The sequence below is a fragment of the Alloscardovia sp. HMSC034E08 genome (genome assembly GCF_001813415.1).
GTDB classification, from domain to species: Bacteria; Actinomycetota; Actinomycetes; order Actinomycetales; family Bifidobacteriaceae; genus Alloscardovia; species Alloscardovia omnicolens.
The window spans coordinates 1,464,033-1,521,703 of sequence record NZ_KV812468.1 but is presented as its reverse complement, the minus strand read 5'-3'; the positions used below and the strand labels follow the sequence as shown (position 1 = coordinate 1,521,703).

Sequence of the window (57,671 nt, the reverse complement as noted above, 5' to 3'; positions counted from 1 at the left end):
TGAGCAATCAGCAGGCACGGGAGTACTCCTGGCGCTGGCAGAAGGAGTCAGCGGTTTGGCAGGCGCAACCGGGTCCGGCGCATCAGGCGCTGGTTAAGCTCGAGCAGATGGGTGCGCTCAGCATTATTGCCACGCAGAACTTCGACGGTCTACACGAGCGCGCGGGCAATTCGCCCGAGAAAGTTGTCAACCTGCACGGAACCATTGCCACTTCGCACTGCATGGACTGCGGTTTTGACTGCGAGACCGCGCAGATTATGGACGCTTTAGATGAGACTCCGGATCCGCACTGTCCACGCTGCAACGGTTTGATGAAGACGAACGTTACCTATTTTGGTGAAGCTCTCCCACATGGCGCGATGGAGAAAGCAGCAGCCCTGATAGAGGAAGCGGATGAGCTGTGGGTGATTGGCTCGAGTTTGGAAGTGTATCCAGCAGCATCGCTGATTCCGTTCGCCGCTCAGCTCGGTAAGCACATTCGCATTATGAACGCACAGCCCACACATATGGATGGGCTCGCGAACGATATTATTCGCGAGCCCATTGAGAAAGCTTTACCTGCTTTAGTAGACGCGATTGACGCGGAAACCCTTAACATGTAGAGCGTCCATAATCTGTTGGATATGATCAGGACCGTTTGTTTCGACCGTCACTTCGAGCAATACTGCGTTCGTGTAATGTGATTGAGCCTTGAACTGATCGTGATTCAATTCAATCACGTTCGCGCGCAAATCAGCAAGAATCTGAGCAATCAAAGCGAGCTGACCAGGCGTATCTGGAAGTTCAACGCCGAACTGCATAATGCGGCCGCGCGAAATCATACCGCGCTGAATAACCGCACCCATCGTAACGGTATCGATATTGCCGCCGGACAAAATCGGAACGATTACGCGCTCACTCAAAGCAGGAGCCTCGAGCGGCGCCTCTAAATCAGGAAGAGCCTTAATTTTATCGAGAACGTTCAAAGCAGCCAAAGACACGGCTCCGGCAGCCTCGACGACGAGCTTATGTTTTTCGAGCATCAGCAAAATCATCTCGGAAATATCGCGCTCGGACACAGTAACGAAGCCGTCGAGGTACTTCTCGAGCAGAGCGAAAGTGAGCGAACCCGGCTCGCGCACGGCAACACCCTCAGCAGCCGTGTGCACAGCGTCGGCAGCGTAAACGCGATGCTCGCCGGCCGCGAACGACTGACCGAAGGCAACCGAACCCTCCGGCGTAACGCCAATAACGCGCACATGCGGGGCGAAAGTCTTTACAGCCATCGCAACGCCTGCGCCCAAACCACCACCACCGAGCGGGACGAGGATATCGGTGACTTCAGGGCAGTCCTCAAGAATCTCCATAGCGATGGTGCCCTGACCGGTGAGAACCTCGTAATCGTTAAACGGATGCACAAAAGTGAGACCCTGCGTGCGCGCAGCATTAGCAGCGTAGGCGCTTGACTCGTCGAAAACATCACCCTCGAGCGTCACCGTCGCACCCAGCGCGCGGGTAGCATCCACCTTGATTGGCGGCGTGATGCGCGGCATAACAATCGTCGCGTGCGCGCCACGTTCGCGAGCCGCATACGCTACGCCCTGCGCGTGATTGCCTGCGGAAGCCGTGATGATGCCGCGGTCGAGCTCGTCCTGCGACAACGACGCGATCTTGTTATACGCACCACGCAGCTTGAACGAACCCGTCTTTTGCAGGTTCTCTGGCTTGAGTAGCACGCGGGCGCCGGTCATGTCTGAGAGAATCTGGGACTCTTCGAGGTGGGTATGGCGTGCGACCGAGACCAAGCGCTCGGCTGCGAGTTTGAGGTCGGCAGCGTGGTCGCGGGAGAGGTAGTCGGCGTAGGTTTCTGCTGGGCGGGTTTCGTGGTTTGCGTGGGTGGCGGCCATGGATGTCTCCTCACTGATTCGCATCTAACTTGCTCAAGTCTTCTTCCAAGTCTTGCTCCAAGTCTAAACCGCACGGTTGTACAGGCGAGGGCGTGCGGCGCGCGGGTGGTGGGGTGGGTGGTGTTGGTGTGGGGGTGCGTGAATCGTGAGTGGGGATAGCCACTCACTTTTCACGCATATGGTTAAACGATTCACCATGTCAAGATTGGTGCGTGAATCGTGAATCGCTCTAGCCATTCACGATTCAGGAACATCCGAGAGGACGTAGAGAGTGTCGTACGCCATACTCACACTGTTCACGCACACGATAAGCCCAATTTTCAACAACTTGCGGACGTGAGCATTGTGTGTTCAGCGAAGCCACACTGTTCACGTTTGAATCCACCACAAAACCAGCCTTCAAACGGACGTGAACATTGTTAGCCCGCCATGCCCCCCACCCCCCCCACGAGTAAGATAGAGAACATTGAGAGTATGAGCGCCGGCGAAGGCACGGAAACTGCAAGGAGAAGATCATGACTGCACACGATTCCGCGCCAAGTCACAAACCAAACCACGAGTCCGATCTCAACGCCGACGTTGTAGACGATATCGCCGACGACTTCGACCTCACGAACTCAACCGCCACCACCGCCACGAACAACGAAAACACCACCTCAACCACCCGCGCGCTTTCACGCCGCTACCGCACGCACATCCAGGAGCTGCTGTCGGGGTCGCACCGCCGTCAGTGGTCAATTGCGTTGCGAGGGATTATGTGCGGCGCGGGCGCGGGACTGCTGGTGGTGGCGTATCGAGCAATCATCGCGTATGGCAATAATTGGGCGGTAGGCGCGTACCAATACATGGCTAATCACCCCCTAACAATCCTCGCATTCCTGCTCACCGCCGCAGCAGCCGCAGCAGCCATCGCCAAGCTCGTCGCGTGGGAGCCGATGGCTACCGGCTCGGGTATTCCTCAAGTTGAGGGCGTGCTGTTGTGGGGGCTCAAAATGCGCTGGTGGTCAATTCTGTTTGTGCGTTTTACGGCAGGCATCATTTGCGGCTTCTTCGGCATGAGCTTGGGTCGCGAAGGTCCGTCCATTCAAATTGGTGCGGCCACAGCTGCCGGCATTGGCGCTCGTATGAGCAAAAACAATGTTGAGCGCGATAACTTTACGGCGGCAGGTGCGGCGGCAGGCTTGTCCGCGGCGTTCAGCGCCCCACTGTCCGGCATGATGTTCGCACTCGAGGAAGTCTACCGCAGTTTTAACCCGACTGTTTTGCTCACCGCCACCACGGCCGCACTCACCGCAGACCTCATGTCTAAGATTTTCCTGGGCTTTAACCCAGTTTTGCATTTCGTCGCGGTCGAACAGCTCCACCTCAACAGTTATGTGTGGCTCATCCCGCTCGGCCTGGTTAGCGGCATAACGGGTGCGGCGATGAACGCGCTGCTGCTCGGCTTGCAGACCGCGTATAGTCATATCGCACTGCACTGGCGCCTGTTTATCGCAATTGTGCTGACCCTGCCGGTCGGCATTTTCCTCCCGCTAGCTCTGGGCGGCGGCACCTCGCTTATCGCTTTTGCCGAGCAGGCAGCAAGCCCGCTGGGAATGCTCGTCGTGCTACTGCTCATAAAAATGCTCTTTACCGCTACCAGCTTCGGCAGCGGCGCTCCGGGCGGCATTTTCTTGCCGATTTTGACGGTAGGCGCTGTGGCCGGCAGCATTTACGCGCGGATTGCACCGATTAGTCCGCAACTGATTGCCACGTTCGCAGTTTTGGCGATGGCGGGAACGCTCACGGCTTCGGTGAAGGCTCCGATTACGTCGATGATGTTGGTGATTGAAATGACCGGTTCGCTCGTGCACATGCTTCCGGTGGCAACGGTCACCCTAATTTCTTTGGCTGTTTCCGATGCGCTCAGAACGCAGCCGATTTATCACGCACTGCTCAATCGCTTTATGAAGTCGAGCAAACCAACGGTGGATAAAGCAAGTCAATCAGCCTTAATCTCTCTGCCGGTCGAACTCGATAGCGCGGTCATGGGCAAAGCGATCGGAAAGATTAACTGGCCAGAACATACCGCGGTTATTTCTGTGCGGCGCGGCGGCAAAGAGTTCGTACCGCGCGCAACAACGGTTATTCAGCCGGGTGATGGGATTGTGGTTATGTATACCGGCGAGCATCAGCGCCAAGCGAGAGAAGAGCTGAACCTGCTGTGCTCGAGCGCATACTAAGCGAGAGCGCCAAACAGGGCAACGCCTACGAGAACCGCGCATACGGGCAGACCGATGCACCAGACGGCGTAGACGAGGCAGTCAACAAAGTGGCGAGCGCGGGCGAGCGAAATAATTTCGTTCATCGCGGTCGAGAAGGTGGAGAAGCCGCCGAGGAAGCCGCTGGTGGCCAGAACGTACATGTTCAGGTCGTAGGAGCGCAGATAGATAACGCAGGCGGCGAAGAGGAAGCCGGCCAGCGTGTTAATGAATAACGTGGACCATGGGAAGGAGCCGGTGGAGGCGCGCTTAATGAGCGTATCCACAACGAAGCGCGCGACAGTTCCGAGACCGCCGCACAGACTCACCATCAGCAGTGTTGTTAGAGACACAACATTCCTTCCCTACAGTCGTACTACGAAAATAATAGTATCCTCACTGTATCGCACGTCAATGCGCCCCTTAAAGAGCTTCACCATGCTTTGCGCCATGTTCAGTCCAATGCCAAAGCCTGACGTGGTTTTCTCCGACTCACTCGAACCGGCACGCGTGTGCGATTCGTCATCGCGGTAGAAACGTTCGAAGAAGTGCGAATAGTTTTTACCTTTGCCGTCCACGTAGGTGTTGGCTACTTCAAGATGCGCGGAATAGCGTGGATCTCGCGACTTGCGCAAGAGCACAGACACGTTGCCACCGTCATCGCAGTATTTGTTGGCGTTGTCCACGAGAATGTTCACCAGCTCGAAAGCGGATTTCGCTTCGGCTTTAATGTTAATCCCCTCGGCCACGTCCATGTGGAAAGTTTTACCGTCGCGCATAATGGAACTCTTAAAACTGGAGGCCGCGTTCTGCACGGTTTCGGAGAAGTTCACGTCGCCCAACGTCATATCTGGCTGCTCTTCCAAACGTGCCAGCGACACCATCTGATTAATCAGCGCGGTCATGCGCTCTACCTGCGCTTTGGTAGACGCGCTCCATTCGCTCTCGCCTTCCATCATCTCCTGTAGCTCGGTGTTCGCGGAAATAATAGCCAGCGGCGTTTTCAGCTCGTGCCCGGCGTTGGTAATAAAGCGTTTCTGTTTCTTGTAGTTCTCCACGAAAGGCTGCACCGCCCACTTGGAAATGATGGCCGCCACGCTTATAAAGAAGAACAGTGCCACGAGAAACATGGCGATGGAGATATGGAACAGGCGCGAACGGTTGGCGAGTTGCGCGTTAATATTCACGGCGGACAGGCGCAACCCGTCCGACTCGCTCACCACCTGGTAGGAGAAGCTTTGATCGGCAATAATCACCGTTCCCGCTGTGCTCAACGAATCAAGCAGGGTCTCGGCGGCCGAGGATATTTGCGTGTCCGACACGTTATCGAGGTTGCGCTTGGACGTTACGGAAACCTCCCCGCTAGACGAGCGGTACACGCTAAAGTACTGATAATGCTCACTTTCTCCGTCTACGCTTTCCGCCGGCAGCATGCCCTTATGGAAGTTAATCAGCCGCAGCAGCACGCTCGTTTCGCGCCCGCTCTCCCAGTGCGAGACGAAGTTGAGCACAGAAATGGGCGCAATCGTAACAATCAGCACAACCAGCGCGGTAATAAGGGTAAAGCGCAAACGAAGTTTTTTAAGCATCAGCTATCTCCAAACCGTACGGGCCGCCGTCCTCGCCGGTTATGCGCACCTGCGCGCCGATAGCCTTGAGCTTGTTCTTAACGTACGAAATGTAAATCCAAACGTAGCCGGCGTCTTTATCCTCGTTGTTTGCGAAAACGTGCTCGTACACGTCCTCGTGCGTAACCGGCGCGTGCTGCGCGTTAAGAATAAGATATTCGAGCAGTTTCACCTCGTTCGCGTTTAAGCGCATGGAGCTGTGCGCGCTCACTTCCTGCTCGCGCACGTTAAGCGTTATGTTACCGAAGTTAATCTCTTTGCTGCCAAAATTCGTGTCGAAGCGGCGCTCGAGCGAACGCAGCCGCGCCATCAGCTCTTTAAGCGAAAGCGGTTTGGTAAGGTAGTCGTCGGCGCCGGTATCTAAGCCGTTTACGCGCTCATCGATTTCCGACATAGCGGTGAGCATAATAATGTACGTCGAGTTTCCGCGAGCGCGCAGCTCCTGCACGGCTTCCAGACCGGTCTTAATCGGCATCATGATGTCGAAAATCATAACGTCGAAGGCATGGGATTCCGCTAAATCTAAGGCTTCCTGACCGTTCGCGACCGCAGTTACCTCGTACCCCTGCCTCTCGAGCGCTACCATATACGCGCGGCACAGCGCTTGCTCGTCTTCTGCTATAAGGATTTTCACGTGCTACTCGCTTTCGGCCTCATCCATTAAATGGCGGATCGTTTGCATACTCATATCGCAGGAGGCCAGTTCGTCGGCGCAGCGCTTCAGCTCGGAGACAATACGCTCCTGATTTTTAATGCCCTTTTTGTACTTAAGCTCATGCTCGAGCGCTGCCCACGAATCCATCGCGATAGTGCGAATCTGTACTTCCACAAAGTACGCGCTGGCTGGGTTTAGAGGGTCGCGCACGCTGGCAATCACATGATACGAGCGGTAGCCATTCAGTTTAGCGTTAAAAACGTAATCTTTTTTCTCGATGACCTCAACGCCCTCAATCTGCTCGAGCTCGCGCACCACCAGCTCAATATCGTCGATAAAACGGGTAACCACGCGCACGCCGATCGCATCGCGCACACGGGTGAGCGCATTGTAAGCGTTGGCTTCGAGACCTTTACGCTCACATTTTTCGCGCATGGATTCGTCTGATTTTATGCGCGTATTCACGTGCTCGTACAACGAGTAGCCGGTTGATTCCTTGGTTCGCGCGTTGGCTTGTTCGAGCGCTTCGATGACGCTGTCGCACACGCGCTCCATTGCGGGACGGTACGGTCCGTAGATCGATTCGGGCGCGGCGCTTGGCGTCGCGCTTGGCGCGGCGCTTGGCGTCGCGCTTGGCGCGGTAGGCGCGGTCTCGGTCATCGCAAACTCCTTGTGATTGCTCGCTGCTTGTTTACGTGATGACTTTAGTGCTTGCGATGTTTGCGCGCATGTACCCGCTGCGAATTTTCACTAGCTTTTTGCGTAGCTCGGCTTACGCGGTGCGTTACGCTCTTGTTTTGGCTCTTGTTTTGAATGTGTGCGCGGCGACGAGCGCTTACGCGAGGACGGCGCGACGCTTGCTGTTGCTGGTGCTGTTGTGCTCGGCGTTGCGCGCGCTTGGCTCCGCTTGCCCACGTACCGAACAGCGCTCCAAGAATGGCGCTGACGATGCCGGCAGCGAGCGAAACAATCGCATACGCCCAGCCGTAATCACTCGCCGCGATCTCGAGGGCGAGCGTAGACATCGTGGATAAACCGCCGCACACGCCCATGCCAAGGCCTTTAGAAATCAACTCGCCTGCGCGTTTTTGAGATGCCGGCGCATGCTCAGAGAGCAAGGTGTGGCTCAGGGCCGCAGTAATGGCTGCGAGCGCGAAAGTTGCTATAACGTTCGCGGTAAAAGTTCCCCAGCGAATAGACAGCGGATGTGGCAGCGTGTTCATGCTGCTGCTTATACCGTAACGCGCGGCAGTGCCCAGCGCACCGCCCACAAACACCACTAGGTACATCCAGATGTCTGTGAGAGGTGTGCGATTAACGCGCGGTTTTCGAGCGCGCGAAGCTGTCCTGTGTTTTGCCACGGTTACTGTTTAGTCGAGCAGGGAGTGCACAGAAATAATGTGGTCGCGTTGAGGACCGGTACCGATAGCGGAAATGCGGCAGCCGGACAGCTCTTCCAAACGGCGCACATATGCCTGCGTGGTTTCTGGCAAGTCTTCGAAACGATGAACCTGGGAAATATCTTCGTTCCAGCCTGGCATCTCTTCGTAGATTGGCGTAGCGCGCGCGAAAGCATCCTGATCGGTTGGCATATCGTCGTAACGCGTATGTGTGCCGTCTGCATTTTCTACATCGTAGGCTACGCAAATTGGAATAGTCTTAAGACCGGTGAGCACGTCTAACTTCGTAAGCACAATGTCGGTGAGACCATTAACCTGAGTAGCGTAACGGTTAACAACCGAGTCGAACCAACCGCAACGGCGTGGACGACCAGTTGTTACGCCGAACTCATGACCTTGCTGACGCAGCCATTCTCCGTCTTCATTATCGAGCTCAGTTGGGAATGGACCCTCACCCACGCGAGTGATGTATGCCTTGGATACGCCGATTACGCGAGCAATCTTTGTTGGTCCAACGCCTGTACCCGTGCATGCGCCGCCCGAGGTTGGGTTCGACGAGGTGACGTATGGGTAGGTGCCGTGGTCCACATCGAGCATGGTTGCCTGACCGCCTTCGAAGAGCACTACTTCGCCGCGATCGATAGCCTTGTTGAGCAGAAGACCAGTGTTATCTACGTACTTGCGAATCTTTTCACCCATTTCGGTGAGGAAAGCTACGGTTTCTTCCACGTCGATAGCGCGCTGATTGTAAATCTTCACCAGCATCTGATTCTTCTGACGCAGCGACGCTTCTACCTTGTCGTGCAAAATCTCTGGATTATACAAATCGTGCACGCGAATGCCCACACGGTTAATCTTGTCTGCATAAGCAGGACCGATACCGCGACCAGTGGTACCAATCTTGCGCTTTCCAGCGTAGCGCTCGGTTACCTTATCGATAACACGGTGGTAAGGCGCAATAATATGAGCCGAATCCGAAATGACCAGCTTCGAGCAGTCGACGCCGCGCGCTTCCAAGCCCTCGATTTCTTCGAGCAAAACCTCTGGATCGACTACCACGCCGTTACCGATAACAGGAGTAACGTTCGCGTTAACGATACCGGATGGCAGCAAATGCAATGCGTAAGATTCCTCGCCCACCACAACCGTGTGACCAGCATTATTACCACCATTAAAGCGAGCAACGTAATCGACTTGACCGCCAATAAGGTCGGTCGCTTTGCCCTTTCCTTCGTCGCCCCACTGTGCTCCAACGAGAATAACGCCTGGCATATTGACTCCTCACGCATAAAAGAACTACATTCCGAGGATACTCTGAACGCTCTACGAGGGCGGAGTGGGGCGGTGGGGTGTTTGGGTTATGTGCCCGGCGGGCGTTTTCTGCTTTAGCTTTCGTAGCTAATGCTTAGCTATGAATGGCAAAGCCTTTCGCTGGCGTATTTTTGGCTTCAGAAAGCTTTAACTCTCATAGATGATGGTTATCTATGAACGATACAGCATCCGGTTAGCTCGGTTCGCGCTCAAAAAGCTTGATTTTATACGCACTCTTACATGTGCAAATCTGGTGCTTCTGCTGTAGCTTTTTCATAGCTGTGCGTTAGCGCTACCTGGCAAAGCCTTTACCACCACTGATTTAACCGGTCAGAAAGCTTTAACGTTCACCAATGTCGTTACTAATGAAAGTTAAAGCCAAGCGCACACCCCACAACAAACAAATCACCCCTTACCACAAAACCTGTAGTACGAGGTGAATTGTTCCCAAAAACAACTACTTAATCGCCCGCCCAGCCGAACCGAGCTGAACGCAGGTCTCGATTACGCGGGCGGCCATGGAGTCCTCGGCTTCACGACCCCAGGAGCGCGGATCATACTTGCTCTTATCGCCCACTTCGCCGTCGATTTTAAGAACCTTATCGTAGTTGGTCATCATGTGGCCGGCGATGGCGCGGGTGAAGGCGTACTGGGTATCGGTGTCGATGTTCATCTTTACGACGCCATAGCTTACCGCGCGCGCAATGTCGGACGCCGTAGAGCCGGAGCCGCCGTGGAAGACCAGGTAGAACGGCTTCTTCTGCTCCTCGCCGCCGCCCACAAAACCCTGAATATCGCGCAAAATCTCGGGGCGCAACTTCACAATGCCTGGCTTGTACGAACCGTGTACGTTGCCGAAAGTAAAGGCCGCCATGTACCGCGCGCAACCATTCTCCCCAACGCTCAGCCCAAGCCGGTCGGCAACTAAACGCGCATCGTCCACAGTCGAATACAGCTTCTCGTTAATCTCCGCGCGATGACCATCTTCCTCGCCACCCACAGCACCAATCTCAATTTCGAGCACGGTATGTGCCAAAGCCGATTTCTCGAGCAAACGGGAAGCGATGTCGAGGTTTTCCTGCAGTGGCACAGTCGAACCGTCCCACATGTGCGACTGGAAAAGCGGCTCCTCACCGCGGCGTACGGTCTCAATCTCCATGTCGAGCAGAGGATCAACCCACTCGCCGAGGTACTGCTTCGCGCAATGGTCTGTGTGCAAAGCGACCGTAATGTTTGGGTACTGCGAGGCCACTTCGTGCGCGAAAACGGCGAAAGCACGGGAACCCACAACGCGATCTTTGAGCTTTTGTCCACTCACATACGCGCTGCCACCTACGGAAATTTGAATAATACCGTCCGAACCGGCATCTGCTAAGCCCTGCAAAGCCGCGTTGAGCGTTTGCGAACTCGTTACGTTAATGGCTGGGAAAGCGTATCCGCCTTCGCGCGCCGCCGCCAACATGACGGAATATTGTTCTGGTGTTGCAACTGTCATAATTACCTACAATTACTTACTTCACTTCTCGCACAGCGTTGAGCGCCCACACAATCGACACCACGTCAATCGCTTCCTGACCGAAAGCACCCACCACTGCGGGGATTACTCCAAACGTTGCTACAATCATACCCGCGAGAGCCAACCCGAGGCCAAGGAAAACAGCCTGCAGCATAACACGGCGCGTGCGGCGCGCGATTTCAATGGAACGCGGCAGCAAACTCAGGTCGTCGTTCATAATAACCATGTGCGCGGTTTGGGAGGCCGCCGACGACGAGCCGTCCGTAAGCGCCACGCCAATATCGGCCGCGGCCAGCACTGGCGCATCGTTTACGCCGTCACCCACCATAAAAATCGCGCCAGCTCCACCACCACTACGCGCATTATTGAGGATCCTCTGCTTATGCTCCGGCAGCAGTTTCGCATGCACATCCTCGGCAGCAATCCCCACGGACGCTGCCACGCGGTTCGCGGACACAGGACCGTCACCGGTAAGCATGGAAATAGAGCGCACACCCAGAGAGCGCAAACGCTCGATAGCAGTACGCGCATTCGAGCGTTCAACATCACGCAAAACGATTCGCCCCACGAGTTCGTCATCGATCGAAACGTACGCCCCCATCTCGTCTGCCTCGCGCATGGCCGCCAGTCTCGCATCGTGCTTCAGCAATCGCCCTGATTTCGCGAAGCCCACACTGTCTGCAGATTCCTCGACGAAACAGCGCCGTCCCACGCGCACCTCGTGACCGTCCACGATAGCGCTCACACCGTAACCGCTGCGCTCCGATACGTGAGAGACCGCGTCCACATTGAGTACAGGCAGAGCAGCCGAGCGTACTTTCTTGCCGGCACGCGCAATACCGAGCGCCAAAATATGGATGGAGTACGATTCGACCGCGCCTGCCGCAGCAAGAATCACGTCGTCCGTATAGTTCGAAGTAAAACGCTCGACGCGCACAACCTGCGGCTGCTTAACCGTAAGCGTTCCCGTTTTATCGAAGAACACCGAACCGACGCGCGTGAGCTGCTCGAGCACTTCCTGCCCTTTAATCAGCACACCCGCGGCAGCTAGACGCGAAGTACCGCCGAGATACGCGACGGGAGCTGCGATAAGAAGCGGGCACGGCGTGGAGAGCACGAGAACCTGAGTAAAGCGCACCGGGTCGCCGCTGAGGAACCAGGCAAGACCAGCGAGGAAGAACGCGATAACAGTAAACGGCACAGCCAGCAGATCCGCGGTACGCACCGAGCTCGGGCGGGACTCCTGCGCCTGCTTAACTAGAGATAAGATGCGCTGATACTGCGAATCCTCGGCGGAGGCGATGGCGCGCAGAGTAAAACTTTCGGAATCATTCACCGCGCCTGATGGTACGCGCTGAGCGTTCAGCACGGTTTGAGGAAGCGGCTCACCGTTAATCATAGCCAGATTGACGACCGCGCGTTCGCTCATAACGACGCCATCGACCGGAACCGTTTCGCCTGGTTTAACGAGCAGCAGATTCATAACCTGAACCTCGGAAACTGGCACATCGCACAGCGCATCGTTCGCACCGAGCACATGCGCGGTCTGAGGAGCAGCGCTGAGCAGAGCGGTGAGGTTATGTTCGGCCGAGCTTTGCGCGTACGCCTCGATAACCGAACCGGAATAAATCATGAGCACAACGGTCCAGGAGGCCCAAAACTCGCCCACGGCCAGCGTGGAAATAATCGCCACCACAGCCAGCACGTCCAAACCGACGTGGCCTTCTTTAATGTCGGCAATCATGCCGATGAGCGTATCGATAACGGTGACGAGCACAAGCCCGGCCACCACCCACACACGCGCGTCCTCGAAACCCTTTTCACTCAGAATAACGAGCACGAGCAGTACCGCGAGCGTAACGAACAGCATGGGCACGTCCTTCATGGACTGCCACACGCGCTGCAGTTGAGCGTTCTTCATCTTTGCTCCTTACAGGTATACTAATAACAATACTTGCATCGAAGGAGATAGTATGGCTACCCAGCTTCCTGCTGATTTCGAGGAGTATCTCGCCGGTTCGCGCGTTCCCAATACGACGCGCGAATTTATGCGCGAACTGCTTGAGTGGATGGTCGAGAATCACCCTGAACTTGAGATGCGTATCGCATGGAACCAGCCGATGTCTACGCATCACGGCACTTTTATTGTTGGCTTTTCCGCTTCGAAAGCGCATGTGAGCGGCGCGGCTGAGGACGTTGTTTTAGAGCGTATGCGCGCTGATTTTACCGCGGCTGGATACAAGTGCTTAAAGCGCACCGTAAACTTCCCGCTGAGCAAGCCGCTGCCTTTTGATTTGCTCAACCGTGCGATTGCAGTTTAGGCAAGCTCATTAATCACGGTATGAATCTTCTTATCAAGATCGTAAACAGCGAGAAGAACTGCCATCACAACAACCATCGCAACTGGAATCCACACGAATGATTGAACAATAGCGTTCACTGTTGCTGCGGACTGACTAAGCGCGGAACCATCATATCCGCTCATGCTTAATATCCAAGCAATTGCAGCAGCCGAAACTCCCATAGCTATCTTCATAGAGAAGCTAGATGAGCTAAATACAATTCCATCAGAACGGATGCCCGTCGACCATTCTCCATAATCAACGACATCAGCGCTCATAGCATTCAATGCCGCATTAATCGGGATAATACCAATCATGCGAATCACTATGGATGCGAAGAAAATCCATACATTCGTTGGATCAATAAACACAACAAAAGAGCCTGCAGCAACAAGAATTAAACCGACGAGCGATGAGTTACGCTTACCGAACTTCTTAACAAAAGATCCAGCAAACGGTAAACCAATAATCAGAGGAATAACCGTGGCCAAACCAATAACAGTAGTGAGGTTTGAATTTCCCAGCACATACTTTGCGATATAAGTAGCCATTCCATTAGCAATTCCGTTGTACATCCACAACGCAAAATTGAGGCCTAAGGTAATCCACCAATATTTGTTTTTGGTTAACGCGTCGAAATGCGCGCCTACCGACTGCGTAGTTCCAGAAGATTTATGCTGCGAACCATTCACTTCGCGCGTATTGCTGAAGGTATACCAATATCCACATGGAATGAGAACTGCAATAGCGCCAAAGAAAACTGACCAGCCCATTGCCGTTGAGCCAAACAAATAATTAATAAACGGCATAGCGCATACATAAATAATTAAAGCTCCCACATTGGCAATAGTCATGCGGAAAATATTGAGCTGGGTTTTCTCATTTACGTCACTGGTCATCAGTGAAGTAAGCGATGCATACGACACATTTACAGTCGAGTAGGCAATGTTAACCAAAGTATAGGTAACCCAAGCAAAGATAATACTAAGCAGATGGTTACTAAACGGATTCACAAAGAGGAAGAAAAACGTGATGCCATAAGCAACACCGCCAACCAACATCCACGGCCGAGCTTTCCCCCATCGCGTACTTGTCTTGTCTACAAGGATCCCCACCGATAAATCCCAGAATGCCACGACAAGACGTACCACAAGTAAGAGCGTTGCCACCTGAGCAGCTGGAATATGCACTACATCCGTATAGAACATAGTCAAATAGGTTGCTAACGCAATATTTCCAATACTCGTCCAAAAATCGCCCATCCCAAAAGCAAATTTTTGAGCAAAACTCAGAGGTGCTTTATCCGAAGTTACGGTTGATTGCTGATTAGCCATAACGTTTTTCTTCCTCAGTACTAATTATTTCTAGGGTTTAGGCTTTTTGAATACGGATGGCCATGTATTGCTTACCTAAATCGCAATGTACGGTATCGCTGTATGTACCTGGAAGACGCGTAATCGTCATGTTCCACGTATCGATAACATCAACAACGAAATTGCCTTCTCCGCACAAATCCTTGATGTTGATTTCGCGATATGCAGGTCGATTAAAACCGAAATAGATTAAACGGTAACCGTTATCTCCCACAGCAACGGTCGCATCCCAATATTGGAAAGCCTTCAATTCAGGATTATCCAGCGGCGCCAAGTTTCGTGGAGCCTGCTCCCTCACATCTCGTAAGAATGCAATACGTTCTGGCGACTGACCATAAAGCTTGCCACCATGCGCCCACCAAATATTTGGATTACCTAAATAGGTTTCTCCATGAGTTACATAGCCACCGCGCAAAACACCTTCCCAATATCTACGATTAAGTTCTTCAGCAGTTAAGTTGCCCCAACCCCAGTAGATATCGCCTTCATATCCCGCTTCATCAACAACAACAGGCTTGCCATAATCTGTACGCCAATCGCTCACGCATTCTGTCGTACGAGTTACATCTATGCGCTGCACAGACACATGGGTAATCCATGGTTCACTGTGATCATACATGGTAATGCATTGGTGAATAGAACGCAGATGATTAAACGGATCGTTAGCCATAACAGTACGAGCATATAAACGCCAGTCTTCTCGTGTTTTCCATGGCATCAAATCGTATTCGTTCGCAAAAGACCACCAAATATTCTTATAGGCCGCATAACGGCGTGCTACATATGTGAGGTAGAAGATGTCTTCCTCTCGGCTCATCTTCGAGAAGCCCCATTTTTCCTTATCGTACGGGTGGAGCAGAATAATATCTGCTTCGATGCCAAGAGCATCGAGTTGCGCAATCCTCTTGTCGAGGTTTTCCCAGAAAGCTTCATTGAATCGATAAGGATCGAAGCCACTGCCCATATCACCGTCATAGGCAAACAATTCAGGATCTTCAGAATTAAAATCGTAGAACTTTGGGAAAATGCACATACGCATTTTGTTAAAGCTCGCCCGACTTAACGTTTCCACGGTCTGATTTTGTACTTGCTCGCTTTGGTTAGTCCACGCATAGCTAGTAGTTCCAAAAGGATAAAATGCTGTTCCGTCTTCGTATGCAAATTGATACTGAGCTTCATTATGAGCCAAACTCAAACCATCTAATCTTTGAACATCAATCGCACGCAGCACACGACCATGATTGCCTTCCGTTGCAGGAGTTACCGTAAAGCCGCCAGTTATACTATTAAGTTCAGGAACATTACTAATCGTTTCAAAGACCCACGATCCAACGGTCGATGCCATAAAACGAATCTCGTAATTGCCATGTCCGCGATAAAAACCATGTACATTCACTACTTCGTCAATAGATGCACTGCTTCCATTCTCGGCTACATGACTAAAACGGGCACTCAGCTGAACATCAACATATGGATTCCCTTCTTGAGGTCCATTGAGCTGAAGAGCGAAAAGTTTATATTGTTCCACTTCATGGAAAACATTTACAAGACCAGTCATGATTGTCCTTTCGACTTCCTTGTCGTATGAGCGATACATGAGATGCTGCCACTCATAACTTTTTGACAAACCAGTAACTCTGCGGACACGGAACATTATCCTAAGTTACCTATTAGTAAGTTATCATATGGTAACTTATATGTCAAATTCTTTCCTAATGGACATCACGGAAGTACAAACTATCTATAACCATCCCATAAAGGAGAAGGGAATAAATACTCCTCATACTCTTCCCACTCACCAACAAAATCAACCTTGGCAGGATCACCCAACCATCGGCCTTCCAAACCATACATCGCAGCCATAGTCATCATGTACACAAACTCGCCATCAACACCAGACGGAACTTTCCAGTTATAGCGACGATATTCCTCTCGAATTCGAGTCGGTCTCTCAGTAAAATATTCATGAGCTGGATGTTCGGGAGACATAGCTTCAGTATTGAGCACTTCAAACAAACGAACCATCTCCGGCTGCTGCACATTCTGCATGACTATCGCACGTAGCATAGCAGGAATACGAGGTTGTCCTCCTTCTAAATCTCCACCGGGCTCAAACTGAGAAAGATAAACACGACTTGCATCGGTAGCATCGTAATATCTTTTAATAACTTCTACCAATAGACCGCGCTTACTCCCAACACGGTGAATAACCGCAGTTTGAGAGATGCCGATTTCCTCTGCAATATCACGTAACGACATTCCGTGATACCCCTTGAGATGGATTAACCGAACAGCCACCTCAACGATTTGATTTAATCTGTCTTGCGCACTCATCCGTTTAGTCCTAGCCGATTGAGCCGCAGCATTTCCCTCGGTAGGCTCGGGAACCATAGCTATAGATTCAATGATTTCTCTTTCCGACCTAGTCATTTTCTATGCACCTCGTACCCTCAACGAACCAATGGCTCACTATCGCACAAATCACTAAGACCAAGATTACCATGTAGCCGCACTTTAAGTTGACACATGATAACTTAAGTTATATTGTTATTTGTTATCAAGTGGTAACTATTAAGTTATTGTTGATACTGGAACAGAGAAGTTCATGCTTTTCAAGAACTTTTTCCTTGAAAATGCTTTAACACTAAGGATGGTGTTTTAATGAGTACTAGCATCACAAGTAATGCAGATACACTCGCCCCAGATACAGGTCGCCCACTTTCTAAAATCCACGGCCTCCGTTTTGCTCTCGCTTTTATTATTTTTAGCGTATTATGGATGTCTGCAGGAACCATTGGATCATCAGTTCTCCTGCCAGCACGTTTTAACACACTCACTCACCTCGGATCAGGCGAATCAATTCTCGCCAGCATGAACTCCATCGGCATTATCTTCGCTCTTATCTCCAATGTCGTCTTTGGAACTATATCCGACAACACCCGCAGCAAGTTCGGTAGGCGTACACCATGGATTCTTCTTGGCGGACCAATCGCTGCAGTCGCATTCTGGATGACAGGACACACAAACACCCTCGTGGAAATCGTGGCATGGTGGTCTGTACTCCAAATCGGATTAAACATTATGCTGGCACCTGCTGTTGCAATCTTATCTGATCGCATCCCGCTTTCCCAGCGCGGAACAATGTCTGCATTCACCGGAGCTGGTCAGATTGTCGGACAATCTTTGGGCACCATCATCGGCTCCGCTTTCCTTCAGAACGCTCAGGTTGGGTTTATTATTGGCGTTGTGCTCTGGGTTCTTTCCGGTATCATTACAGTCTTCATTCTGCCGCGTGAACTGCCAAGTGAGAACACCAATACAGCTTTGGATTGAAAGGCAGTTCTCGCTCAGTTCCGACCACCGACGAAAAATGCTGGTGATTTTTACCTGGCGCTTATCGGCCGCCTCTTACTCATCTTCGGTTACCAGATGATTATTGCTTATCAGCTCTATGTGTGCATGAAATACGTTAACTTGAGCACTGCCGAAGCTGGTGCTGTTGTGTCCACGATGGCAATTATTACTATGGTTATCTCGTTGGTTGTTTCTCTTGGAGCAGGTCCAATTTCCGATAAAATTGGCAAGCGTAAAGCTCCTATCTTCGCCGCTTCTGCTTTGATTGCTATTGGCTTCGCTATCCCATGGCTCTTCCCTACAACAACGAGCATGTACCTAATGTCCGGTATCGCCGGTCTTGGTTACGGAATTTACATGGCCGTTGACCAAGCTCTCAATGTTGACGTTCTTCCAAACCCAGATGAAGCAGGTAAAGATTTAGGCATTCTCAACCTTGCAAACACGCTCGGTCAAATTGTTGCACCTTTGGTCACCTCGGCAATCGTCCTCATCTCGGGCAACTACTTCCTTACTTTCCCAGTATCTATCGCCGCCGTAATGCTTGGTGCAGTCGTCATCTTGTTCATTAAGAAAGCGAAGTAGAACGAAACAGACTAAAAAAATATTCAGCGGGGAGTTAGCTCTTAGTAGCCAACTCCCCGCTGAGTTATTCACATTGGTTCACATGTTCGGTTCAGTTTGGTTTTCTGCGGCTGTTACAGGCAGTATCGAAGTATGAATACTTCAATACAACAGCCAGAAATTATCGTGCTTAAGGACAATGATTCTAAGAAATACAAGAAGCACTACGCAAAAATTATGCGCGGTGTGATAATGAATACCGAACGATTCACGAAGGATACTCCCCCCCCTTGGGAAATACGGAATGCTGTGAATCTCGCTAGAATTCATGCTCTTCAAGGCATCTACCAACCCATGTTGCACATCCTCTGCTTCACACATGAGTCATCTATGCTTCTAAATGGCATTTCGCCTTGGAATAGAATTCCTGCGGTCTATGCTTTAACAAGCCAAAAACGAAATCCTCGTCAATTGCCACAAGTTACAATCGCTAAAAGAACTGTTGAAGCAACAAAATCCTATTCCCTCACAAATCATTCAATACGATTATCTTTTGTGATGCAATATTGGAGTACCCTGCGAATCCCCAGACATTACCGCATTGCGTATGGCATTGTCACGCCCATCAATGGATGCAATATTGGAGAAGCTGCTCTTTTACCAATAATCCAAGCTGTTTTTCCAGAACAGTACGAGTGTCAATATTATATCCGCGCTAATCGTCATGACTATTATGCTGATTTTGCAATACCAAACATCAAACTCCTCATCGAGTTTGATGGAGCGAACAAGATGGGATCCAATCGAGAAGAATTCTACAAGCAGAGGCGGCAACAACTTGAAAGACAACACTTCCTCGAAAATGCCGAGTACTCGTTTATGCGCGTTGCATGGGAAGATTTACAAAAACCTCGAGACCTCTACCTATTAATGATTCATCATGCTCTCAAACTGAATCCACAATTTGATTTTCTCACCTCTCCAATGAGAACGCTACTCGAAAGCGAGGGAATCTTGTACTGAGATACGCTTATCCAAGAAGGTCTGAATTCCGCGGGATAAGTATCGTTGCAACGAGGTTTATCCCACATCCAGTAGTACACCCAACGCATTGGCACAAACGGTCATCAGAGCGAATGACGGGAGTCGAACCCGCCTCTAGAGCTTGGGAAGCTCTCGTTCTACCGATGAACTACATTCGCAATAGTGCTTCTTAAAGTGCACACGAAGCACGAGAGATAGTGTATCACCGCCCCACCCGAAACTCCACCCGAAAAACAGTTACACAACGCACAGAACGCCACGCGCGCACGCCAAACGCAACAACTTAGATAGAATAAATCTCACAAGGCAAAGGAGCTATCATAAAGAACGAAAACACCACAACCAAATCCCTCGCCACCTCGCGCATCCTGTGGCTGTTCGCCATCGGTCAGCTAGGCTGGTCTATTTTGTCGGGAATTATTAGCAACTGGCTGGTCTATTTTTATCAGCCAAGCCAAGACTTGCAAAACCAAGGGATGCCCATCTTCATTACACAGGGCGCAATCGTTCTAGGGCTCACAACTATCGGCGCTATTACGGCCAGCGGTCGCCTTATCGACGCGTTTCTTGACCCGTGGATTGGCGGAAAATCAGACGCCTCGAAGAATCCGCGAGGCCGGCGCATACCGTTTATGCAGTGGGCTGCCATCCCGTTTGGCGTGGTCACCACAGCCATCTTTATTATGCCGATAAACCACGAATCAGCGATTAACAATGCTACGCTGTTCACCCTCGTTCTGATCTTCTACTTCTGCATGACCTGCTACTGCACGCCGTATAACGCGCTCATCCCGGAGCTGGGCAGCACGAAAGAACTGCGCATTAACGTCTCCACCTCGATTTCCACCACCTTCTTTATCGGTACGGCCGTAGCCTATCTCGTACCGAACATCGCGGGCGCCCTGCCGCAAGCGTGGGGCTTCGTTACGAATTTCCGCATAACCGTCGCAATCCTGAGCACAGTAGCTATCGTCTGCATGCTGATGCCGACCTTTACCATCGACGAGAAAACCTACGCAACGATGGAGCCGTCCACGATTGGCGTGTGAGAGAGCCTGAGCAAGACGTTTAAGAACCGTCAGTTCCAGATTTTTATCGCTTCGGATGTGCTCTATTGGATTGGCCTGACGATTTTCCAAACCGGTATGCCGTTCTACATCACCGAACTTATGGGATTCGATGCTTCAATGACCTTCTTCCTGTTCGCCGGCATGACGGTCATCTCACTGCTCTTCTACCCCGCCGTGAACATCTCCGCCAAGCGAATCGGCAAGAAACCACTTGTTTTCAGCGCTTTCATGATTTTCGTGCTCGGCTTCGTTCTCACTTCGCAAGCCGGTCAGTTCGGCATTCCGTCGATCGTGTGGGCGGTGGTTATGGTCATTTTGGCGGCCGTACCGATGGCCATTTTGGGCATTTTGCCGCAGGCTGTGCTCGCCGACGTCGCGCAGGCCGATTCGATTGAGTCCAGCGAAAAGCGCGAGGGCATGTTCTATGCCGCGCGCACCTTTAGCATGAAGCTTGGTCAGTCCGTCGCCATGATTGTGTTTACCTCGGTTGCGCTCATCGGTTCTGCAGGTATGGGTTACCGCTTGACCGCGCTGATTGCGGCCGGCTTGTGCTTAGCAGGCGGCTTGATTTTCGCCACGTACGCAGAAAAGCGCGTACTTGAGCAGATTGGTCACACTGACTGAAGCACAAACATAACGACCGTGAGTACCACTACCGCGGCAATCGTAAACCACGTAAGCCATGTCCACAATTTTGAATTGATATGAGAGCCCATCAGGCGCTTATCTGATGCAATCGAAACGAGGAAGATGAGCAAAACGGGCAGAAGAATGCCGTTAATCACCTGCGCTGCCATCATAATGCCAAAAAGGTTTACGTCCGGAATAATCACGATAACTGCAGGGAAAACAATAACTGCAGTAATAATGCCGCGGTAAGCAGGCGCCTCACCCCAACTGCGATCGGCTCCTCTCTCCCAGCCAAACGCCTCACAAATCGCGCTCGACGTCGTGCCTGGCAAGACGCAGGCCGCCAAAAACGATGCGCCCACGAGCCCAGCACCAAACAGAATCTGCGCGTAGTCACCGACTAAAGGAGCCAAAGCCATAGCAGCATCAGCAGCCTCGTTAACTTTAATATGCGCGTGCGCTAGTACCGCACCCGTGGTGAGAATAATAAACCAGCTGATGGCAGAAGCGATAACTGCACCGGAAATCGTGTCTACGCGCTGATAAAACAGGTCGGAGGAATGCAAGTTCTTCTCGACAACGTTGGACTGCGCAAGGAAAATCATCCACGGTGCAATCGTGGTACCTACATTCGCCACAAGCAGGCTCATATAAGCAGACGAGGGTTCGAAAACGGGCACAGCTGTATAGAACGCGGCCTGCGACCAATTCGGATGCACCATAAAGCCAGCCACCACATAAGTGAGGAAGATGCAGCTAATAGCCAGCAGAATCTTCTCGATACGGCGGTAGGAGCCGCTCATGGTGAGCAGCCAAATAACCAGGGCCGCCACAGGAACCGACAAATAAGCTGGAATACCGAACAGACCCAAACCAGAGGCGATACCTGCGAATTCAGACAGCGTAACCGTGGTATTCGAAATAAGCAAAGCCAGCATGGCCAGCACGGACTTGCGCACGCCAAACTGTTCGCGAATAAGCGAGGCGAAGCCTTTACCGGTAACGCAGCCGACGCGGGCGGCGGTTTCTTGCGCCACAATCAGCAGGAAGCACATAATGGGCACGGTCCACAACTGCTTAAAACCAAACTGAGCGCCGGCTGTGGAATAGGTAGCCACGCCACCAGCGTCCGCACCTGCGAGCGCGGCAACCATGCCTGGACCTACGGCGAGGAGCAGTTTGCGCCAGGTGAAGTCTTCTGGTAACCACGATTTGCGGCTGACATCGACCGCGCGATTCTTCTGTACGCTCACTTACATCACCCCCAGCTGGAGGCTCAAGGCCACGCTAAACACCACCATGAATACTGCTGCGCACACGCCCGTAGCCGTGTTGGACATTGCCCAACCATTACTGTCTTTATTATGAGCGTCACGACTTCGCAATCGCGCTAAATAGGCTGGCATACTGGCCAGCGAGACCACAATGGAGACTCCTGCAGCGCACATGCTGGCCAGCAAAGCCTCGCGCAGATGCTCCAAAGAACCAGCACCACCGCGCGCCATGAGCCATCCACCCAATTCACCGCACATGGCGTAGAACAGCACGAAAGCTGCGGCGAAAGCGACGCCCAAGGCAATCATCTTTAAGCTAAAGCCGACAGTGGAAGGAGCGTCCTCATCGTCAGCATCGTATTCCAAATAGATGCTGGTGGTGTACGAGAGCGCATCGTCAGTAATAATTAAGGCGGCTGGAACGCTCAGGCTAGCGAGCAAGCCGGCAATCACAGCAGACGCAACACCACCCGACACACGCGCAAACATCTCACACGCCGCCACAGTACACACGGCAGCCACCAAGGCGAACATAACTACCCATGTATTGCGGCGCAACATCCACATGAAGGCGCTGCGACCTTTATCGTGTTCGGTATCTGCCTGCGAAGCACCAGCAATTTGCAAGTCCTCGGCGTGCTCTTCTTCCAACACATCTAATGCGTCATCGACGGTTACAATGCCAAGCAGTTCTTTCTTTTCGTTTACTACTGGTATGGCGAGCAGATTGTACTTGGCAATGTTCAAAGCCACGTCTTCCTGATCATCATCAGGATGAGCCACAATCAAATCGCGTGTAGCTAAATCGCCCAACTTCACCTGCTCATCGCTAATAACCAGCAAGTCGAGCGACACTACGCCCCACAACTCGCCTTGCGCATCGTTGAGGTAGATGTAGCGCACGGCTTCGAAGTCTTCGTCCAAGGTACGCAAATGCGCAATCGTTTCGGCAACCGTCGTATTCATTGGCAACACCACCACTTCGCTGGTCATAATACGACCGGCTGTTTCGTCGCGGTAACCGAGCAGTTGCCTAATAGCGTGCTGTTCCTTCACGCCCATTAAACGCAGCAGTTTCTCTGCTTTATCGTAATCAAGTTCACTCACGAGCTCGGCCGCATCGTCCGGATCCATGGCGCTCAGCAGTCGAGAAGCGTCCATCTCCGCCATACCGCCCATCAGCTCGACCGCCATATGGTCATCATCAAACTCGGCCATCGCATCCGCGCGTTGTTCATCGTCTAACTGCGCAAAAACCTGACCGCGCAAACGCGGGTCGAGGCGTTCAATAATGTCGGCAATATCTGCCGGATGCATGTCGTCGAGCGTCTTATGCGTTACGCTCAACTGAACGTCCGAGAGGTTGCGGTCAACCAAATTCATGTAGCTCCAGGCAATCAAACGCTCTGGAAGTGGCTTGCCGAAAGCCGAGCTTGCTTTCACAGCAATCGTCTCGCACAGCGGGGCGAAAGTGCGCAACAGTCCGCGCGCGCCCACGTCCGCACCGAGCAAGCGCAGTTGCGAGCTGGACGTATCTGACAGCTTAAGATCGTTTACGCGCACGACGCGCATGCCTTGTGTATCAACGATTTGCTTGTTCAAAATATCGCGGGCGATCAAAACCTCGTCCGATTGCAAATAACTAAAACGAATATCCGTGGCGCTCACTTTGAGATGCACAACGTACTCATCGTACGATTCAACGTATTTGCGCCAGCTAATCATAAATGGCGTCTTGCCTGGTCCCATAAATGCCAAGGATGTGACGCGTGGGAAAACTTCTTTTGTGGCGATTCCCAGATCCGATACGGTTCCGATCTTTTCACCGTTCACATCGAGAACTGGGTTTCCCACAAGTTGAGACAAATAAATCATAGTGCTCCTGCCACCTTCCGGTTGCCGCCCTCCGGTGCACAGGCGCTGGAGGGTCTTATCGAATTAACCTACACGGTCGAGGTTTCATACAAACCCTTCTCTTGAGATTGTTTGTTGAGAGATAATCGCTAAACATTCATACAGTAGGAGCGTGCACAGACATGTGTACACGCTCGTAAAACATTACTCCTACCGATTAGCTCTGCTGATAGTTCGGCGCTACCTGCTGCACGTTCTGATCGAGGTCGATCGCCATCTGCTCCAAACGAGCGATGCGCTGAGCGGTCGGCGGATGCGTCGAAAAGAGGCGGTTAATATCCTGAATCCTAAACGGGCTGGAAATCATCGACGCGGACACGTTCTGTGTACCTGCGGTCTGACGCATCGGCACCTGCTGAACAGAGCTTTCGATCTTAGCCAGCGCGGAAGCGAGCGCGAGCGGATCGCCGCTGAGCGCCGAACCGTCTTCGTCCGCATCGTATTCGCGGGTGCGCGAAATCGCCATCTGAATAAGCGAGGCGCCGATCGGAGCCAAAATCAAGGTGAGTAAGCCTCCCAGAGCAGAACCGGCATTGTCGCGGTCGTCGCGCGAGGAGCCGCCAAAGTAGCGCAGCGAGTAGGCCAGATATGTAATCACCATCGACATGGCCGAGGCAATCGAGGAGGTGAGGATGTCGCGGTTGTACACGTGCATGAGCTCGTGCGAAAGCACGCCGCGAATTTCGCGCTCGTCCAGCAAATTCAAAATACCCTGCGTGCAGCACACCGCGGCATGACGCTCATTGCGTCCGGTTGCGAAAGCGTTAGGCGACATAGTCGGAGCCACATAAATGCGCGGCATCGGCTTATTCGCGCGGCCGGCCAGTTCGCGCACAATCGCGTACAGCGCCGGCTGCTCCTGCTCGCTCACCTGCACCGCCTGCATGGAGGCGAGCGCGAGCTTGTCGGAAAACCAGTAGCTACCGAAGGTCATGGCCACGGCCAGCAGCACGTACATGCCAAGCGTGCCGCGCGATCCGCCGGTAAAGTACCAAACCAGAAAAATCAGCGCCCACATAAGCGAGAACAAAACGAGCGTTTTAAAGCCGTTCGCATGACCACGGATTCGCATTTTTACCTACTTTTCGCCGCGAGCCAGCGCACGCAGCTCGTTCTCGTCAATTACTTTAATATGTTCGCGCTCAACCTCGGCGCCGCGAGCGCGCTCGTACGCGTCCACACGCTGCCAGGCCGCGTAATCCAAAGGCTGCACGCCGCGCTCGGCCAGCAGATCCGCAATATCTGATTGTGGCTGAGCTGCTACGCGTCCCTTTGATTCGCTTGCTGACCAGTCGGTCAGGAGATTTTCTACGGTTTCGAGAGCATCTGACTTTGTGGAGCCAATCAGTCCCACAGGTCCGCGCTTGGCCCAACCCGTGGCGTACACGAAGTCGAGGCCGTTAATGCGGCCACCTTCGTTGTCGAGAGTGTAAGCGCGCTCATCGTATGGAATACCACTCACCTGGGCAGGCTTGTATCCAATAGCGTGATACACCGCCTCCACAGCTACATCACTGAATTCACCGCTACCGTTCATCGCGCCCTCAGGAGTGGTTGTTGTTTTCTCCACGCGCACACCCGCTACAGAACCGTTATCGTTGATGAGCACCTCTACTGGGTTGGTGTTGAAGTACAGGTAGAAGCGACGGCGTGCTGGGTTGCCTTCGAAATCAACGTGTTCAGTCATCATCTTCAGGCTCATCTCGCGCACGGCAATCAGCTCATCGACCATCTGACGCGTTAACTTGTCTTCGCTGGCTGCCGCCATATGCGCTTCGGTCAAGGTTTCTGGAGCGAAATCGCTATCGGAAGTAACGATTTCTACGCCTGGCAGGGCTTCGAGCTCGCGCAGTTCCTGTACGGAAAACTTGGCGTGCGTTACGTCGCGGCGCACGAACACGTGCACGTCCTCAGCCTTGTTCGCGTCCAAACCGTCGTACACGTTCTGCGGAATGTCGGTGTGTAGCAGGTCGTCCGGATAGCGCACGAGCAAGCGCGAAATATCCATCGCCACATTGCCGCCACCGAGAACCGCCACGTGAGAAGCAGACAAGTCCCAATCCGGCGAAGCGGTTGGATAGCCGTCGTACCACTCAACGAAACGGGCTGCGCCGAAAACGCCGCGCGCGTCTGCGCCCTGAATGGTCAGCGGGCGGTCATCTACCGCGCCGGTTGCGAAAATAACAGCATCGTAGCGAGCGCGAAGGTCGTCGAGATTAATATCGCGACCAAACTCAACGTCTGCCATCAAGCGAATCTGCGGATTGTTCAGCGTCTTTTCGAGCGCGCCAATAATGTACTTAATTGCCGGATGATCCGGAGCAACGCCGTAACGCACCAAACCAAACGGAACCGGAAGCTTTTCGAACAAATCGATGTGCGCGGTGGCGTCGGCGCCCAAGCCGAGCTCGTCGCGCTTAGCTGCCAACTGACGCAGCAAAATATCGGACACGTACACACCTGCTGGGCCAGCACCCACAACTGCTACTTTAAAATCTCGCATAGTTTTGAATAATCCTCGATGTTCTATGGCCTGTCTTCTGTATCCTGTGTTCCCAGAAAAACCTCTAGACACAAGGATATAGGAAAACGCGAGCGAAAGAAACGGCACAAAATACGGAAGTGGGGTAAACACCGTTGTAACGCTGCTTACCCTACTACTTTTACTGTTTCCCAAGCCCTTTACTGACCGTCTCCGAAGAATTGTTCGAATGGGTTCGTGAAGTTATCGTCATCGCCGCCATTGTTCTGGTTCTGGTTGTTGCGGTTCTGATTGTTCTGCTGGTTCTGGCTGTTTCCGTTCGAGGAGTTGCTCGAAGTCGTGGAAGTTTCTTCCTTGTTCATAGTCGCAGTCAGATCCAAGGTCTTGCCATCGCGAATAACGGTGAGCATAACCTTCTCGCCGAGCTGGGTAGCACGCACGTAACCGAGCAAAGCGGAGTTCGAAACAACCGTGTGCTTGTCGTACGCAACGATGGTATCGCCCTTCTGAATGCCGGCGGCCTCAGCAGCAGATCCCTGAACGACGCTCTGTACCTGTGAACCGGAGCGGGTAACGCCGTCCGCGGTAGCTGTTGCAGACTTCACCGTTACGCCCAGCGATACGTGGGTTGCCTTACCGTCCTTAATAATGGCGTTGGAAACCCACTTGGCGAGGTTCGCTGGGATAGCGAAACCGATACCAATGGAGCCGGAGGAACCTTCGGACGAGCTGGAGCTGCCCGCGGTTGCAATCGAGGAGTTGATGCCCACAAGCTTGCCCTCCGCATTAAAGGTTGGGCCGCCCGAGTTACCGGAGTTGATGGACGCGTCAATCTGAATAGCGTTCGTAACCACAACGTTGCCACTGTTATCTTCGCTGGAAACCGAAACCGGGCGATCTACTGCTGAAACGATACCGGTGGTTGCCGTGTTTTCGTAGCCGAGCGGGCTACCAATAGCCATTACGGATTCACCCACAGCCAGCTTGTTGGAATCGGCGAGGCTTACAGGAGTCAGGTCGCTTGGCGCGTTTTCGAGCTGAATAACCGCCAAATCGGTGGTTGGATCGGTGCCCACAACCTTTGCCTTGTACATGTTGCCGTTCGCAAGCGTTACTTGCAGGTCGCTCGCGCCGGAGACCACGTGATTATTCGTAATAATATGACCGTCCTTATCGAGGATAGCGCCAGAACCGATGACCGTTCCGTTCTGCACCGTTCCCTGGATAGAGACCACGGACGACGCTACTTTCTTAGCCACCGCTGTCCAGTTAACGTTTGACGCGCTCGAGCTGGCCGTACCTGTGCCGCCCGTAGAGCTTTCGATAGAGCTGAGCGTTGACTGCGCAGGGATAGAGATGATGCCCGTACGGATTCCCGCGAAACCGAGACCAGCCACGAGCAGCGCGGCTACTGCAGCCGCACCCGCTGCTGCCCAGATAGTGGTGGCGCGGTTCTTCTTTATAAGCGTTGACACGGTTTCCGCGTTCACTGCTACGCCCGATGCCGTGACGCTTGCCTGCGTTCCGTATGCGTTCGCTGGGTCCGCGAAAGCGTTGCGATTCTTGACCTGAGCCGCGTTCATAGCAGCAGCTGATGTGTCTGGAGCTGTGTAGGATGGTCCGCCTGGAGCTGCCGAGCCTTGCTGGGCTGGGGTTGGCTGGGTTGGGGTTTGTGGTTGGGCCGTATACGCTGCCTGAGTCTGTGCAGATTGAATTGGCTGGGTTGGCTGCGTTCCGTAAGCCGCTGCGGTGTACTGTGGAACGCCCTGCTGAGCATACTGATTCTGAGTGTACTGGTTCTGCACTGGATAAGTCGGCACAGCTGGCGTCGTTGGCGTCGTTGGAACGGATGGCATCGGCGTTGTGCTATATGTCGCGTTATATGGATTCTGTGTATTCTGTGTATTACCCTGCGCAGGAGTCGTTGGATAAGACTGAATTAATCCTGTGTATTCCTCTTCACCCTCTGGTTGTTGCATATTTTCGTTTGTCATTAATTCTCCTTCAGCAACTAAAACGTCACGTAGGCGTTCTTCATTTCCTGAGTACTAGAAAAACCCACTAATCTGAGAATAACCTGAAAACTAGCTATAAACTATCAAATTCTTTTATCCATACATTATGTGAACACCTCGGTTTTGATGTTTGGTGCTGTTGTGAATCATGTCGGGTACGAATGCGTCATGTCCCGCAGATGCGTGAACCGGGAATGACATGGACCAATCACGATGCACGCGCGGTTTTCGACTAAAAACCGCTGATTTTAGCGCGTGAAACGGTACTGGCTATAGCCAATCACTTTTCACGTACACTTCACGGTCACTTCAAGAGACCCCCCAGCTAGCGCTCGTGCCAGCCATGCAATACAGTAGAACGCATGACAGATGTAGAAAAAGAGCTCAACGCGACCCCACAAGCGGAAGCCACCCCACTAGCGGAAGACCCAACCCCAGACCCAACGCCGCGCAAAAAGCGTAAGCGTAAGCGTAAGAAAAAGAAGAGCATCCCGCACTTCAATTACGTCCAGGTTCAAACATCAGCACCAGAGGGCACAATCTTCCCAAAGCCTAAGTTCGCTACGAAGGGCGCAGCTCCAGGGCAGCCGGGCGATCGCAGTGCCTTCAGTTTTGAGATTCACACACGCTTGGATGGCAAGCACGGCCGCACGGGTACTATTCACACCTCTCATGGTGATATTCAAACGCCATGCTTCGTGCCGGTGGCAACGCAGGCGACGATGAAGGCGGTCACACGCGAACAGATGGAGGCTAATGGTGCGCAAGTTATGCTCGCCAATGCGTTCCATCTGTACGAGCGCCCGGGCGAGGCAGTCATGGACGCGGCGGGCGGTCTTAACGAGTTTATGAACTGGGATAAGCCAACGTTCACCGATTCGGGCGGCTTCCAGGTTATGAGTTTGGGCGCCGGTTTTAAGAAGACGCTCGCCATGGATATTGAGGGCATGAAGAGCGACGATGTTATTGCTGAAGGCAAGGAGCGCTTGGCCTTCGTCGATGAGGATGGCGTCAGCTTTAAGTCCCCGCTTAACGGTGGCATGCATCGCTTTTCGGCGGAGATTTCCATGCGCGTTCAGCATAATATTGGCGCCGATATTATGTTCGCTTTCGACGAACTAACCACACTCATGAATACGCGACGTTACCAGGAGGAGTCAGTTGAGCGCACCTTCCGTTGGGCGAAGCGCTGCATGGCTGAGCATCAGCGTTTAACGCAGGAGCGACTGGGCAAGCCGTATCAGGCGCTGTTTGGCGTGGTTCAGGGCGCGAACTACGAGGATTTGCGTCGCAAGGCCGCTTCTCAGATTGGCTCGCTCGATTTTGATGGTTTCGGTATTGGCGGCGCTATCGAAAAGCGCATTTTGGGCGAGACCTGCGCTTGGATTTGCGATGAGCTGCCAGAGAATAAACCTCGTCACGTGCTCGGCATTGCCGCAGTGGACGATATTTTTGCCGGCGTCGAAAACGGTGGCGACACTTTTGATTGCGTAGCTCCAGCTCGTACCGCGCGTAACGGTGCTGTGTTTACGAAGGACGGCCGCTGGAACATTAAGCGCGCCGCTTTTAAGTTCGATTTCTCGCCGATTGAGGACGGCTGCGACTGCTACACGTGCCGCAACTATACGCGCGCGTATGTGAATCATCTGTTGCGCGCGGGAGAGATGACCGGCGCGACGCTCACCACGATTCACAACGAACGCTTCTTTATTCGTTTGCTCGACGATATTCGCGCGTCTATTGATGGCGGATATTTTGCTGATTTTAAAGATCAGTATTTAGCTCGTTTCTACGCGAACGGCTCGCGAGGTTAACGAAAGTTTGCACAACAGGAGCAACTTATGCTACTGTTGTGTTGTTTGCGCACGTGGCGGAATGGTAGACGCGCTGGCTTCAGGTGCCAGTGACCGCTAAGGTCGTGGGGGTTCAACTCCCCCCGTGCGCACGGATAAATCTTCTCCCTAGCCTAGAGATACAGGCATCGAGGAGATTTCTTTTTTATTGCGTTAGAACAATACGCACCATGGCCGCATATTGGCATTTCAAAATCCGGAAACATTAGAAGAGTAAACTCATATAGTGAGAAGGAGATGAATTTTGAGCAAGTATAAGTTTTCACATTGAGGTCAAAGCACTGTAGATGTCCATACATATCCAAATGGCGATAAATTATTAACCATTAAGCGAATAGGTTTGTTGAATTTCTTACTTTTCGGCACGCATAAAGAAACAAAGGTGCTCACCAACACCATCGATGCCGTCAAGTTCACACCATCGCATCACAAGCCTTGCTCTATGAAGTTTACGGTTAACGGCAAGAAAAATCATGACTCCGCTCTCTACTTCTACGGTTCTCAGGAGCAGTCCGATACCCTCGCACTGTATGACGAGCTGAGCCATCTCATCCAAAAGTAAGTCAAGTACGAAGCAATCAATCACCCTCAATAACGGCGTCGAACTGCCACTGCTCGGTTTCGGTACCTTCCAACCGACTGCGAGCCAAGGTCTCGGCACTAGCGACGAAGCGGCGAAAGATGCGGTCTTTACTGCGCTTAAAGCGGATTATCGTCTTATCGATACGGCCGCGTTCTATCAGACAGAAGCCGCGGTGGGCTGCGCTCTCCGCCGAGCTGAAGCCGAGCTGGATATCGACCGCGCAGATATTTTCGTTACGTCCAAGCTGTGGGTAAGCGATACGAGCTACGACGAGATGGAGGCTGTGCGCACTTTGAATACAGCTACCAGTCAGTTCTTTGATTGATCCGATCCGGCGATATTTCGCCGATTAGCGCATTTGCCGTACGAGGACTAAAAGAAAGGGCTTCCCCAGGGAAGCCCTTTCGTGTTTTATTGCTTAGTCAGCAACCACACCTTCTTGGTCGAAGTAGTAGGTAATTGGCTTAAGCTCTTCACCGTCGTAGGATGCGAAGAATTCTTCTACGCTACCTGGGTGAGTCAGCTTGCCGTTTGCGTTGTAACCAGGGTTAATGGTTTCTACAAACTTACCGTTTTCTACGTGCAGTTCAAGCTCTTCTACAGGCATACCGCGCTTATCGGTAATCTTGGCGTCAATCAAGAACGGACGTCCTGCCTTCGTAACCTCTACTGCCTTATCGAAAGCAGCTGGCAAATCGTCGGACTTGGTTACTGTTACTGCTTCTACGCCCATACCGCGCGCAATCATTGCGAAGTCCTGATCTTCAATAAAGATGCCTGAGTGTTCTGGGATTGGCAGATCGTCCTGCTCGGACTTAATGAAGTTCAAGGATGCGTTCGAGGTAATAATGTTAATAACAGGCAGGTTATACTTCTTCTGCGTAATAATATCCTGCATAACCATCGAGAATGCGCCATCGCCAGAAATGTTAAAGATCTGACGCTCTGGGAAGCTCAACGCTCCAGCCAAGGAACCTGGCACGCCATAACCCATCAAAGCGAACAGAGCGGAAATAGTCCACTTGTTCTTTGGAGTTAAGTGCAGGTAGCGGAAGGAGTTAATAATGTTATCGCCAACATCGATGGAGAAGAGAGCATCTTCTTCTGCGATGCGGTTGATTTCATTGTATACTGCCTCAAACTCGAGCGGATCGGATGGACGGTTGGTCATCTTGGTCATGTATTCTTGCCAGTTCTTGTTAGCAGCCACAACTGCGCGGAAGAATGGCGAGGATTCAGCTGGTTCAGACAGCTCCAAAGCCTTCTCAACGAAAGCAGTAGCGTCGGATCATACGCCATAATCCAAGAAGTGGTGCGAACCGAACTGACCAGAATCAGCGTCGATCTGAACAAACTTAAACTTATGCGTGCGGTATACGAGGTTGGCGAATGGGAAGTTCGAGCCCAAAGCAATCACCAAATCTGCAGCCGCAAACGCCTCATCGGCAGCCTTGCATGCAGCGCGGTTAGCGTAACCGAGGTTGCCCTCATACTCTTCTGGGACCAAGCCCTTAGCCAAACCGGTAAGAACCAGAGGAATCTGCAGCTTCTTGGACAGCTCCACGAGTTTCTCGCCATCTGCACCAATGCCGCGGCCCACGTGAATAACTGGGCATTTGCCGCCTTAATAAGGCCGAGAACGTTCTTTACTTCCTCGTCGGTTGGCAATGGAAGTGGAGCTGGCTTGCGGTCGGTTGGCGAGGAGCTCGAATATGGCTCATCTGGGATCTGAACATAACCGAAGTTGTTTGGAATAACAACAACAGCTACACCCTTGTGCTTGTAGGCCTCGCGCGCAGCCTTATCGACGACGTATGGAAGGCTTTCGGCGGTCATAACGGTACGGTTGTACACTGCAACATCTTCGAACATTGGGTTCTCAGCGAACTCTTGGAAGTAGTTGTAGTTCATGTTGGTGGTTGGCACCTGACCAATCAGCGCTACTACTGGCGCATGGTCTTCGCGCGCATCGTACAAACCGGTGAGCAAGTTCGTGGCGCCTGGACCTGCAGAGCCGAAGCACACCTGAACGCGGCCGGTCAGCTTTGCATCTGCAGACGCAGCCAAAGCACCCACCTGCTCGTGACGCACCTGAATGTACTGAATACGATCTTTTTCGGCGTCCAATGCCGCCATTGTCGAGTTAAAAGAGCCGCCTGGGTAGCCGTAATATGCTTAACACCCCATGACTGCAAAACGCGAAGCATTGCTACGCTTGCTGGAACGGTTGCTTGTGTTTCTGGAGATGAAACTGCGTTGTTCATTATGTCTCACTTTCGAACTTCATGTTCATACGGATCGTCAGCTTTGTCGATCTCTTACCTCATACGGTAGCACCGCTCGCGAAGTTAGTTCAAGCGCCAAACTATTGATATACATCACATGTGCTGTAGCGCACAGGGCTTGCTTGTGTGTGCGCTTGATACACTTGAGTTTATGGCTGAACCAAAGACTGCACCGCTTACCGAGCGAGGCCTCGCAACGCGCAAAAAGTTTACTCTCGCTTTGGCCGATTTACTGTGTTCCTACTCTGTTTCGGAGATTACTGTTAAAGAGATTGTTGTGCGCGCGCATAGTACGCGGCAAACTTTTTACCGCTACTTCACCTCGAAAGAGGACGTGTTGCACGCTTTGCTTGCTGGTTTATATGATGAATGCTATGACCGCGTGTTAAACAGCGGTGGCACAACTTTCGAAGAGTATTTGGTTGCGTATTTTAGTTTTTGGCATGAACGCTACGGTCGGTTGCGCGCTATTATGCAGCACAATCCGCACTGGCTTTTTAACGAAGTGGCCTATACCTACAATCGCCGCTTTTACCCGAAGGTTAAGGGATTATGGGCCACCGAGCTGCTAGACGAGCAGGGCGAGCAGTATTTCCAGAACTTTATTTTTGGCGGTTTAGCGCACGTGCACGCCACATGGTTCGCGCAAGGCTGCACGCAAAGCCCGGAAGACATGGCGCATTATGTGGCGCAGTGTTGGACGATTTATAAGCATCCGGAGGATTAAGCATTTGCCGATTAGGAACAATTCACCTCGTACTACAGAAAATCAACGAAAAGTTTGGCTTGAACTTGTAGTACGAGGTGAATTGTTTATTCTACTGATCTACGCACACAAGGAAGGCCCGATATCTCGAAAAGATACCGGGCCTTTTATGAAGAATGTGGATTCTACTTCTTCATACGACGCATTGCCACCAGGGATACACCTGCTGCGATAGCGAAGCCAGCTACCACAACAATGCCCACAATTGCAGCACCTGTACGAGCCAACTTAGTCGAAGGCTTCTGATCATTTGGCTTCGTCGGCTTTACAGGCTTAGTTGGAACCTTTGGATCCTCTGGCTTAAGTTCCGGTGTCGGGTCAGCCTTGTACTTCACAGTGAAGTTAATGCCCTGAGGAGCCACAGCATCCGCCTCATCAACCTGCTGAATGCCATTCCACTGGAATGCAAATGGAATAGTTTGGCTGCCGAGTGTCGCCTCAGAAGAGAACTCACCAGCAACAGTGCCTTCGATGGTGTAGTTTGTGTTTGGCTTGGAATCTGCGGTGAAGGCTACATCGTGAACAGTAATCATAAGATCACCGTTGTCGTTGCCTGCTCCGTTCACCAGCTTCTTCAAATCACCATAGGTCTTAATATCCTCTGGTTTCGCGATACCGAAATGAACGGTTAGAACATTGCCATCGAAAGAGCTCTTCTCCTTGTTTACTACAAATCCGTTAGCAACTAAGTCGAGCTTCTCAATATCGGTGTTGGTAAAGGTCATACCTTCTGGCAAAGTGAGCTTTGCATCAAAACCGAACTTGGTATTCTTAAGCACAATGCTATCGAAGGTACCTGCAGAAACGCCCTTCCAGTTTTCAATGGACTTCATCTTGGCAATAACAGCGTCCTGAATGTGAAGAACACCCGCTACGTCCAGAGTGGACTTGGCCGAGTCTGCAACATAGACCTGCTCGTGCTCAGTATCCAAATCTTTACCGGTCTGTGCGCCACGCAAATCGGCTGGCATATCGATACCTGGCTGAACAGTGAAGTTAATGCCCGAGAAGAAGTAACGGTCTTCTTCGCCTTGCTTCTGCTTACCATTCCACTGGAAGGTGAATGGGTAAGTAGTAGTACCAAAGGTTGCATAAGAGCTGAAGTTACCGGAAGCGGTTCCCTCAATGGTAAACCATGGCAAGTCTGCCTTCTTCGCTTTTTCAGCGTCGAAACCAACGCGAGGAATTGTAATGGTTAAATCAGCATCGAGTTTGTCGATAACCTTCTTCAGATCAGCATAGGTCTTAATAGCTGCAGGATCCTTCAGAACAAAATCAACTACAGCTTCATTGGAAGTAAACGAAACCTCATAATCAAAGTCTGGAGCACCCTCAAGCTTCAGGTCATCCTTATTGGTTGTCGTAAATTTCATACCTTCTGGCAACTTCAATGTAGCTTGGAAACCGAAGCGTACGGCATCGAGCTTAATCTTCTCAAAATCAGATTCGTTCTTGCCGTACTTGTTTTCGATCTCCTTCATCTGAGCCTTTACAGATTCACCCACATGAAGAACACCCTGAACATCAACCGTATCGTTCACGGAAGGAACACGGTAAATATCTTGTGCCGTTGTATCCCAAGCTTTCTGCTTGCCGTCAGCAACAGAGAGGCGACCGCGTACGTCCGCAGGAAGATCGCTCTCGATTGGCTTCGCATAGTTTACTGTAAGCAGTAAACCCGCTTCATTAGCAGCAGTGTACTCGAAGTTAAAGGCACGAGTCGTGTTATCTTTAGTAGCTTCAGAGCTGAAGCCGCCAGTAGCTTCTCCAGTAATGGAATAGTTGGTAGCTGGATAAGCCGTGTCACTAAAAGTAATATTGTTTACGGTTACCGACAAATCCTTGTCGAGCTTATCGATAGCTTCCTTGAGCTTAGCGAAAGTTGTAATATCCTCCACCTTCTTGAAGCCCATAACAACGGTTGCTACCTTGCCCTCAACCTCTGCACTCTTTACCTCGAAATCTTGAGCACCTGTAAGAGCTACATCGATTGGCGCACGGGTTTGTGCGTCAGCAAATTCAAGACCTTCAGGCAAAGTCAGCTTTGCTACAAACTGGAACTTCGTCTTGCTTAAGGAGATATCGGCGAAATCACTTGGCTTCTCGTCGTACTTCTTAATAAGCTCAGCCATCTGACCTTTAACAAGGTCGTTCACATGCAATGTGCCGGTTACAGAGAAAACAGACTCTTTGCTCGCTGCAGTGAAAACGCCCGCGTTGGAGATTTTATTATTTCCGTCGGCAGAACCCGATAAATCAGCACTAATCGTGCCCTTAATAGTTCCTTCAGGAATAGCATCGGTAGGATTAGTGACCTTCTTCTTGAAGGTATACGTCTTGGTATTACCATCTTCAGATACGACTTCTTTTATGAACTCATAGCCGTCGATGGTTCCAGCAGCCTGGAAATCGTCGCTTACAACTGGATCTTTAATCTGTTCACCATTATCCGTAACCCACTTTGTGGTCTTCTTCACTGGATCTGGGAAGCATGCAGACATGCCTGCGGCAAGTGGCTGAGAAGCATTATCGGAGACATATTTATAGTTGCCGAGGAAGCCCCACAAACGAACAGAACCCCAGAACTCAAAAGATCCCGAACCTGCAATAGTAGCTGCTTCAAACTGTTGGGCTTGCTGCTTTGAATTTGCTGTAACTGTGTACGGAATAGTGATGTTCACTGTATGGGCACTAGGATTTTGCTTATCATTGTTGTAGGCTTTATAGATCCCGTTCCAATTCTGATCGATGAGATACATCTTGAGCTTTACTTCTTGACTACCTGTCGTAGAATCTCTCTCGACTTTGCTTATGATTGTCGAATTATTCGTATAGCTCATTGTTCCTACAGCAACATTCTCGGGGAAAGTCACAGAATATTCGATATACGCGATAGTGTTTGGAGCATCTTTGCTATGCGGATAGTAACCAGATGTTGCGGCCGTTTCCATATCCGACTCAAAACTCGACATCACTGTACTCAACGGCACATTAATATTCACCGTACCGTTGTAGGTAGCACTTTGTGTGTCAGTTGCGCAGACTGCGGTACCAGAAGTTTTTACATACTGCGCAATAGGCAAAGTGCTAGCTGCTTGTGCGCTCGCCATTGGGAACGCGGTTATAAGGCCCGAAAAAATCATGGCCACAGCCACAACCATGCTTATGAGCCGCCCTTGTCTCTTCATTTTTCCTCTTTTCAAAATTTTTAAGCGAAAACGAGCGCTCAGAGATACCTCCATTCTACCCTTAAATTCGAGGAAAAAGTAACAAAATCCTACTCTCCGTACACGCCCGTCTTCGCCAACTGCTCCATGAGCATATCCGACTTTACGAGCGGACGCGCAACAATCAAACCAATCAATAAAGCAGGAATCATAAAGAGCATAAACTGACCGAGCGCCACCCAATACTCATTGCCATACGCACCGGCAATCGCAGCGTGCATAGCCTTCATACCGTAGCGGAACGGAAGCAGCGGATACACCCACTGGAAGAAGGCAGGCATCAGCTCAACCGGGAAGGTGCCACCCGAACCAGCAATCTGCATAACCATAATAATCACAGCAATCGCCTTACCCACCGCGCCCAGCGCCAAAGTGAGCGCGTACATAAGCGTCGAGAAGAGCAGGCTCGCGCACCAAGCGGCCAGGAAAAGCAGCAGCGGATTATCGCACTGAATTTTCAGGTACCATAAATCGCCCATCACCAGCAGCGTGGACTGCAGCAGCGAGAACACGAGGAAAGTAAGATAGCGTCCCCAATATTCACTGCCCAAACCGAGACCAAACAAGCTGGCGTTACCCGCGGTATGCGGCCGCGAGTTTTTCGGCAGATGCTCATACAGTTCGTCCGTGCTCGCTAAGCCGAGAACACGCGCTTTGCGACGGTCAGACACAGAAATCTTCATCATGGAGACGAGGAAAACGCTGCCCACCCAAATCGCCAAAATCGTGTAGAACGCGGACATAGAGGTGCCGTAATTAGCCACTGCAAACACTGCATGACGCTTGAGCTTCACCGGCGAAGAAAGCATAGCAGCGAACTGTGTGGCGGTTAAATCGTTGCCGGCAATGTCGGAGAGTTTCTCATTCGTCTCATCTACACCGTTCTGCACAGAGGTTGCAATTGCGCGCAGCGAGCTGGCCGAGGAGGTGAGCGCATCGCGAGTTTTCGAGAGCGCATCGCTCACCGTTTTTACCGTCGCTCGCGCTTGCGTACCTTCAGAGCGCAGCGAGCTGAGCACACTTCGCACCGAGCTCGACGCGGTTTGCGCACGCTGGGACACCGTGTTCATATCCGAAATAAGCGCGGATAGCTGCGGCTTCACGTTCGCGTTAAATGAGTTTTTTGCGTCAGTCAGCGTTTTCTTTACCGCGCGAACCTGCTCGGCCAACTGCTTTTTCTGCTGCTCAACCGTCTCCTTCGCCTTCGCCGCGTTCGTGCCCGCCGCACTCACCTGCAAGCCGATCGCGGTCACATCGCTGGACGCTTGCTTGAGTTGCGCGATGAGCGCGTCGATATTGCTGATGGTTATCGGATCGCTCACCTGCGCCTTCACCTGCTCGAGAGCGCTACTAATTTGACTGTACGAGTCGGCAGATGATTGGATAGCACTGCCCACCGCCGTTAAGCGCGTGCTGAGCGTATCCACGTTGGCGCTAATCGGCGAGCTGAGCGCATCGAGCTGTGAGAGAACCGCATCGAGGCTCGTGCCTGCGCTGTCGAGCGCGCTCGACAGCGAATCTCCTGCCGAGGATGCCGCGTCGCTGAGATTTTTCACCTTCTTTACCGCGTTATTGAGTTCCGCACGCGCATCTGCAGAACCGCTCGAACCGGCAGAAATAATGGTCTGCGAGGAGTTGACTAAATCCGCGCTGGCTTGGATAAGAGCTGCGTAACTGCCCATCTGCACGGCTGCCGCGTCCATATCGCCCGCCACGGTATTGAGGCGCTTCACGACCGTATCCATATACTCTTGGCCTTGCGCACTGCTGGAGAAATCGCTCACATGATGCGCCACGTCCAGCGCTATCGAGGCAATAGTTTGCGCGAAAGTTTCCGAGATTTGCGTAACGACTGTATCGGCTGCTTTTTCGGTGATTTTTGGCGCAATAGCATTCGATTTTTCGTTAATATAATATTCAATTTTCGCGGTAGAACTATTCGCCTCGAAAAAAGTGAGCATGTGCGCACTAAAATCTTCGGGAATAACGATAGCCGCATAATACGAACCAGAATGAACACCATCGATAGCTTTTTTCTTGGATACGAACTGCCAATCAAGCTTCGTATTCTTGCGTAGCGAGGACTCAACATTATTACCCATATTCACAGGTACAGAAATAAGATCCGAACTGTAACCCTTATCGGTGTTAGCTACTGCCACCCTGAGTTTGCTGGTGTTACCGTACGGATCCCAACTAGCGGCAATATTAAACCAGGCATACATGGACGGCACGATCACGAGACCCATAGCTACCACAATGCCAATAACACTGCGGAAGAGGTTGCGCTGGTCTTCGATAAAAATCTTAAACACATTCACAATCGGATGCTGACGGCGAATGGCCGGTTTCTTTTTGTTATTATTGCTCATCATCGCCCTCCTCATCACTCTCATCGCGGATCCAGCGGCGCGCTACTCGTGCCACAACTTGCGTGCGTAGCGCGGATTCAGACAGTTCACTCATACCCAGCTCGCGCTCGTAAACTTCGCGAATATATTCGAGCGAAATCAGGTAGAAATCCAGCACCACAACAGACAGCAGCCACAGCATAAGGAAGACAATCTTAGCCTCAACAGTAAAAAGCAAGACGAGCAGGAGCAGCGGAACGGCAAAAATCGCCACCAAACCATAGCTCACCAAACGCGGATAGAGCGCTCCAAAACGAGCCGCTTTCCTTCGCAGAGAGCGCGCGAACTCATCGTGACGCATGAGCATCTGCACCACAGAACCCAAGCGGAAGCGTGCACCATCGTCTCGCGTTTCTTCGCTGAGCAGTAGATCGGTTTCCGCCAGGCGACGGTCGAATAGCGCGTTCAAATTAAGCAAATACGGGCGAATAGCAAGTGCCAACACGAAAGCGCCGAGCAGATAGAGCGAGAGCATTCCGAGGTTTTTCGCGTATTCCATGCCGTAATAGCCGGCAACCGTCTCGCGCATGGCATTAATACTGTAGGTGAACGGCAGCCACGGCTCGAGCGCTTGGAAGAACGGCGGCATAATCTCAATCGGGTAGGTGCCAGAGGAACCGGGCACCTGCATAACCACCAAAATAACCGCCAGAGCCTTACCAATATGACGCAATGTTGCCGCCAGCGCCATAATCACGGTTACGTAGACCACGGAAGCGAACATTCCTGCGCATACGAAAGCAACAGGATGTTCCATCTGAATACCGATAATGAGATCTCCCACCGTGGCCACAAAACCTTGAGCCGCGCCTAAGAGCGCAAACAGGAGCCAGCGCCCCATAAAGGCCTCACTATTGCGCACACGAGTGTGCACAGCCGCGGCAAAACTCGATTTAGCCTGCTTATGCCTGCGTGCGCGGCGAGCTGCTTTAAGACTCGAGGCATCCACCTCGATTTTCATAACAGCAATAAGCACAAAACCGCCCACCCACAGTGCAATATTCGTAAAGAATGGTGCGATTGCTGAGCCATAATTGTGCACTGGGTACACTCTTTTTTGCTCAAGTTCCACCGGCTTTTGCATAAAACTACCGATAGCATTCGCGTCGAGGTTGGTATCGCGTAACCTTTGGGCCAGGACACTCGAGTCGAGGGCGGCAAAGTCTGTGCGCACGGTGTTAATATGCGTGCACACTTGCTCAATTGAGTTCTCACTAGCCTGAATTGTTGAGGACGTTTGTTGTAAAAGCGAGCGCAATTGTGCAATCACATTGTTCGACTGATCAAGCGAGGAACTCACCTGTCCCAAAGAAGCGGAAGTGACCGAAGCCAGAGAACCTACCGCATCAATACTGCCAGTTAACGAAGTGCCTAAGCTGCCGTTTAAGCTAGCGGACAGCGATTGGAAGGAGCTGGCCGAACTCAGTGCACTCGACGAGAGCGTAGACGACAAATTCGACACCGAATCTTGAGCCGAGCTTAAAGATTCCTGCGCTTTTTGGCTAAAGTTATTTACCGCATCGTGCTGCTGTTTGTTGAGCGTTTGTAAGTCGCTCAGCATCGACTCGAGCTGCTTGTACGCATCCGAGTTCTTGTCGAGCGTCGAATTATCGAGCACGCTGCTCAACGCCGCGACAGCCGCATCGTTCTTGGCGAGCAACGTGTTCAGACGCGCGTTAACCGTAGCCACATCCGCATTCGCTGTAGAGAGCGAGGAGCTTATGGTCGTTCCCGCTTGCCCCACTTGCACACCCAGCAAAGACAACGATGCCGAGCTGGACGCTAGGTTTCCGGCCGCGTTATTCGAAAAATCAGAGGCTGCCGTAGAGCTTGCTGACGCGGTTCGCGCGGCCTGATCAGCGGCTTTTCGCGCCGAATCAACCGCGGCTTTCGCATCGTTTACCGCCTGCTGCACGCTGTGCGTCTTATCCACTGTCTCATCGAGCGCGGTGCGAGCGCGCTCTAAGCCGTCTTTCGTCTCGCTCAGCGTCGTCATAAGGTCGTCGAGCTTGGAAATAGTCTTCGCATGCGCGCCCTCAATCAAGCTTTTGACTTTATCGGTTGAGATGTTCAGCTGATCAGACACAGCTGTGCTCGCAGTACCAATAAACGCGGCGTTGAGCAGGTTATCGAGAGCCGTTGCGCCCGAATCCGTAATTTTTGGCGCGATCGGATTGAGTTTTTCGTTCACGTAATAGTTCAGCTCAGGCCTGCTACCACCAGAAGTAATCATGCGCACAAGGGAGTGCGAAAAGTTCTTATCGATAACAACCGCGGCATAATAACGACCTGATTCAACACCCTCGACCGCCTCTTTCTTGGTGTGAACGAAGGTCCAGCCGAGCTGATCGTTCTCTTTGAGCTGCGAAACGACCTGCTCGCCCACATTCACCTCGCCCGTCAGCTGCGAGCTAGCACCCGCGTCGAGGTTGGCGACGGCTACAGAAATGTGTTGCGTATTCGCGTACGGATCCCAGTTAGAAATAATGTTGAGCCATGCGTAGGCAGACGGAAGAATTGTGATGCCAATGGTAATAATAATGGCCACAGGATTCGTGAAGATCTTCTTAAGATCATGCCATAGTATTGCCCACACGTGCGTCCTCTCTCACCATTTCCAACGTTTCTGCGCGTTCTACGCCATACTACTCGTAGCAGAGCAAAGCGTTTGTTTGTTTTCTCGCGGCTAAATGCCCTGCTCGCCTTATAAAACAAGGAAATCAAGCAATCCGAGCGTTTTCACAGAATCATCGCAAAGTGTCAGATTACTGAGAAGTGTCACGCTTTGTCGGCTTCCTTGTCGGCTGTGAGGAACTCCAACATCGCTACGACCATATCGCGCACAACTTGCGCTTGCTCAGCCTCGAGCTCGTGACGCGCACCGTTCATGCGCACCTTCTTAATCTTGGTATTGCACGCGCCCGCAATGAACGCGTCCTGCTGCTCGTCACTCACCCACGCATCGTTTTCGGCTTGGAACAACAGCATAGGCGCGGTTATGCGCTCTCGGTTCTGCTGGTTCTGCAGGTAGGCGTTGAGCTTAAGGCTCTGCTTCACCCAGTTATACGAGGCTGCGTACATTTGATTTGTCTCTAGCATCAGGCGGCGCTTGTGCAGCCAGAGCGTCCGCGCATGGCTGAGCCCTTTAGCGTATTCCTCGTCGAAAGTTTGATTGAACTCTTTATCCGGGTGCACGAAAATTTGCTTCTTGCTCGCAAAGAATGCGCCCAAGTTCGCGAAAAGCTTGGTAAGTGATGGAGACAGCGGACTAAGCGAGGCAATCATTGGTGCGGTGAGAACATACTTATCGACCAAATCTGGCGCGTGCTCGGCCAGTGCTGCTGCAATACCGCCTCCCATCGAATGGCCGTACACATATACTGGGGCTTCCTTGCTAAAGATAGATTGCGCATGAGGGCGCACAATGGTGCGGATTAACTTTTCGGCATCCGCAACGTAGCGACGGAAATCGTCAATCCAGATAAGGCCGAGATTTGCCACGTCGCGTGGCGAACGACCCTGACCGCGGTGTTCCAGAATGTAGATATCGAAACCCGCCTGCCAGTAGTAGTATGCCACTTCCATAAAATGATCAATCATTTCCGTAAAGCCCGGCAAAATGACGATGGTCGGCGTATTCTCTTGCGGATTTCGGCTCAGGTAGTGCACGTAATGTAGCTTGTTGCCGTTTTCTGCGACGACTGGGGTTGGGGCCGCAACAAGACCGTTAAAGTCTTCTGAGGTCGCGACATCGAGCCACCCTTCGCGCGTAGACGCTTCGAGCACAGCTTCCACACCACGCATGCCGATACTGTAGGATTCGTCGGACGTGTCGTCCAGGAAAGTGACGCCAAACTTCGCAGCGCGTTCATCTAGTTGCACCATGGTCATCACTACTCCTTGTACTCCATCTCTTTGCGTCTTGTGTGCGTGTTTGCGTATGCTTGCTTGGGCGCTTGCGACACTTGTACGCTTGCGGCGCTCCCACTTCCCTTATGCCTCTTATAATAGCCCGATTTCGATTACACAATATAAATATTCCAACTATGCGCGTGTTTTTGGTGGATTTTGGTGTGTGAGTACTGGTTGTGTTGTGGTGAGCGTCGCATTACTCACGAGTTGCTCGCCACAGCTTTTCTGGTGGCGTGAAAAGTGAACTGAAAAGAGAATCGTCTCCTACGGCTGCAAAAACGCGATTTGGGACCAAAATCATGGCGTGGAAAGTGATTGACTTTACGACTCGTCACTCGCGACCAAAAACAGCACCTCACACGGTCGTGGAAAAACGAGCTGTAAAGTCAATCACCCCTCACGCTATCCGCAGACAAACACCACCGCAAATCACCGCGCAACCCAGTAAGTTGTGTTGGGCGTGTAAGAATGCGCGCAAAAATCCCCAACCTCGCGCTTTTTGCACTACAAATGTAAGAAGTTGAGACAAAACGGTGGAGCAGTGCGCGCATAGCATGATAGCCGCTAGGCTCCGCAAACGCGAATAACGCACGCACACCGCACACCGCATGCAAACGCGTAAGAACTCTATGAGGAGGACACGATGGGATTCCTTGATCGCTTGGAAAAGAGTGTTGAAGGCGCTGTTGAGGGCGCGTTCTCTTGTTTCGGCTCTAAAGATTTGCAGCCAGTCGATTTATCCAGCGCCTTGGAGCGCGAAATTGATTCTCAAAGTATGAGTGTGGGTCGAGACCGCACGGTTGCTCCGAACGAGTACCGTATTAAGCTATCTACCCCAGACTTCGATAACATCGAGAAGTGGGGCAGCGAGACCTTAGCCAATGAATTGGCCGACAACCTCACGAAGTATGCAGAAAGTCAGCACTACGCTTTCGTTGGCCCAGTTGTGGTCATCTTCGAGGAAGACCTCACCTTGGCTAAGAGCGACTTCTCGGTGTCCTCCGAATCCGTGCAGGGTAACGCCGCACCTCTAACCACGAATAACGGCACCAAGGAATGCCCAGTACTCGAGATTAACGGCCGCCAGTACCTGCTCACCGCTCCAAAAACAGTTATCGGCCGCGGTTCTACCAGCGATATTGTTATTGACGATCCAGGTATCTCTCGCAATCATTTGGAAATCGATATTACCGATAGCGGCGTTGTTGCACGCGATATGGGCTCTACCAACGGCACATATGTTGAAGGACATCAGACTCCGGCTGCTACACTTCTGGATGGAAATACTATTACTATTGGTCGCACACGCATCCTGTTCTGGTCTAGTGCAGCCACGGAGTAGACTCTTTTAGTACTATGACTGATTTAACTTTTGCCATACTAAAGTACGGCTTTTTGATTGGCTTATGGCTTTTCGTATGGCTAGCCGTGCGTGCGATTAACCGCGATGTTGTGTCTTTAGCACCACATCGTTCGAAACGTCGTTCTAATCGCGAGCGCGATAAACACATGGTAACGGTGGGAGCGAATGGTCCCGTGGTAGTTCCTGCACAAGATGGTGTGCCATCAAACACACCAAACACACAAACATTAGCAACTCCAGCCACCGCTCACATATCGAATCCAACGAACGCAACGAACGCGCCTGAGCCAGCAGTGCTCACCATTATTGATGGTCCACTGTCAGGCACTACCATGCCGTTAAGCGCTGGATCTATTTCCTTAGGGCGTGCAGCAGATAATAATCTTGTGCTGGATGATGAATTTGTGTCCTCTCACCACGCTCGCATTTTCTTCGATACAGCTTCCAATCAGTGGGCTGTAGAAGATTTGAATTCCACTAATGGCACAAAAGTTGCAGATCAACCGATTCACAGCGTATGTCTACTTCCGCCAGGAGTTCCTGTGCGCATTGGCGCTACCACGTTTGAATTGAGGTAGCCCGTGGCATTACACATGATTTCCACCACAGTCTCCGATATTGGTTTAGTACGCAAAGATAATCAAGATTCTACTTTTGCAGGCGCACGTCTGGTTGCTGTTTGCGACGGTATGGGCGGTCACGCTGGCGGAGACACTGCTTCCACAATTGCTATTCGTTCTTTAGCGCATATTGAGAATATTCCTCTTGTTATCAACCCGTCGAAGGCTGTGGACGATGTAGCAAGTATGCTCACCACCTCCATTATTGCTGCGCATGACGCTATTGTGGGCAAAGCACGCCGTGAAAAAGCCCTTTCTGGTATGGGCACTACTGTTACCGCTATTGCTCTGGTAGGAGAATATTGGGTTATTGCTCATATTGGCGATTCACGCGCTTACCTTGTGCGAGATAGCGAAATTGTGCGCGTTACTAAAGATCACTCTTATGTGCAGCATTTAATTGATGCTGGACGCATTACGATTGATGAAGCCAAATCCCATCCTCAGCGCAATGTTGTTATGCGCGTTTTGGGTGATTTCGATATTGATCCTCGTCCAGATATTTCCATCCGCCACGCGCAACTGGGCGACCGCTGGCTGTTATGTTCTGACGGTTTAAGTGGCGTGGTCAGCGATGAATCTTTACGCGATATTCTTCTTACTCATCCTCACGCCCAAGAATGCGCGCAAACCTTAGTAGGTTTAGCGGAAAAAAGCGGTAGCACCGATAATATTTCTGTAGTTATTGCCGATTCCTATAGCGCCGATGACGAGAATATTCCTACAGCATTATCGAATTCTTCCGATGAAATGTGCTTAATTGCTGGCGCGGTAAGCACACAACCGCAGCCTATTGCAGATACTCTCAATATGCTCGTAGCCATTGCGCCTCGTTTCGTGCCAGACGATATTTTGCAATCTCCTGCTGTGCGAGCAGCTCAACTCACCGCCAAAGCGCATGAATCCAAAGAGCAGAACTCCGAAGATGCCGATACCTTATTTGGCGTTGCCACAATTCATGAGCATGAACACAACGACTTAATTGCTGATGATTTCGATGCGCGCTATGAGATTGAGCGTATTGTACGCCCTAATACCATGCTGAATAACGAGAACGATGCCGATGGCATTATGGAAGCAACAGGCGAAATTCCAGTTGTTACGAAGCATGACGGCTCAGTGGTTGACGATCCTCATGATCCCGATGTAAGGGATGCTATGAAGATGCAAAAAATCACGGATGCTCATAATCAGCATCGCTCTACCCGCATACGCCGTATTATCTGGTTCGTTATTACCGTTGCAGCCATTATTGCAGCAGGTATCGGTTGCTGGCTCACATATAACTGGAGTCAAAGCCGTTACCTTATTAAAGATTCCAACGGTCAAGTAGCCATTTATCAGGGCGTGAATACGGATGTTTTCGGATACTCCTTAAATCACGTTCTCGAAAAAACTAATGTAGACATGCGCGACCTTCCTCAAGGCTGGCAAGATCGCATTAGCAAGGGAATTGAGGCGCAGAACTACAAGGATGCGCGCAATACTATAACAAGCATTCAAAAGCAAGCGTCGAGCGCGAACGAAAACAGTACCGAAAAGAGTACCGAGAACAGTAAAGACACAGATAATAAGAGCAGCGAACAGGCAGGCACAGATGAAAACTGATAAATCTGAGTTCTTCCATCGCTTAGTACTTCTTCTGCTCGTCGCCGCTTTAAGCGTTATGGGTTTTATGCAGATGTTCGAAAAAGTTGCCGGACATATTCCATCGCGCTATGGCATCTCTTTAGCTATTGTCGCCGTGCTCTGCTTGGTGCTGTGGGTTGTGCTGCTTACGGTTAAACCGTACGCCAATCAGAACTTCTTCTTTGGTGTTGTTTTGCTGAGCCTTATTGGATGTATGGAAATCATCCGTATTGACTACGAAAACGTTGCGTTAGACCGCGAAACTTCTGCCGGTGCGAACCAAGTTCTGTGGCTTATTTTGGCGCTCGGTTTAGCAAGCGTTCTGCTTTTTAGCATTAAAGACTATAGGGTCTTTAGAAAATTCAGTTATATTTCCATGATTATTGGCTTGTTCTTGCTATTTTCGCCGATGATTCCAGGTGTAGGAGCCTCTATTAATGGCGCTCGTATTTGGATTCGCGTAGCAGGACATAGCATTCAGCCAGCTGAATTTGCCAAGCTTTTTATGGCTATTTTCTTCGCCTCTTATTTGTTTGACCACCGCGACCAGCTTGCTGTGGGCGGTAAAAAGATTGGCGCTATGCATTTGCCTCGACTGCGCGATTTTGGTCCTATTATTGTGGCGTGGGCAGCTTGTATGGGCGTTCTTGTTCTGCAAAAAGATTTGGGAACGGGGCTGCTGTTCTTTGCTATGTTCGTGTGCATGCTGTATGTAGCAACAGGACGTATCAGTTGGATTATTATTGGTCTTATCTTCTTCCTCGCTGCCGCTTTTGCCGCAGTACATCTGTTTAGTCATGTGGGAAATCGTGTTGATGCATGGCTGAACCCCTTTAGTCAGCGCGTCTATACAGCTCCTGGCGGTTCTCAACAGCTTGTTACTGGTATTTTTGGTTTAGCATCCGGCGGATTATTAGGCACTGGTTTAGGCGAGGGATATCCGGCATTGACTCCTTTAGCTAATTCTGATTTTATTTTCTCCTCTTTAGGCGAAGAACTTGGTTTAGTAGGTGTTTTTGCTATTTTTGTTATATATATTGCGATTATTGGCACAGGCATTATTACCGCTATAAAAGTTAAGGATGGTTTTGGCAAGCTTTTGGCTTCAGGTCTCGTCTTTACTATGGCTTTTCAAGTATTTACAGTAGTAGGTGGAATTACTTTAGTTATTCCACTGACTGGTTTAACATTGCCTTATATGGCAGCGGGTGGTTCCAGCCTTATTGCGAACTGGATTGTGGCAACTATGCTGCTCATTATTTCTCATCAAGGCAATAAACCTGAAGAAGAAATGGGATTCGATACCCTCTCGCTCGCCCTCGAAGCTGTAAACGAAAAGAAAACACGTGAACAGCAATCAGCGCCTCGCGCCCTAACTTCAGAAACAATCAGCGTTGTACAGAAAGGAGAAGAACAATGAACCGCACAGTGCGTCATATTTACTACGTTGTTATTTCTCTTTTCGTGGTTCTCGGTATCTCATCAAGCATTCTTATGGTCGTACGAGCAGAAGCGCTCAACGCTGATCCACGCAATACCCGCGCTCTGTATCATGAATATGCTCAACCGCGCGGCTCTATCTTAGCTAGCGATGGCAGCGTTCTGAGCAGTTCGGCTGAGTCGCAAGATATTTTTAAGTATCAGCGTTCATACTCAAACGGGCCAGTTTATGCTCCTGTTACCGGTTATTTCTCTGTATCTGTACGTGCAGATCGCGGTTTAGAAGCTTCGCGTAATATCCAGCTTACGGGTGATTCAAGTTCGCTGTGGCTCTCTAAATTGCATAACTTGCTGACGGGCGCAAAAAACTCTGGCGCTATTATTACCACATCCATCAATCCTAAGCTACAAACTTTGGCATATAATCTGCTCGAACAAGGCGGTTATGATGGCGCAGTGGTTGCTATGGAGCCAACAACAGGACGTATTTTAGCAATGGCATCTACGCCAAGCTACGATCCGAATGCTCTAGCTAGCCACGACACATCTGCTGTATCCGATACCTATTCGTCGTTGACGCAGAGCGCTTTTAGTCCGCTGATTAATCGCGCTACCCGTCAGCTCTACTCTCCAGGATCAACTTTTAAGGTTGTGGTGGCTGCAGCAGCTTTGGAGTCAGGTGAATACAACCCAGATACCATGATTCCAGCTGGAGCTTCATACACACTTCCAGGAACAGAAACGAACTTGCCAAACGTAACGTATCAGGGTAATGGCGTAAACGGGCAAATTTCTTTGAATGATGCTCTCACCTACTCCTCTAATACTGCTTTTGCGCAGTTGGGAGTAAGTTTAGGTAAAGATAAAATCAACGCCATGGCTAAAAAGCTTGGCTATGGAAACACGATTAATATTGATGGTTCTGACAGCCTTGGCTTGCCTATGACGGCTGTAGCATCTCAATTCCCTACGAATTTGAGCCCTGACAAGCTGGCTTTAAGCTCTATTGGTCAGGCGGATGTAACAACAACTCCATTGCTTAACGCAATGATTGCTTCTACTGTGGCAAATAATGGCGTGATGGTGAAGCCTACTTTAGTTGATTCTGTGCGAGCCAGTGATTTATCGGTTATCTCAGAACGTAGCACCACTGTTTTGTCGAATGCTTTTAGCTCACAAACAGCCGCTAACCTGACTAGCATGATGCGCTCGGTAGTCGATAACGATACGCCAACTCTTAAAATGAATTCTGTACCTATTGCCGCGAAAACAGGAACCGCACAGCTAGGTAACGGAACTAATAATGGATGGATGATGGGCTTTGCTCCTGCTGATGGTAATCCAAAAATTGCTATTAGTGTTGTTTTGCACGGCATATCTGGCTATGGCATTCAAGAGGCGGGACCAATTATGCGTTCTCTTATCCAGGAGTACCTCGCATGAAACTAGTAGAAGGACAGTTAATTCATCGTCGCTACCGCTTAGACAAGCGGTTAGCTCAAGGCGGCATGGGCGAAGTATGGCGCGGTCAGGATATGGAAATTAACCGCGATGTGGCTATTAAAGCAATGCGCGCCGATTTAACCGTAGATGATTCCAAGCTTCGTCGTTTGCGTGCTGAAGCACGAAATTCCGCGAATTTGGCTCATCCTAATATTGCTGCGCTTTTTGAATATTACGAAGACAACGGCATTGGGTATTTGATTATGGAGTATGTGCCTAGCCCAAGTTTGTCGGAGATTTTTAAGAAGCGCGGAGCTATGCCTGCTACTGAGCTTTTGCCTATTTTGATTCAAACAGCTCGAGGATTATTCGTAGCTCATTCTCACGGTATTATTCACCGCGATGTGAAGCCTGCAAATATTATGGTTTCGCGCACCGGAGAGGTAAAAATTACTGATTTTGGTGTCTCCTACTCCACTGATCAAGGTCAAATTACGCAAGATGGCATGGTTGTGGGAACTGCACAGTATATTTCTCCTGAGCAAGCTCAGGGACAGCAGGCTACCCCGCAATCTGACCTCTACTCTTTGGGAGTGGTTGCCTATGAAGGCTTGTGCGGACATCGCCCATTTACAGGTAAAACACCGGTTGATATTGCTGCCGCGCATGTGAATGAGCCTGTTCCTCCTCTGCCTGATTCTGTGGACTGGCAGCTGGGCGAATTTATTTTGAGTATGCTTGCGAAGAATCCTGCAGATCGTCCTGAGAATGCGTTAGTTATTTCGCGGACTTTAGCCAAAATTGAGCGTCGATTACTCGACCATGAGGCTTTGGAATCTTCGAAAGATTACGACCCGTATCCGTATGAACGCTCCCACAAATGGCGCGAAACAACAGCTCCACAAGAGACAGTACCGCCGCGCATCATACGTAGCGAAGAACATTATCCACGATTCATATATACAACAGACTTAATTCATACAGCAGACGCGAAGGAAGGTGAACGATGAGTATTTTTACACCATCGACTCTCTCCCATGGACGATACACCGTTGGCGATCTGATTGGACACGGTGGCATGGCAGAAGTGCGTAAGGGAATTGACACCCGATTGGGACGTACTGTAGCCATCAAGATTATGCGCTCAGATTTGGCAAACGATCAGACCTTCCTTAAGCGTTTCCGCTTAGAAGCACGCTCGATTGCTCTTCTGAATAATCCGAATATCGTGTCTATTTTCGATACTGATGAGGAAGAGATTACCGACCCTGATACTGGTCGTACCGTGCGTGTGCCGTATATTGTGATGGAATACGTGAAGGGACAAACCCTGCGCGATATTTTGAAAGTAAATGGCGCACTAAACCAGCGCGATGCCAGCCAGATTATGCTTGGTATGCTCAATGCTTTGGAATATTCGCACCGCATGGGCATTATTCACCGCGATATTAAGCCGGGCAATATTATGATTAGCGAGCAGGGCGCGGTTAAAGTGATGGACTTTGGCATTGCCCGTATGCTTGATGATTCCGCCACAACGCTGACTCAAAACCAAGGCGTTGTGGGAACTGCACAATATTTGAGCCCTGAACAGGCTCGCGGCGAAGTGGTAGATACCCGTTCTGACTTGTATTCCGCAGGCTGCGTGCTCTATGAAATGCTGACTGGTCGCCCACCATTTACGGGTGACTCCGCTGTGGCTATTGCTTACCAGCATGTGAGTGAAGTGGCTACGAAGCCAACCGAGGTTATTCCAGCGCTGGCTCCTATTTGGAATGATGTTTGTGCTAAAGCGATGGCGAAAGATCGCACACAACGTTACGGCACTGCAGCGCAGTTCCGTAAAGATATTGCCACTATTGCTGCTGGAGGAACGCCGGTTATTGAGGGTGTGAATACGGTTGCGCCGTTGGCTGCGGCTGGAGTTGCTGGGGCGGCTGGAGTGGGCGGCGCGGGCGATGTAAACGCTACCCAGGCCTTGCCATCGACCCAAACAATCCAGATGAATGCTACATCTTCGTTTAATAGCGATGATATGGCTAATTTGGCGCACTCCACTGCTGCAGCCACCCCGCCTCAGAGTCGTGCACAGCAGAGGCAAGCAGCCCTTGCAGCTAAGCAGAAGAAGCGTAAGAAGCTTATTGCTATCTGGTCTACAATTACTGTTATTGCGCTTATTCTTGCCGGTTTGAGCGGATGGTGGTACGTTTGGTACAACGCACAGGGCATTGTACCAACCATTACGTCTTCTATGACTCAGGCACAGGCTCAAGAAGCGGTGGAGAAAGCTGGGTTCGTTTTCCAAGCTGAAACCGACAACGACTCCACAGCTGATGCGGGAACATTTACGAAACAGTTGCCAGAAGGTGGACAGTCCGCGGCTAAGGGAAGCACTGTTAAGGTGTGGTTCTCGGCAGGGCCGCAGTCTGTGGCTGTTCCAGACATCACCTCTATGACCCAAGATGAAGCTCGTTCCACTCTGGAAAAGGCAGGGTTCAAGGTAGGCTCGACCTCTGGCGAAGATTCCGACAGCATTGAAAAAGACCATATAACGCGCACAGACCCTGCTGCGGGCACCAACGCTACTAAAGGCACCACAGTGAAGCTATTTGTTTCATCTGGTAATGCTGTGGTTCCAACGGGTTTGACCGGACAGACTCAGGATGCGGCTACGAAGATTTTGTCGGATCACCATTTCTCTGCTGTGGTGAAGGAAGGCGACTATAACGATACGGTTCCAGCCGGCTCGGTTTCCAGCGTAGACCCCGGTGAAGGAACTTCGGTTGCACAGGGATCTTCTGTAACCCTGATTATCTCTAAGGGGCCGAAGCCAGAAGAGAAGGTGAACATTAATTCGACTGACTATGTGGGGCAAACATTCAAGAATGCTAAGTGGGCGCTTGGTGTGGTTGGTCTGACCGGGAATGCGCAGACGGGGGAGAGTCCCGCAGATGATGCGAAGGTTACGCATATCTACTACAACGGTACGGAGATTACTCAAGCAACTGAAGTACCGAAGGGCGCTACTATAACTCTGAGCGCTAAATAAGTAGCATCAAGGAGAAGCTCCTCTTATTCTCAACATTATGAGTAAGAGGAGCTTCTCATATCTCGACCAGCGCACGGGATGTTATACCAAAGCAAGATTGAGGAAGGTCTTGTCGAGTTTTGTGTGCTGTATCTTTCACCGCTATCGATAGCGCTACTCGTTAAAGCTGCTCGGCTCATCAAATCGCAGCTGGTAAAAGCTTTGCCATTCACTGCTAAACTCAGATATGAAAGATACGGTAGAAAACGCAGAGCGTGGAGGTGCAAGCATCCGCTCACAACCTCCACGCTCTGGCTAGAAATCAGCTTTTAACCTACCGCCGCATAATTTGATGACACCTGCAAATACAGCACGTGCACAGATAACCATGGATATCCCCACTGGAACAGCGCAGCAGTAAGAGCCACCACAATCAAAAGTGCCAACACAATACGCACAGGAAGAATGCCCGGCTGAGCACGCATAAACCATCCAAAGAGGCTGAATACCTGGCGCGATTCCTCACGCTCACGATAGCTACGAATAGCAGGCCAGCGCCACGCCACAGCAGCAGCGATGGCAATAACTAAGTAAATAACAAGAATCCACAAGAAAACAGAACTTAGATCAGGAATGCGCGATGCTAAAGATCGCACGGAATCTGTAGTAAAGCTGACCTTACCAGACGCATCTTTCTGCGCCAAAACGCTCGGCACACCGTCAGATACCTTCGACCAGCTCACCAACTTGCCATATACAATCAAGCGATGTGTTGCGGTCGTATATTTTGGCTCACACGTGGTCAAAGTAATATAACGCTCAGTAGGTTCGGCATTAAAATGACCAGGGACTGCAGATAACACTTCTACGCTATCCGGAAGAACTATTTCTGTTTTATCGTATTTGTACACGTACCAGTAGTTTTCCGTACGCATCACAATAAAATCGCCGTTAGTCAGTTTATCCGCGTTACCCAAAGGCTCACCGTATCCAGCGCGATGACCCGCCACAGCAAAATTACCTAACTGTCCAGGTTTTTGCGTTTCGGAGTAATGTCCCAAACCGTGACGTACCAGCTGAGCATTATCTGTGCCCTCTACTACCGTTCTGCTCCAATCCTGTCCAAAACGTGGCACATAGAGCTTTCCCAGCGTATCGCCATACTTCCAGTTGGTCTGCTCTACAGGCGCGGTATCTGGGGAATTATCAGGAGCAATGCTGACGCTACCGTTTTTGGACGCAGGAGCAGTCCACGAAGATGTCGTGGAATCATGAAGCTGAACTTTCTCCGCTTCAACTCCTGTCCACCATAATTGCCAAGCGATGTACAGCGCACACACAGCAGCAAAAATAAGCAAAACTTCTCCCACAACACCGAAAATAGTATTCAGCGTGCTCGGATTACTAGCGTTTTTCTGATTTCGTATATGACTACCGTTAGTTTTCGCCATAATAGGGGTACTCCTTAGGTGTTATTTTTCGTCACGAACAGCAACAGCATACTTCATAGGCTGCGTAGATGTGGTTATTTCAGGAAAATGCAGATTTTGCTTTTCTTCCAGTTGCCACCCCAAGCCGTCTACTTCCACATACTGCTTGTAAATTTTTATTGTCTCCGAATCATTTATTGTAGTGTGCAGTCGGTCTATGTTGCCAATAGCTGAAATTTTGTACGGCGGCGCAAAGTGCTTGCCATTAAGAAGCAAAACATTACCCACACATTTTATAGCTGAGGTCGGTAATAGTCTTTGGTCTTGCACAGTAATAGCTTCAGCACCGCCAGCCCACAGCGTATTAACAACAGCTTCAATATCTTGCTGATGAACGACGTAATCGTTCGGATTAGCATTTTTATCTTTCGAAGCAGTATCCCATTTAGGAGAATCATCAAGAGTAACTGTTACGCCTTTTCCTGATAAAGCTGGCAATTTATTGACTGCTACATCAGGATCATTCGTCGTGTTCTCGGTGTCTGTATCGCCTACAACATTTTTGAGCGTTTCAAGTTGAGCAGTTTTTGTATCGATATCTTTTTGCAGTTTTGCAATTTTTTTCTGACGACTGGCAATAACCTCGTCTGTGTTTGAGCGATAAGTATTATCTGCGTTCTGCACGTTTGTGAGGATGATCCACCCGACAAGCGCAAAAGAAACGAAAGTAGCTATAGATCCGATAAGACCTGAACGTCGAGAATGACGACCACGATGTTGAAAAACTTGATGACGAGGAGTTCTCATGATTAGTAGAACCTCCCATCATAAAGACTCGTTGGCGAATTCCCACGCTTTTACTACTATATCTATTAGCGTAAACTAAAGGAGAAGCTTTCATGGCTGAAAACGAAGAAACCGTAGACACTGTTGAGGAGCTGAACACCTCTGCACCTGAAGCAGCGGACAGCGAAGTTAACGATGTTGATGTTGACGATGTTGCTGAGGAAGCAACAGAAGAAGTAGAAGAAGAATTATCTTCTGAGGAGCTTGCCGGTATTCGTGCTGCTGAAGCTCTCAAGAAGACCTTAGATCATCCTGAAACTTTGAGCCCTCGCGTGCAGGCTGCTGTAAAGCGCACCGAAGAGGAAACCCGTCGCGTGGAGAAGGCTGTGGAAGGAACGAAGTCGAATCCATCATGGTTCGTACCTCTGTTTAGCTTCTTCCTCGTTTTGGGACTTATCTGGGTGATTGTTTACTATATCACTCCAAATAATGGTTACCCAATCCCAGGCATTGGTTACTGGAACTTAGCTATTGGCTTTGCCATTATGATGATTGGTTTTGTGCTCATGATGTCTTGGCACTAAAAAGTACTACGAATAAGCGCTGAACTCTTTGTCAGTTCAGCGCTTTTCTTTTTAGAAGAACAAAGCAAAAACCAAGCGTGCAGACCATGCGATAAGCAGAAGAACAGTCATAAAAGTACCGTAAATCGCCATACGCTTGTTAATACTTGCTGAACGCCATATTGGTAAGCCGCGCATCATCAAAGTAGAGAGCGCTGCACCAGTTATAAATCCTCCAAGATGTGCCTGCCATGCTACATTGCCGAAGAAAATAGGCACGAAAAGCATAATAAACAAAAACAGTAACATTCCTTGAGAACGCGAACCTATGCGGTTGTATACGGTCATCATAGCGCCAAACAGACCATAAATAGCGCCGGACGCACCCATCACAGCAGATATTGCAGCGCCATGCCATAGCACGTATGCCACACTACCGCCTAAAGCACTAATCAAGTACATACTTAAGAAAGCCCTATGCCCCAGTAACTTTTCTAACTCCTTGCCCACAAAATACAAGATGAGCATATTCATCAAAATATGCGTAAATCCTGTATGCATAAAAGCTGAAGTGAGCAAAGTCCAAGGATAGAAAAGTGAATAACCAGAAATAAGTGCGGTATGACTCGTAAAAGTAGCACTTGCCACAGGGAAGAGTTTCAAAACCTCTTGCATTACAAAAACGAGTAGATTGAGCGCAACAATAGCTTGCGTAATATTTGGCCCGTTCAAACGCCAATTATTTGACCATACGCGGGCAAAACGTTGCCACCGTTGCGAAAAATTTTGCTGAGGTCTATGAGGGTTACGCGGATCCCACGGACCTGCAGGACCTGATGCTCCAGGAGTAAAAGGATTTGCCATGTGACTATGGTAACTGGTGCACTTCGCCCTGAGCCGTAAAACATCGTCTTAAAAAATCACAAAAGCACACCACTTTCACAATTAGGGAGTAGAATGTAGAACATAAGTCACCGCTGATGGTGAGTACTCGGACGGAAGGAGCACTCTATGGAGAACAATCGATCTGGTAATGGCTGGAAGTTCTTCGCGCTGCTTTTTGGCGCTTTGCTCGCAGGCGTCGTAGGTTTGTACATTTACAGGCAGCAGAATCCAGAGTATGATCCATGGGAAGAACCATGGGAGAACTCTTCTTCTCCTGTCGATTTAGGCAACGGCGCAGCTAAAGAAGTTGCTGCAGAATTTGATGAAGTTGCAGATAAAGATACAGACGAAGAGTAGCCAAGAAATCTAGTTGTTACTTTTTTTCGGTAATGCGGAGGAGCCCCTCGCTTTTAATTCTTGAAAGCTTGAGATTTATTCGTGAAGGTGACTGAACCATTACCCCAGTCTCGTGAAGAGGGCAGTCTGTAAAGACATAAAGGCCGTGAGGTCACAAGGAGACGTGCGAGCGCCTCCTTTTTGCATGCGTGAGCGGTTTCTGCGTTGCGGGGAGCGCGGGAGTATCGCGGTTCTTGGGTTTTTGGTGGGGTTTTGTGTGAATGGTTCGTGAATCGTGACTTAGTGAGGTACTCCATGTTTCACGCACCCAGGAGCATTCATTCCACTCTAATTTTGGGAAGATCTCTTGCTCTGGCGCCATTCTGCTTAACCGATTCATACACCTGTTATGC

The 57,671-nt window shown here is 50.8% G+C and carries 45 protein-coding genes, 2 tRNA genes and 2 pseudogenes (1 of these 49 only partly in view); 21 read left to right on the top strand and 28 right to left on the bottom strand.

Translation table 11 applies throughout. The features are described 5' to 3' along the window. Positions 1-602 carry the 3' portion of an SIR2 family NAD-dependent protein deacylase gene (locus HMPREF2909_RS08170; protein ID WP_071416042.1) on the top strand. It extends 133 nt beyond the left edge of the window, so only the last 602 of its 735 coding nucleotides appear in the window; its start codon lies beyond the left edge, outside the window; the stop codon is at positions 600-602. Here HMPREF2909_RS08170 and ilvA read toward each other — a convergent pair. After that, positions 564-1,886 carry a threonine ammonia-lyase gene (gene ilvA, locus HMPREF2909_RS08165; RefSeq protein ID WP_071415883.1) on the bottom strand — a complete coding sequence of 441 codons (1,323 nt, stop codon included), beginning with the start codon at positions 1,884-1,886 and terminating at the stop codon, positions 564-566. The genes HMPREF2909_RS08170 and ilvA overlap by 39 nt on opposite strands. A 755-nt stretch (positions 1,887-2,641) precedes the next feature. Here ilvA and HMPREF2909_RS08160 point away from each other — a divergent pair. Beyond that, positions 2,642-4,108, top strand: coding sequence for a ClC family H(+)/Cl(-) exchange transporter (locus tag HMPREF2909_RS08160; RefSeq protein ID WP_246815562.1), 1,467 nt, complete (start codon positions 2,642-2,644; stop codon positions 4,106-4,108). On the opposite strand, the gene HMPREF2909_RS09935 is transcribed toward HMPREF2909_RS08160, so the two are convergent. From HMPREF2909_RS09935 to HMPREF2909_RS08120, 8 genes are all read right to left on the bottom strand, one after another. After that, positions 4,105-4,458 carry a fluoride efflux transporter FluC gene (locus HMPREF2909_RS09935; RefSeq protein ID WP_084797325.1) on the bottom strand — a complete coding sequence of 118 codons (354 nt, stop codon included), beginning with the start codon at positions 4,456-4,458 and terminating at the stop codon, positions 4,105-4,107. The genes HMPREF2909_RS08160 and HMPREF2909_RS09935 overlap by 4 nt on opposite strands. Positions 4,459-4,491: 33 nt before the next feature. Further along, positions 4,492-5,715: a sensor histidine kinase gene (locus tag HMPREF2909_RS08150; protein WP_071415881.1), complete on the bottom strand. Its 1,224-nt coding sequence runs from the start codon at positions 5,713-5,715 to the stop codon at positions 4,492-4,494. Continuing rightward, on the bottom strand, positions 5,708-6,388 hold the full coding sequence (locus HMPREF2909_RS08145; protein WP_084797324.1) for a response regulator transcription factor: 681 nt from the start codon (positions 6,386-6,388) through the stop codon (positions 5,708-5,710). Before HMPREF2909_RS08145 ends, HMPREF2909_RS08150 begins: the two co-directional genes overlap by 8 nt. Positions 6,389-6,391: 3 nt before the next feature. Then, positions 6,392-7,069 (bottom strand): GTP pyrophosphokinase, encoded by a 678-nt coding sequence (locus HMPREF2909_RS08140; protein ID WP_084797323.1) that lies wholly within the window; start codon positions 7,067-7,069, stop codon positions 6,392-6,394. Positions 7,070-7,113: 44 nt separating this feature from the next. After that, a complete protein-coding gene (locus HMPREF2909_RS08135; protein WP_071415880.1) occupies positions 7,114-7,770 on the bottom strand; it encodes a fluoride efflux transporter FluC in 657 nt (218 codons plus the stop codon). Between the two features lie 9 nt (positions 7,771-7,779). After that, positions 7,780-9,081 (bottom strand): adenylosuccinate synthase, encoded by a 1,302-nt coding sequence (locus HMPREF2909_RS08130; RefSeq protein WP_049216575.1) that lies wholly within the window; start codon positions 9,079-9,081, stop codon positions 7,780-7,782. 496 nt (positions 9,082-9,577) lie between these two features. Then, complete coding sequence (gene fbaA, locus HMPREF2909_RS08125; protein WP_071415879.1) at positions 9,578-10,615, bottom strand: class II fructose-bisphosphate aldolase; 1,038 nt, start codon at positions 10,613-10,615, stop codon at positions 9,578-9,580. A 16-nt stretch (positions 10,616-10,631) separates the two neighbouring features. Continuing rightward, a complete protein-coding gene (locus HMPREF2909_RS08120; protein ID WP_148130852.1) occupies positions 10,632-12,521 on the bottom strand; it encodes a heavy metal translocating P-type ATPase in 1,890 nt (629 codons plus the stop codon). A gap of 88 nt (positions 12,522-12,609) precedes the next feature. Between HMPREF2909_RS08120 and HMPREF2909_RS08115 the strand changes: the two genes are divergently transcribed. Continuing rightward, positions 12,610-12,957, top strand: a complete 348-nt coding sequence (locus tag HMPREF2909_RS08115; protein ID WP_071415877.1) for an iron chaperone — start codon at positions 12,610-12,612, stop codon at positions 12,955-12,957. Here the strand turns inward: HMPREF2909_RS08115 and HMPREF2909_RS08110 are convergent. The 3 genes from HMPREF2909_RS08110 to HMPREF2909_RS08100 all read right to left on the bottom strand — a co-directional run bounded on the left by HMPREF2909_RS08110 (position 12,954) and on the right by HMPREF2909_RS08100 (position 16,685). Next, complete coding sequence (locus tag HMPREF2909_RS08110) at positions 12,954-14,312, bottom strand: MFS transporter (protein WP_071415876.1); 1,359 nt, start codon at positions 14,310-14,312, stop codon at positions 12,954-12,956. The two genes, HMPREF2909_RS08115 and HMPREF2909_RS08110, sit on opposite strands and share 4 nt — an antisense overlap. A 37-nt stretch (positions 14,313-14,349) precedes the next feature. Continuing rightward, positions 14,350-15,909 carry a DUF5605 domain-containing protein gene (locus tag HMPREF2909_RS08105; RefSeq protein ID WP_071415875.1) on the bottom strand — a complete coding sequence of 520 codons (1,560 nt, stop codon included), beginning with the start codon at positions 15,907-15,909 and terminating at the stop codon, positions 14,350-14,352. 179 nt (positions 15,910-16,088) lie between these two features. Further along, positions 16,089-16,685: a TetR/AcrR family transcriptional regulator gene (locus tag HMPREF2909_RS08100; protein ID WP_256375736.1), complete on the bottom strand. Its 597-nt coding sequence runs from the start codon at positions 16,683-16,685 to the stop codon at positions 16,089-16,091. 327 nt (positions 16,686-17,012) lie between these two features. Here HMPREF2909_RS08100 and HMPREF2909_RS09570 point away from each other — a divergent pair, with 327 nt between their 5' ends. The 3 genes from HMPREF2909_RS09570 to HMPREF2909_RS08090 all read left to right on the top strand — a co-directional run bounded on the left by HMPREF2909_RS09570 (position 17,013) and on the right by HMPREF2909_RS08090 (position 19,292). Continuing rightward, entirely contained in the window at positions 17,013-17,684 is a 672-nt protein-coding gene (locus HMPREF2909_RS09570) for an MFS transporter (RefSeq protein WP_246815544.1), read from the top strand. Between the two features lie 54 nt (positions 17,685-17,738). Beyond that, positions 17,739-18,290, top strand: a complete 552-nt coding sequence (locus tag HMPREF2909_RS09565; RefSeq protein ID WP_306722557.1) for an MFS transporter — start codon at positions 17,739-17,741, stop codon at positions 18,288-18,290. 132 nt (positions 18,291-18,422) lie between these two features. Then, positions 18,423-19,292 (top strand): hypothetical protein, encoded by an 870-nt coding sequence (locus HMPREF2909_RS08090; RefSeq protein ID WP_071415873.1) that lies wholly within the window; start codon positions 18,423-18,425, stop codon positions 19,290-19,292. Positions 19,293-19,400: 108 nt separating this feature from the next. On the opposite strand, the gene HMPREF2909_RS08085 is transcribed toward HMPREF2909_RS08090, so the two are convergent. Then, positions 19,401-19,471 (bottom strand) — tRNA-Gly (locus HMPREF2909_RS08085). Positions 19,472-19,609: 138 nt separating this feature from the next. Here HMPREF2909_RS08085 and HMPREF2909_RS08080 point away from each other — a divergent pair. Further along, a pseudogene (locus HMPREF2909_RS08080) lies at positions 19,610-21,007 on the top strand (MFS transporter). Here HMPREF2909_RS08080 and HMPREF2909_RS08075 read toward each other — a convergent pair. The 5 genes from HMPREF2909_RS08075 to HMPREF2909_RS08055 all read right to left on the bottom strand — a co-directional run bounded on the left by HMPREF2909_RS08075 (position 20,995) and on the right by HMPREF2909_RS08055 (position 28,677). Further along, entirely contained in the window at positions 20,995-22,266 is a 1,272-nt protein-coding gene (locus HMPREF2909_RS08075) for an Nramp family divalent metal transporter (RefSeq protein WP_071415872.1), read from the bottom strand. The pseudogene HMPREF2909_RS08080 and the gene HMPREF2909_RS08075 sit on opposite strands and share 13 nt — an antisense overlap. Beyond that, positions 22,267-24,162, bottom strand: a complete 1,896-nt coding sequence (locus HMPREF2909_RS08070) for a magnesium transporter (protein WP_071415871.1) — start codon at positions 24,160-24,162, stop codon at positions 22,267-22,269. 196 nt (positions 24,163-24,358) lie between these two features. Continuing rightward, the gene (htpX, locus tag HMPREF2909_RS08065) at positions 24,359-25,273 is read right to left on the bottom strand and encodes a zinc metalloprotease HtpX (protein WP_021617266.1); all 915 of its coding nucleotides are present in this window, start codon (positions 25,271-25,273) and stop codon (positions 24,359-24,361) included. Positions 25,274-25,279: 6 nt separating this feature from the next. Continuing rightward, positions 25,280-26,704: an FAD-dependent oxidoreductase gene (locus tag HMPREF2909_RS08060; protein ID WP_071415870.1), complete on the bottom strand. Its 1,425-nt coding sequence runs from the start codon at positions 26,702-26,704 to the stop codon at positions 25,280-25,282. Positions 26,705-26,883: 179 nt separating this feature from the next. Next, a complete protein-coding gene (locus tag HMPREF2909_RS08055; RefSeq protein ID WP_071415869.1) occupies positions 26,884-28,677 on the bottom strand; it encodes a S1C family serine protease in 1,794 nt (597 codons plus the stop codon). 383 nt (positions 28,678-29,060) lie between these two features. On the opposite strand from HMPREF2909_RS08055, the gene tgt reads away from it, so the two are divergent. The 4 genes from tgt (at position 29,061) to HMPREF2909_RS08940 (ending at position 31,459) form a co-directional block, all read left to right on the top strand. Next, the gene (gene tgt, locus HMPREF2909_RS08050; RefSeq protein ID WP_246815542.1) at positions 29,061-30,512 is read left to right on the top strand and encodes a tRNA guanosine(34) transglycosylase Tgt; all 1,452 of its coding nucleotides are present in this window, start codon (positions 29,061-29,063) and stop codon (positions 30,510-30,512) included. A 47-nt stretch (positions 30,513-30,559) separates the two neighbouring features. After that, positions 30,560-30,643, top strand: a tRNA-Leu gene (locus tag HMPREF2909_RS08045). Between the two features lie 251 nt (positions 30,644-30,894). Then, entirely contained in the window at positions 30,895-31,113 is a 219-nt protein-coding gene (locus HMPREF2909_RS09085; protein ID WP_210387899.1) for a hypothetical protein, read from the top strand. Next, a complete protein-coding gene (locus HMPREF2909_RS08940; protein ID WP_084797322.1) occupies positions 31,097-31,459 on the top strand; it encodes an aldo/keto reductase in 363 nt (120 codons plus the stop codon). Before HMPREF2909_RS09085 ends, HMPREF2909_RS08940 begins: the two co-directional genes overlap by 17 nt. 93 nt (positions 31,460-31,552) lie before the next feature. Here the strand turns inward: HMPREF2909_RS08940 and HMPREF2909_RS09415 are convergent, their stop codons facing one another. The 3 genes and pseudogenes from HMPREF2909_RS09415 to HMPREF2909_RS09930 all read right to left on the bottom strand — a co-directional run. After that, entirely contained in the window at positions 31,553-32,392 is an 840-nt protein-coding gene (locus tag HMPREF2909_RS09415) for a thiamine pyrophosphate-dependent enzyme (protein ID WP_210387898.1), read from the bottom strand. A 30-nt stretch (positions 32,393-32,422) separates the two neighbouring features. Beyond that, complete coding sequence (locus HMPREF2909_RS09560; protein ID WP_246815541.1) at positions 32,423-32,698, bottom strand: hypothetical protein; 276 nt, start codon at positions 32,696-32,698, stop codon at positions 32,423-32,425. Positions 32,699-33,078: 380 nt separating this feature from the next. Beyond that, positions 33,079-33,270, bottom strand: a pseudogene (locus tag HMPREF2909_RS09930) (thiamine pyrophosphate-binding protein); the annotation flags it as partial. Between the two features lie 300 nt (positions 33,271-33,570). Here HMPREF2909_RS09930 and HMPREF2909_RS08030 point away from each other — a divergent pair. Next, the gene (locus HMPREF2909_RS08030; RefSeq protein ID WP_168165281.1) at positions 33,571-34,146 is read left to right on the top strand and encodes a TetR/AcrR family transcriptional regulator; all 576 of its coding nucleotides are present in this window, start codon (positions 33,571-33,573) and stop codon (positions 34,144-34,146) included. Positions 34,147-34,310: 164 nt separating this feature from the next. On the opposite strand, the gene HMPREF2909_RS08025 is transcribed toward HMPREF2909_RS08030, so the two are convergent. The 4 genes from HMPREF2909_RS08025 to HMPREF2909_RS08010 form a co-directional block, all read right to left on the bottom strand. After that, positions 34,311-37,373, bottom strand: a complete 3,063-nt coding sequence (locus HMPREF2909_RS08025; protein WP_168165280.1) for a hypothetical protein — start codon at positions 37,371-37,373, stop codon at positions 34,311-34,313. Between the two features lie 89 nt (positions 37,374-37,462). Further along, a complete protein-coding gene (locus HMPREF2909_RS08020; RefSeq protein ID WP_168165279.1) occupies positions 37,463-39,787 on the bottom strand; it encodes a YhgE/Pip domain-containing protein in 2,325 nt (774 codons plus the stop codon). Next, a complete protein-coding gene (locus HMPREF2909_RS08015) occupies positions 39,774-42,419 on the bottom strand; it encodes a YhgE/Pip domain-containing protein (protein ID WP_071415865.1) in 2,646 nt (881 codons plus the stop codon). Before HMPREF2909_RS08015 ends, HMPREF2909_RS08020 begins: the two co-directional genes overlap by 14 nt. Before the next feature lie 182 nt (positions 42,420-42,601). Continuing rightward, entirely contained in the window at positions 42,602-43,714 is a 1,113-nt protein-coding gene (locus HMPREF2909_RS08010) for an alpha/beta fold hydrolase (RefSeq protein ID WP_071415864.1), read from the bottom strand. Positions 43,715-44,378: 664 nt separating this feature from the next. Here HMPREF2909_RS08010 and HMPREF2909_RS08005 point away from each other — a divergent pair. Genes HMPREF2909_RS08005 through pknB form a run of 7 tightly spaced genes read left to right on the top strand, consistent with a single transcriptional unit; the run spans position 44,379 to position 53,279 of the window. Continuing rightward, a complete protein-coding gene (locus HMPREF2909_RS08005) occupies positions 44,379-45,077 on the top strand; it encodes an FhaA domain-containing protein (protein WP_071415863.1) in 699 nt (232 codons plus the stop codon). A 14-nt stretch (positions 45,078-45,091) separates the two neighbouring features. Continuing rightward, positions 45,092-45,676, top strand: a complete 585-nt coding sequence (locus HMPREF2909_RS08000; RefSeq protein WP_071415862.1) for an FHA domain-containing protein FhaB/FipA — start codon at positions 45,092-45,094, stop codon at positions 45,674-45,676. A gap of 15 nt (positions 45,677-45,691) precedes the next feature. Continuing rightward, positions 45,692-47,326, top strand: a complete 1,635-nt coding sequence (locus HMPREF2909_RS07995) for a PP2C family protein-serine/threonine phosphatase (RefSeq protein ID WP_071415861.1) — start codon at positions 45,692-45,694, stop codon at positions 47,324-47,326. Beyond that, a complete protein-coding gene (locus HMPREF2909_RS07990; protein WP_084797320.1) occupies positions 47,316-48,767 on the top strand; it encodes an FtsW/RodA/SpoVE family cell cycle protein in 1,452 nt (483 codons plus the stop codon). The genes HMPREF2909_RS07995 and HMPREF2909_RS07990 overlap by 11 nt, the downstream gene beginning before the upstream one ends. Next, positions 48,764-50,230 carry a peptidoglycan D,D-transpeptidase FtsI family protein gene (locus HMPREF2909_RS07985; protein WP_049187504.1) on the top strand — a complete coding sequence of 489 codons (1,467 nt, stop codon included), beginning with the start codon at positions 48,764-48,766 and terminating at the stop codon, positions 50,228-50,230. The genes HMPREF2909_RS07990 and HMPREF2909_RS07985 overlap by 4 nt, the downstream gene beginning before the upstream one ends. Then, entirely contained in the window at positions 50,227-51,240 is a 1,014-nt protein-coding gene (locus tag HMPREF2909_RS07980; protein ID WP_071415860.1) for a serine/threonine-protein kinase, read from the top strand. Before HMPREF2909_RS07985 ends, HMPREF2909_RS07980 begins: the two co-directional genes overlap by 4 nt. Further along, a complete protein-coding gene (gene pknB / locus HMPREF2909_RS07975) occupies positions 51,237-53,279 on the top strand; it encodes a Stk1 family PASTA domain-containing Ser/Thr kinase (RefSeq protein WP_084797319.1) in 2,043 nt (680 codons plus the stop codon). Before HMPREF2909_RS07980 ends, pknB begins: the two co-directional genes overlap by 4 nt. A 308-nt stretch (positions 53,280-53,587) precedes the next feature. On the opposite strand, the gene HMPREF2909_RS07965 is transcribed toward pknB, so the two are convergent. Together HMPREF2909_RS07965 and HMPREF2909_RS07960 are read right to left on the bottom strand one after the other, a co-directional pair. After that, positions 53,588-54,709, bottom strand: a complete 1,122-nt coding sequence (locus HMPREF2909_RS07965) for a class E sortase (RefSeq protein ID WP_071415858.1) — start codon at positions 54,707-54,709, stop codon at positions 53,588-53,590. 21 nt (positions 54,710-54,730) lie between these two features. Further along, positions 54,731-55,495, bottom strand: a complete 765-nt coding sequence (locus tag HMPREF2909_RS07960) for a DUF881 domain-containing protein (protein ID WP_071415857.1) — start codon at positions 55,493-55,495, stop codon at positions 54,731-54,733. Positions 55,496-55,587: 92 nt separating this feature from the next. Here HMPREF2909_RS07960 and crgA point away from each other — a divergent pair, with 92 nt between their 5' ends. Continuing rightward, on the top strand, positions 55,588-56,058 hold the full coding sequence (gene crgA / locus HMPREF2909_RS07955; RefSeq protein WP_021617290.1) for a cell division protein CrgA: 471 nt from the start codon (positions 55,588-55,590) through the stop codon (positions 56,056-56,058). Positions 56,059-56,109: 51 nt separating this feature from the next. Here crgA and HMPREF2909_RS07950 read toward each other — a convergent pair whose 3' ends face one another. Further along, a complete protein-coding gene (locus tag HMPREF2909_RS07950) occupies positions 56,110-56,901 on the bottom strand; it encodes a rhomboid family intramembrane serine protease (protein WP_071415856.1) in 792 nt (263 codons plus the stop codon). 147 nt (positions 56,902-57,048) lie between these two features. Here HMPREF2909_RS07950 and HMPREF2909_RS07945 point away from each other — a divergent pair, with 147 nt between their 5' ends. Continuing rightward, entirely contained in the window at positions 57,049-57,279 is a 231-nt protein-coding gene (locus tag HMPREF2909_RS07945; RefSeq protein ID WP_071415855.1) for a hypothetical protein, read from the top strand. The last annotated feature ends 392 nt before the right edge of the window (positions 57,280-57,671 follow it).

What these genes read in the sequence shown, in the direction of transcription:
- HMPREF2909_RS08030 (WP_168165281.1), top strand. Translation starts at nt 33,571, where the DNA reads ATGGCTGAACCAAAGACTGCACCGCTTACCGAGCGAGGCCTCGCAACG.
- HMPREF2909_RS08025 (WP_168165280.1), bottom strand. Translation starts at nt 37,373, where the DNA reads ATGAAGAGACAAGGGCGGCTCATAAGCATGGTTGTGGCTGTGGCCATG.
- fbaA (WP_071415879.1), bottom strand. Translation starts at nt 10,615, where the DNA reads ATGACAGTTGCAACACCAGAACAATATTCCGTCATGTTGGCGGCGGCG.
- HMPREF2909_RS08010 (WP_071415864.1), bottom strand. Translation starts at nt 43,714, where the DNA reads ATGACCATGGTGCAACTAGATGAACGCGCTGCGAAGTTTGGCGTCACT.
- HMPREF2909_RS09570 (WP_246815544.1), top strand. Translation starts at nt 17,013, where the DNA reads ATGAGTACTAGCATCACAAGTAATGCAGATACACTCGCCCCAGATACA.
- HMPREF2909_RS07960 (WP_071415857.1), bottom strand. Translation starts at nt 55,495, where the DNA reads ATGAGAACTCCTCGTCATCAAGTTTTTCAACATCGTGGTCGTCATTCT.
- HMPREF2909_RS08070 (WP_071415871.1), bottom strand. Translation starts at nt 24,162, where the DNA reads ATGATTTATTTGTCTCAACTTGTGGGAAACCCAGTTCTCGATGTGAAC.
- HMPREF2909_RS07990 (WP_084797320.1), top strand. Translation starts at nt 47,316, where the DNA reads ATGAAAACTGATAAATCTGAGTTCTTCCATCGCTTAGTACTTCTTCTG.
- pknB (WP_084797319.1), top strand. Translation starts at nt 51,237, where the DNA reads ATGAGTATTTTTACACCATCGACTCTCTCCCATGGACGATACACCGTT.
- HMPREF2909_RS08115 (WP_071415877.1), top strand. Translation starts at nt 12,610, where the DNA reads ATGGCTACCCAGCTTCCTGCTGATTTCGAGGAGTATCTCGCCGGTTCG.
- HMPREF2909_RS08000 (WP_071415862.1), top strand. Translation starts at nt 45,092, where the DNA reads ATGACTGATTTAACTTTTGCCATACTAAAGTACGGCTTTTTGATTGGC.
- HMPREF2909_RS08160 (WP_246815562.1), top strand. Translation starts at nt 2,642, where the DNA reads ATGTGCGGCGCGGGCGCGGGACTGCTGGTGGTGGCGTATCGAGCAATC.
- tgt (WP_246815542.1), top strand. Translation starts at nt 29,061, where the DNA reads ATGACAGATGTAGAAAAAGAGCTCAACGCGACCCCACAAGCGGAAGCC.
- HMPREF2909_RS08005 (WP_071415863.1), top strand. Translation starts at nt 44,379, where the DNA reads ATGGGATTCCTTGATCGCTTGGAAAAGAGTGTTGAAGGCGCTGTTGAG.
- ilvA (WP_071415883.1), bottom strand. Translation starts at nt 1,886, where the DNA reads ATGGCCGCCACCCACGCAAACCACGAAACCCGCCCAGCAGAAACCTAC.
- HMPREF2909_RS08130 (WP_049216575.1), bottom strand. Translation starts at nt 9,081, where the DNA reads ATGCCAGGCGTTATTCTCGTTGGAGCACAGTGGGGCGACGAAGGAAAG.
- HMPREF2909_RS08140 (WP_084797323.1), bottom strand. Translation starts at nt 7,069, where the DNA reads ATGACCGAGACCGCGCCTACCGCGCCAAGCGCGACGCCAAGCGCCGCG.
- HMPREF2909_RS08105 (WP_071415875.1), bottom strand. Translation starts at nt 15,909, where the DNA reads ATGACTGGTCTTGTAAATGTTTTCCATGAAGTGGAACAATATAAACTT.
- HMPREF2909_RS07985 (WP_049187504.1), top strand. Translation starts at nt 48,764, where the DNA reads ATGAACCGCACAGTGCGTCATATTTACTACGTTGTTATTTCTCTTTTC.
- HMPREF2909_RS07950 (WP_071415856.1), bottom strand. Translation starts at nt 56,901, where the DNA reads ATGGCAAATCCTTTTACTCCTGGAGCATCAGGTCCTGCAGGTCCGTGG.
- HMPREF2909_RS08020 (WP_168165279.1), bottom strand. Translation starts at nt 39,787, where the DNA reads ATGATGAGCAATAATAACAAAAAGAAACCGGCCATTCGCCGTCAGCAT.
- HMPREF2909_RS07965 (WP_071415858.1), bottom strand. Translation starts at nt 54,709, where the DNA reads ATGGCGAAAACTAACGGTAGTCATATACGAAATCAGAAAAACGCTAGT.
- HMPREF2909_RS08100 (WP_256375736.1), bottom strand. Translation starts at nt 16,685, where the DNA reads ATGAGTGCGCAAGACAGATTAAATCAAATCGTTGAGGTGGCTGTTCGG.
- HMPREF2909_RS08060 (WP_071415870.1), bottom strand. Translation starts at nt 26,704, where the DNA reads ATGCGAGATTTTAAAGTAGCAGTTGTGGGTGCTGGCCCAGCAGGTGTG.
- crgA (WP_021617290.1), top strand. Translation starts at nt 55,588, where the DNA reads ATGGCTGAAAACGAAGAAACCGTAGACACTGTTGAGGAGCTGAACACC.
- HMPREF2909_RS07980 (WP_071415860.1), top strand. Translation starts at nt 50,227, where the DNA reads ATGAAACTAGTAGAAGGACAGTTAATTCATCGTCGCTACCGCTTAGAC.
- HMPREF2909_RS07945 (WP_071415855.1), top strand. Translation starts at nt 57,049, where the DNA reads ATGGAGAACAATCGATCTGGTAATGGCTGGAAGTTCTTCGCGCTGCTT.
- HMPREF2909_RS09935 (WP_084797325.1), bottom strand. Translation starts at nt 4,458, where the DNA reads ATGGTGAGTCTGTGCGGCGGTCTCGGAACTGTCGCGCGCTTCGTTGTG.
- HMPREF2909_RS08120 (WP_148130852.1), bottom strand. Translation starts at nt 12,521, where the DNA reads ATGAAGGACGTGCCCATGCTGTTCGTTACGCTCGCGGTACTGCTCGTG.
- HMPREF2909_RS08055 (WP_071415869.1), bottom strand. Translation starts at nt 28,677, where the DNA reads ATGACAAACGAAAATATGCAACAACCAGAGGGTGAAGAGGAATACACA.
- HMPREF2909_RS08090 (WP_071415873.1), top strand. Translation starts at nt 18,423, where the DNA reads ATGAATACTTCAATACAACAGCCAGAAATTATCGTGCTTAAGGACAAT.
- HMPREF2909_RS07995 (WP_071415861.1), top strand. Translation starts at nt 45,692, where the DNA reads ATGATTTCCACCACAGTCTCCGATATTGGTTTAGTACGCAAAGATAAT.
- HMPREF2909_RS08110 (WP_071415876.1), bottom strand. Translation starts at nt 14,312, where the DNA reads ATGGCTAATCAGCAATCAACCGTAACTTCGGATAAAGCACCTCTGAGT.
- HMPREF2909_RS08150 (WP_071415881.1), bottom strand. Translation starts at nt 5,715, where the DNA reads ATGCTTAAAAAACTTCGTTTGCGCTTTACCCTTATTACCGCGCTGGTT.
- htpX (WP_021617266.1), bottom strand. Translation starts at nt 25,273, where the DNA reads ATGCGAATCCGTGGTCATGCGAACGGCTTTAAAACGCTCGTTTTGTTC.